The sequence below is a fragment of the Peribacillus simplex genome (assembly GCF_030123325.1).
GTDB lineage: Bacteria > Bacillota > Bacilli > Bacillales > DSM-1321 > Peribacillus > Peribacillus simplex_D.
On the sequence record NZ_CP126106.1, the window covers coordinates 2,159,136 to 2,216,806 of the forward strand.

At 33.7% G+C, this 57,671-nt stretch carries 35 protein-coding genes, 2 tRNA genes, 3 pseudogenes and 1 riboswitch (1 of these 41 only partly in view); of the genes and pseudogenes, 36 read left to right on the forward strand and 4 right to left on the reverse strand.

Annotated elements, in window-relative coordinates:
• Position 1: 1 nt before the first annotated feature.
• A complete protein-coding gene (locus tag QNH43_RS10355; protein WP_283917748.1) occupies positions 2-247 on the forward strand; it encodes an AbrB/MazE/SpoVT family DNA-binding domain-containing protein in 246 nt (81 codons plus the stop codon).
• Between the two features lies 1 nt (position 248).
• Positions 249-650 carry a type II toxin-antitoxin system death-on-curing family toxin gene (locus QNH43_RS10360; RefSeq protein ID WP_283917749.1) on the forward strand — a complete coding sequence of 134 codons (402 nt, stop codon included), beginning with the start codon at positions 249-251 and terminating at the stop codon, positions 648-650.
• A 493-nt stretch (positions 651-1,143) separates the two neighbouring features.
• Here the strand turns inward: QNH43_RS10360 and QNH43_RS10365 are convergent, their stop codons facing one another.
• Positions 1,144-2,289, reverse strand: a complete 1,146-nt coding sequence (locus QNH43_RS10365; protein ID WP_283917750.1) for a tyrosine-type recombinase/integrase — start codon at positions 2,287-2,289, stop codon at positions 1,144-1,146.
• Between the two features lie 358 nt (positions 2,290-2,647).
• Between QNH43_RS10365 and QNH43_RS10370 the strand changes: the two genes are divergently transcribed.
• From QNH43_RS10370 to QNH43_RS10410, 9 genes are all read left to right on the forward strand, one after another.
• Entirely contained in the window at positions 2,648-3,898 is a 1,251-nt protein-coding gene (locus QNH43_RS10370; RefSeq protein ID WP_283917751.1) for a helix-turn-helix domain-containing protein, read from the forward strand.
• Positions 3,899-4,567: 669 nt separating this feature from the next.
• A complete protein-coding gene (locus tag QNH43_RS10375) occupies positions 4,568-5,062 on the forward strand; it encodes a hypothetical protein (RefSeq protein ID WP_283917752.1) in 495 nt (164 codons plus the stop codon).
• Positions 5,052-5,459, forward strand: a complete 408-nt coding sequence (locus tag QNH43_RS10380) for a hypothetical protein (RefSeq protein WP_283917753.1) — start codon at positions 5,052-5,054, stop codon at positions 5,457-5,459. Before QNH43_RS10375 ends, QNH43_RS10380 begins: the two co-directional genes overlap by 11 nt.
• A 19-nt stretch (positions 5,460-5,478) precedes the next feature.
• On the forward strand, positions 5,479-5,751 hold the full coding sequence (locus tag QNH43_RS10385) for a hypothetical protein (protein ID WP_283917754.1): 273 nt from the start codon (positions 5,479-5,481) through the stop codon (positions 5,749-5,751).
• Between the two features lie 29 nt (positions 5,752-5,780).
• Positions 5,781-5,945, forward strand: coding sequence for a hypothetical protein (locus tag QNH43_RS10390; RefSeq protein WP_283917755.1), 165 nt, complete (start codon positions 5,781-5,783; stop codon positions 5,943-5,945).
• Positions 5,946-6,262: 317 nt separating this feature from the next.
• On the forward strand, positions 6,263-7,300 hold the full coding sequence (locus QNH43_RS10395) for a restriction endonuclease PLD domain-containing protein (RefSeq protein ID WP_283917756.1): 1,038 nt from the start codon (positions 6,263-6,265) through the stop codon (positions 7,298-7,300).
• 35 nt (positions 7,301-7,335) lie between these two features.
• Positions 7,336-8,214 (forward strand): hypothetical protein, encoded by an 879-nt coding sequence (locus tag QNH43_RS10400; protein WP_283917757.1) that lies wholly within the window; start codon positions 7,336-7,338, stop codon positions 8,212-8,214.
• A gap of 568 nt (positions 8,215-8,782) precedes the next feature.
• Entirely contained in the window at positions 8,783-12,142 is a 3,360-nt protein-coding gene (locus QNH43_RS10405) for a tetratricopeptide repeat protein (RefSeq protein WP_283917758.1), read from the forward strand.
• A gap of 32 nt (positions 12,143-12,174) precedes the next feature.
• Positions 12,175-12,456 (forward strand): RyR domain-containing protein, encoded by a 282-nt coding sequence (locus tag QNH43_RS10410; RefSeq protein WP_283917759.1) that lies wholly within the window; start codon positions 12,175-12,177, stop codon positions 12,454-12,456.
• A 99-nt stretch (positions 12,457-12,555) separates the two neighbouring features.
• On the opposite strand, the gene QNH43_RS10415 is transcribed toward QNH43_RS10410, so the two are convergent.
• The 3 genes and pseudogenes from QNH43_RS10415 to QNH43_RS27775 form a co-directional block, all read right to left on the reverse strand.
• On the reverse strand, positions 12,556-14,400 hold the full coding sequence (locus QNH43_RS10415; RefSeq protein WP_283917760.1) for a P-loop domain-containing protein: 1,845 nt from the start codon (positions 14,398-14,400) through the stop codon (positions 12,556-12,558).
• Positions 14,401-14,427: 27 nt separating this feature from the next.
• On the reverse strand, positions 14,428-16,329 hold the full coding sequence (locus tag QNH43_RS10420) for a potassium channel family protein (protein ID WP_283917761.1): 1,902 nt from the start codon (positions 16,327-16,329) through the stop codon (positions 14,428-14,430).
• 44 nt (positions 16,330-16,373) lie between these two features.
• Positions 16,374-16,502 (reverse strand): annotated as a pseudogene (locus QNH43_RS27775) (hypothetical protein); the annotation flags it as partial.
• A gap of 685 nt (positions 16,503-17,187) precedes the next feature.
• Between QNH43_RS27775 and QNH43_RS10425 the strand changes: the two are divergent.
• The 25 genes and pseudogenes from QNH43_RS10425 to QNH43_RS10545 all read left to right on the forward strand — a co-directional run.
• Positions 17,188-20,259: a tetratricopeptide repeat protein gene (locus QNH43_RS10425; protein WP_283917762.1), complete on the forward strand. Its 3,072-nt coding sequence runs from the start codon at positions 17,188-17,190 to the stop codon at positions 20,257-20,259.
• A 634-nt stretch (positions 20,260-20,893) separates the two neighbouring features.
• Positions 20,894-21,747, forward strand: a pseudogene (locus QNH43_RS10430) (IS3 family transposase); the annotation flags it as partial.
• 314 nt (positions 21,748-22,061) lie between these two features.
• Entirely contained in the window at positions 22,062-22,859 is a 798-nt protein-coding gene (locus tag QNH43_RS10435) for an HNH endonuclease (RefSeq protein ID WP_283917763.1), read from the forward strand.
• A 124-nt stretch (positions 22,860-22,983) separates the two neighbouring features.
• Positions 22,984-23,058, forward strand: a tRNA-Arg gene (locus QNH43_RS10440).
• A gap of 482 nt (positions 23,059-23,540) precedes the next feature.
• Positions 23,541-23,612 (forward strand) — tRNA-Val (locus QNH43_RS10445).
• Between the two features lie 993 nt (positions 23,613-24,605).
• Entirely contained in the window at positions 24,606-27,056 is a 2,451-nt protein-coding gene (gene dpdA, locus QNH43_RS10450) for a tRNA-guanine transglycosylase DpdA (protein WP_283917764.1), read from the forward strand.
• A gap of 202 nt (positions 27,057-27,258) precedes the next feature.
• On the forward strand, positions 27,259-28,077 hold the full coding sequence (locus QNH43_RS10455; RefSeq protein ID WP_283917765.1) for a ParB N-terminal domain-containing protein: 819 nt from the start codon (positions 27,259-27,261) through the stop codon (positions 28,075-28,077).
• A gap of 100 nt (positions 28,078-28,177) precedes the next feature.
• A complete protein-coding gene (locus QNH43_RS10460) occupies positions 28,178-29,089 on the forward strand; it encodes a tRNA guanosine transglycosylase family protein (protein ID WP_283917766.1) in 912 nt (303 codons plus the stop codon).
• Between the two features lie 73 nt (positions 29,090-29,162).
• Complete coding sequence (locus QNH43_RS10465; protein ID WP_283917767.1) at positions 29,163-29,918, forward strand: hypothetical protein; 756 nt, start codon at positions 29,163-29,165, stop codon at positions 29,916-29,918.
• The gene (locus QNH43_RS10470) at positions 29,899-32,637 is read left to right on the forward strand and encodes a hypothetical protein (RefSeq protein ID WP_283917768.1); all 2,739 of its coding nucleotides are present in this window, start codon (positions 29,899-29,901) and stop codon (positions 32,635-32,637) included. The genes QNH43_RS10465 and QNH43_RS10470 overlap by 20 nt, the downstream gene beginning before the upstream one ends.
• A gap of 397 nt (positions 32,638-33,034) precedes the next feature.
• On the forward strand, positions 33,035-33,568 hold the full coding sequence (locus QNH43_RS10475; RefSeq protein ID WP_434060167.1) for a hypothetical protein: 534 nt from the start codon (positions 33,035-33,037) through the stop codon (positions 33,566-33,568).
• A gap of 170 nt (positions 33,569-33,738) precedes the next feature.
• Positions 33,739-34,044: pseudogene (locus QNH43_RS10480) on the forward strand (ATP-binding protein); the annotation flags it as partial.
• Between the two features lie 618 nt (positions 34,045-34,662).
• On the forward strand, positions 34,663-37,968 hold the full coding sequence (locus QNH43_RS10485; RefSeq protein WP_283917769.1) for an SNF2-related protein: 3,306 nt from the start codon (positions 34,663-34,665) through the stop codon (positions 37,966-37,968).
• A 1-nt stretch (position 37,969) separates the two neighbouring features.
• Positions 37,970-40,531 (forward strand): protein DpdF, encoded by a 2,562-nt coding sequence (dpdF, locus tag QNH43_RS10490; RefSeq protein ID WP_283917770.1) that lies wholly within the window; start codon positions 37,970-37,972, stop codon positions 40,529-40,531.
• A 27-nt stretch (positions 40,532-40,558) separates the two neighbouring features.
• Positions 40,559-41,392, forward strand: coding sequence for a hypothetical protein (locus QNH43_RS10495; RefSeq protein ID WP_283917771.1), 834 nt, complete (start codon positions 40,559-40,561; stop codon positions 41,390-41,392).
• Between the two features lie 5 nt (positions 41,393-41,397).
• Complete coding sequence (locus QNH43_RS10500; RefSeq protein WP_283917772.1) at positions 41,398-44,553, forward strand: hypothetical protein; 3,156 nt, start codon at positions 41,398-41,400, stop codon at positions 44,551-44,553.
• Positions 44,540-45,196 carry a hypothetical protein gene (locus QNH43_RS10505; RefSeq protein ID WP_283917773.1) on the forward strand — a complete coding sequence of 219 codons (657 nt, stop codon included), beginning with the start codon at positions 44,540-44,542 and terminating at the stop codon, positions 45,194-45,196. The genes QNH43_RS10500 and QNH43_RS10505 overlap by 14 nt, the downstream gene beginning before the upstream one ends.
• 27 nt (positions 45,197-45,223) lie before the next feature.
• The gene (gene dpdJ, locus QNH43_RS10510) at positions 45,224-49,729 is read left to right on the forward strand and encodes a protein DpdJ (protein ID WP_283917774.1); all 4,506 of its coding nucleotides are present in this window, start codon (positions 45,224-45,226) and stop codon (positions 49,727-49,729) included.
• A complete protein-coding gene (gene dpdK, locus QNH43_RS10515) occupies positions 49,722-50,237 on the forward strand; it encodes a phospholipase D-like domain-containing protein DpdK (RefSeq protein WP_283917775.1) in 516 nt (171 codons plus the stop codon). The genes dpdJ and dpdK overlap by 8 nt, the downstream gene beginning before the upstream one ends.
• The gene (gene dpdD / locus QNH43_RS10520) at positions 50,222-52,513 is read left to right on the forward strand and encodes a protein DpdD (protein WP_283917776.1); all 2,292 of its coding nucleotides are present in this window, start codon (positions 50,222-50,224) and stop codon (positions 52,511-52,513) included. Before dpdK ends, dpdD begins: the two co-directional genes overlap by 16 nt.
• 154 nt (positions 52,514-52,667) lie before the next feature.
• A riboswitch (PreQ1 riboswitch) is annotated at positions 52,668-52,710 on the forward strand.
• Between the two features lie 34 nt (positions 52,711-52,744).
• A complete protein-coding gene (gene queC, locus QNH43_RS10525) occupies positions 52,745-53,425 on the forward strand; it encodes a 7-cyano-7-deazaguanine synthase QueC (RefSeq protein WP_283917777.1) in 681 nt (226 codons plus the stop codon).
• 3 nt (positions 53,426-53,428) lie between these two features.
• A complete protein-coding gene (queD, locus tag QNH43_RS10530; RefSeq protein ID WP_283917778.1) occupies positions 53,429-53,911 on the forward strand; it encodes a 6-carboxytetrahydropterin synthase QueD in 483 nt (160 codons plus the stop codon).
• Positions 53,904-54,632 carry a 7-carboxy-7-deazaguanine synthase QueE gene (gene queE / locus QNH43_RS10535; RefSeq protein WP_283917779.1) on the forward strand — a complete coding sequence of 243 codons (729 nt, stop codon included), beginning with the start codon at positions 53,904-53,906 and terminating at the stop codon, positions 54,630-54,632. Before queD ends, queE begins: the two co-directional genes overlap by 8 nt.
• Positions 54,633-54,767: 135 nt before the next feature.
• A complete protein-coding gene (locus QNH43_RS10540; protein ID WP_283917780.1) occupies positions 54,768-55,307 on the forward strand; it encodes a VUT family protein in 540 nt (179 codons plus the stop codon).
• An 867-nt stretch (positions 55,308-56,174) separates the two neighbouring features.
• Positions 56,175-57,671: the beginning of a DEAD/DEAH box helicase gene (locus QNH43_RS10545; protein ID WP_283917781.1), read on the forward strand. The gene runs 2,463 nt beyond the window's last position; the window shows 1,497 of its 3,960 coding nt (coding positions 1-1,497); it begins with the start codon at positions 56,175-56,177; its stop codon lies beyond the right edge, outside the window.

Here is a 57,671-nt window from a genome sequence, read left to right on the forward strand (position 1 = left end):
AATGGCTATTAGGAAATTAACCAAAGTTGGCAATAGCTTGGGTATTACGTTTCCAGTTGAAATGTTGAAAACTGCAAATTTAGCTTTCGGAGACGAATTAGAGGTTGAGTTTAAGGGTGAAGAAATCATTTTAAGGAAAAATAAAAACGTAAAATTACCTAAAGGTGTAGACGCAGAATTTATGGAAATGTTAGCAGACGTTATTAAAGAGCATGACGAAGCATTCAAGGGTTTGGTGGATAGATAATATGACGTTTGATATTATCTATCTTTCCACTAATCAAATCATTGCCATCAATGCCATCCAAATAAAAGTTTATTCTCCTACTGAACAAATCGGAGTGAAAGATCCCGGTCTCCTTGATTCTGCAGTTAACAGACCCAGACAAACTGTTTTCGAGAATGATGCTTACCCATCTATTCATGAAAAGGCTGCAGCCTTATTCGAATCCATTTCAAAAAATCATGCGTTCCACAACGCTAACAAGAGGACAGCACTCGCTTCCCTTATTATGTTTCTGAAGATCAATCATTATCAATGGATAATGGGAATAGAGGAAGAACAGGATTTTGTTGTAGATGTCGTCAATCACAAATATGATTTTAAAACTATCGCAAGAATCATTCAAGAGAACATAAAGGCTTTATAAAAGGAAAGAGATTCATGGAGTATTCAAGCCAATTTGGTCTTTACCGAAAGTTGGTTTAAAACATGTAAAAATATAAAGATGAGATATGCAGCAAATTATGCTGGGCTTTGGTATACAATAAGTGATTATTCTAAACATGGGGGATCAAGTCATTAGAATGACTTGGTCCCTCTTTTATTTTCTATTTCTTTATAAAAAGAAGTAGCTAAGTAATACCGTAAATTAGATGTAAGAATTTTAAACATCATCTCATTTGGTCATAAAAGCTGTATAAGACTTTATTCAATTTACCTAATAATTTTTTACTAATTGATTTGGAAGTCTGTATAGACGTTTTAATAAACTACTTGCAAGGTATGGGAGTATCTTTTATTAAATCTCGACCTTTTTGATATCTTCAATCTTAAACCTTTTTCGAAACGGTCCTTTAAAGGGCGTGTCATTGGAGTCCAAAATCAGCAAAAACTTCTCTAATTATGACGAGTTTCTTCTATTATATATACTCCCCAAACACATCTGATTTCCACAAATGAATCGCATGTCGTTCTTTTTCAAAAACCTTCTCCAAATAAATCTCTGTAGTGGAGAGCTGCTCATGGCCCAGACTCTTCATAATCTGATAGACATCCACTCCATTTAAGTGAGAAATGATGGCAAAAGCATGCCTGAAAGTATGAGGACCAATGGAAGAGGAACGAAACTTCAAAAAAGGCAATCCACTCTCCTTAATGGCTTTTGTTAGGTATTGAGACAAATATGAGGGAGAGTAGGCACGGCCGGTATTGGTCGTAAAGAGCGGGTCTTCTCCTTCTGCTGCATCAATATCGTCGAGCCCTCTAGCTGAACGGAACATGCGAATGCTATTCATTCCTTTTTCTTTCAGTGGGATTTGCCTTCTTTTATTCCCTTTACCTAGTACCTCTAAAAAATACGTGCTGGTAATGGAATCGTATTGAAGATCCTTGACTCGGAGTCTTGTAAACTCTTCATTACGCATGCCTGTCATCGTTAGGATATGAATGATCGAAAAAACGATGGGGTGGTGGATTTCCCTGAAGTAATCAAGTAGCTGAATGACTTCCTTCGGTCCCAAATCACGGTTTGGTCGATCATCTTTACGAATATTGATCTTAAAGAAACCTTCATGAATGGGCTCCGTGATATAACCTGATTCGAATAGGAATGTCAAAAAACTCTTAATGATGGTTGTCTTTCTGGATAAGGTAGCAACGGAATAAGCTCCCTTTGTTAAGACATAGGGACTTCTTTCTGACAACCATTCCTGATACCTTCGAATGTGCCGGGTAGATAAAGATTTAAAGAGGGAACCCTCCACAACTTTTTCCAAGTCTACATGGATTTCCGCTGAATAGGTGAGTAATTGTTCAATAAATTGAAGAAGTTCTCGCTCATAGGCTTGGACGGTGCGGGTGGACTTTTCATGTTGCTGTTTTAAATGCTCTCGTCGTTGAAGAAACCACTGTAGCATGTCTACATCATTAAAATCTGAAAAAGGATCTTGCCCATCTTTTTCTGCTGTATCTAATCGTTCTTGTAACATGTGAATAGAAATTTCTGACAAACTTTTTTTCCATGCACTACTCTGAAGCTCTTTCCTTTTTTCAATCAGTTCATGCATACCTGTATCCCTCACTTTTATATTACAACTATTAATAAGATAACGTATATATGTAGTACAACCCTTTTAATAAATACTACTTACATTATAACAAACTCTAAAAGTTAAATAATTAAGGATGACCTAAATAAATCCTCCATTTATTTAGGTGTACGATAATTATTATATAATTAGATTCACAAATTATAATAATATTGTTGGATTCAAATATTAAATTTATAATGGTTATATAAGATGAATTTATAAATACACTTATATAAATCAATTTTATATATTATGATAGATATATGAAATAATTAGTAATTATTGAGATGGACAGGCATATAACAATAAAAGATAAAAGGTGAATAGACGAATTATGAATAAACTAAACCATAAAAAAAACACACCGACTGTATCCTATGAAATTGAGGAATCTGTTTATGTTCTCCAAACATGTACGGAAGAAGAAGATCCAGAGAGTTTTTACTACTTTAAACAATTTGAAAAAAAAGAAGGCGTGATTTTGGAAGTGATCGAACACCCCCGTCTCCAATATCGTGTGAAATTTGGCCAAGCGGAAGCAGTCTTGTATCATGAGGAATTGACGAATGGGAACCAACGGGATGTTCCCATAACAGGAACGGATAAGCAAGAAGGATGGGAGGGGGATAAAGTGGAATGGTATACACAAAAAGAAGTAGCTGATTTATTAGGCGTATCCAAGGCAACGGTCTACCATTATGGAAAGCAGAAGAAAATCATTAAAATTTTGGACCCACATCGATTACATAAAGAGGCCCGTTATCAAAAAGTGGAAGTGGATCGATTAGTCTATGAAAAACAATCTTTACCTACTGGCATGAGCCCAAATGAAGTTGCAAAGAAATTGGGGTTATCTGTACAAAGTGTTTATAAATATATACAAGATGGTTCAATAAAAGCTGAGGCCGTCCCTTATGGTGATGAAAGAATCACGTATGTAATTTCGGAAACAGCCTATTTGGAAGCAGAGAAATCACTTAAACCATCTGAAATACAGCGACCGAAAAAATATGAATATTATGATTCGAAAAATGATATTGTTTTGTATCAAAGATTTCATTCGAATAAAATACCAGAGGCGCGTGTGATTCGTAATGAAGAAAAAGTATTTGGTTTCTACTTACCCAATATACAAAAGTGGTTGACGTATGAAGAAGGAATGAAAAATTATGCCTTAAAGCCATCATACTCGATCCATCAATCAACTTTGGATTATAAAGGATATGTTGAGCTTCAGGTACCAAAAAATGAAGTTGTATTTTATCCATTCCTTGACTATTTATATGAAATTTGGGGAATGGAAAACATTCGACTTAGAGAACAAAATGAAACAGTTTTACTCTACGTCAGGGCAGGAGAAAAGCCGTTAATATCTGAGGTGTTTGGTATGGCTGATATCCTACCGTATTTAATCAATGGAGAAATGCATCATGAAGATGATACTTTGATATTACGTAGTCCAAATAGAAAAACTAGTTTTGAATTACCTATCGAATTGTTAGAAACAATTTCAGATTTAGCTGAACAAGAAGGGATTAGTATCAGTAAATGGGTTGAGAAAAAATTATCGTCGATAATAAAATAACTTTTAAAATTTTTTATAGGATTTAGGCACGTTCTAAAATCATAGCTGGTAATGAAAAGAGAAATTTGTAATAACTAAATTAGTAAAAAAAATTTATGAATCAGGTGATATAGTTTATAGCTATAATAGACAATATGATCCTGTACCTGATGTTGGTGATTATTTCTGACAATGTCTATAGGTTAGTTTAAACGATATTCTTTGGAAAATGATAGGCCTAATGCTAAAAGGACCATCTCCATCTCAGTGAACTGCACCTCCAATTGTTAGACAACATCTAACAATTGGAGGTGTAAAGAGAGATTCACTTTAGTGTATTGTCTACGGTAGAAGGGAAGGAGAAGCTACATTCCTTACGTGCATCATGCGTACCTGGGGACACATCAGACCCGGTAATTCCAATCATGCCCTCAAATGAGGATTAATGACATCTTTTAACAATAAGCGTTTTTAGTAGAAAGAGTTAACATAGTTATGTTATGGTCGATAAAACCTTACCTTCTACTTTAAAAGGAAATTATTTTGTTTGAGTAGGAATTTATAATCTTGTCTAGAATTATAAGTAATAAAGCCTTTTGACAACGTAAGTCGATACTTCTAATCGGCTTTTCAATATAAGTGCTCATGGTATAATAGTAGCAAATAAATCTAATTCGTGAGGTGAACATAATGAAAACAACAGACAAAGACAACAAACTTGAGCGTGTATTAGACGCTATGGAAAGCGCTGATAAAAAAGAACTTCTATATGCCATTAGTGAATTGTCCTCACATGATGTAGAGAAAATGGCACAATTGGTACCATTGATTCGTTCGGCAGCTTTGGTTAGCCCTATTGTAATAGAGGAAAAGAACATGAATGGCATTTTTAAACCACTATATACAGGGACCTACAAATCTGTTCTGAACAGCCTGATGAGTAATAATAAAATAAGCATTATTAATGAGGATTTTCGGGATTATGTCGCTGTTGATCTTAATGAGTATGAGAATGAACAAGAGCCAATTAGTGATGAAGAAAACAAAGAAATTGAAGAGAAATATGGAGTACGTTCTAAAGCTCCTTTGAAAGATTTTGAAGAGTTTAAGGATGCGAATCATTATTATGATTTACTTATGAAAGACAAAAAAGATAAAGGGTGGAAATTCTTAGATGAAAAATAAATATCCAATAGAAAAAACTTATTTCCACAAAGAGATAAGGGCTATTGATCTTCCTAATATCGCTCAAAAAATGACTAGAGAACAGTTTTTAGAGTTCTACTTACAGTTTGTGTTCGCAATTGACGATGCTAAGGAAGATCCTTATAGACCCAATACTGAGTTAAAGCATGATTTAACAGACACAAGTAGATTAGACTTTCATTCAAAGAAAAAACCCGAACGAAAAGAAAAGCGTGATTATAGATTTGTTTACAGATATGACCGTGACCGGTCTTTCTTTTTTGGAGATGCAGTAGGCTTAAGGAATGCTAAGGGCGAAGGCGGCGACAGTATCTACTGGATTACTAAAGAACGGGATAGGTCTGACGAAAATTACACTGAAGATCCAATAGAATAATAGATTACAGGGCGACTATATGAAGCAGTTATTAAAAGGTAATCGAGTATTCAAACAAGAAATTGATGAAGCGCGATATCTCTTTTTGCCAGAGGATCGCATTAAGAAATACCATTATTTTTATAAAGCTATACTCATTAAAAAAGGTGACCTACTTTTCCCTAACAGATGGATTAACCATGAAGACTCCGCATTAATTACACTTGATTTCTTTGATTCAGGGAATTATGAATATATGTTCTTTCCTAATTTGATTGTTAAAGACATTCAAAACGTTCTTGAAGATTCATAGATATACAGATGAACGAGGAATTTATTATCTTGAGAGCAATGGAGGAACTTCATGCATTTGTTGAATCAAGTATCAGAGAATTATTAAAAGATCAAAATGAAAAGCCAACAATTGTTGAAGCATACATACACCCAGATAATAGTTTTATTGTATTAGATCACGGATTTACAGATCACGATATCGTAGAAGAATGAGCAGCTGTGGTTTTGCTAACAAGACGATCGTTAATACTAATTACAACCAAGATTAACATCTATTTCAAATAGAGCCTAGAACTGCAAATAAGATAGTTTGGTATCACAGGATTTAGATGAAACTAATCATTTTATCGTACTAAAAGAAATTTAGGATATCGATGATATGATTCCATTTACGAAATTCCAATTAGCTAATTAATAGTATGTTATCCGGTCCATTGACATCATTTGTGTCATTTTTATGGGCCGTTTATTTAATTACCTTACTCTTTCTACTAAATAGATATTTTGTTGAAAATGAGGTGAGCGAGATTATGAAACTATTAAATAATATTTATTCTAATCATTACAATGATATTAAAAATATCCTTTTAGATGCAGATGAACTTAAGATAATAAGTCCATTCTTAATGGAGTCATTTGATGATTTCTTTAGCCAATTAAATGGCAAGGGTATCAAACATATTTCGTTGACAACTACCTTAAAAGATAATAATCCCGATTTATTTAAAAAATCCAACTCACTATATTCCTTTTGCTTGAATTGTAAAAAGAATAAAATTAGTTACAGTGTTCATATAGACAATAAATTACATGGAAAGATATACATATCCTTAAAGTCAGGAACACCATTACAAGGTATAATTACTTCTGCTAATTTTACTAATTCTGGATTAGAAAGTAATCATGAATGGGGAGTGTTAATTGACGACACTAATCAATTATTAAAATTAATTAGTGAAATTAAGAGTGTTGAAAGCAGAGCCTTATCTTCAAATGAATTAGAGGAAGTAATAAAAAAGATAGATGCTTTTTCACAAGCATCTATTATTCCTAAAGAAACGAAAATAAGTTTAACTGTAAGCGATATAATCAATAAAAGAAGGCATAAAGTTACATCTGATAAACGATACTTTATTAAGCCTGTTGGTGTGTCTGCCGAGCCTTTTTCTGAACATAGAAGACTATCAACAGATATACAGGTGCTTCATTTCTCTAAAAGAAAACCTACTTCTGTAAGAGAAGGAGATATACTAATCTGTTATGGTGTAGGGACAGCTAAGCTTTTGGGTTATTTTGAGGTTATTGAAGATCCCTACTATTTGGAGGGAACGTCTAGTAGATGGCCCTGGGAAGTAAAGGCAAAAAACCTTTGTCCAGAATATAGCGAAAGATGGAATATGTTTAATAACACTATTTCTACTATTCAGACATCATACGACTCATCATTACCAATTACAAAAAATAATCGTGGTAGAACTCTTGGCGCTTTAAATTTTGGAGTTGATAAAATTCAACTAACTGAAGAATTTGCTAGCCATGTAATAAATATTATTGAAGATTCAATATAAAAATTTAAATGAATATAATCGAAGGGAACTCCAAAATGACTAATTATGAACAGGATATTAGAGCTTTACTTGAGAAAAGAGGAAAAAGCGGGGTTTTGCAACAATTAGCTGAGTACCTGTTAAAAAGAGAAACTAATTGGAAATTCATTAGTCACCCAGGGATATTGGAGGGGACACCCCACCCAATTAAAGGGAAAATCGATTTATGGTTTCAAGACCAAGATGGGAATTATATTGCAGTACAACCTACTTCTGATAGAAGTAGGTCTAAATTAGAAAAAGATACAAGAAAAGGTATATTTGCATTGGAGGAGATAATATCTCCTCCAAATGGTAAGGTCGTATTATTTTGTTCAAGAGATATCGATGTTGCAGACGGAAAATATTGTGAGAAATTATGTACCAGCAAAGGTATTAAATTCGAGTTTTACAATAATTCATACATAACTTCACTATTATTAGAGAAACAAAACTCTGACCTAGTAGAAAAATATTTAGAATATAAAATCAGTCATAAGAAACCAGTCATTGAAGTAGAGCCTGTAAATAAAGAATTATATAATCATTTTGAATATATCTTTAAAATAAAAAATATAGGTGATGACTATTTGTCGTTAGCAAATTTGAATCTTACTAGAAATTTTTCTGAAGGAAAAGAACAGAAATCGGTTAATATTTATTTAAATCGTTCAATTGAAGCTAATGGTGGGACAATTGAAATTGATATAAGCGAAAATATCCGTGATGGTGTATTTAATTCGTTTGTGACCCAGCCAAATCAAGATTATATAATGATTTGCTTAACATATAAAGATAGTAACGATAACGAATATAAAGATTATTTTAAGTATTCTTTCTCAAGAATTGGTTTGAAATGGAACCAAGTATTAATAGAAAAAATAAAAAATTTGTAAAAAATCTTCTTTAGATACATCACGGTGAACCTTACCATAAATAAAGTAGGTTTTTAGGGAGTATACTAAATATTGATTATTTTAAAATATAAAGAAGTCAATTACCTCTCAGAAAGTGGAATTAGGATTCCTTATCATTTAGGTATTACTTATATGTCATTCTTAGCGCATAATATTGTTGATTATAATAATTTGGCAATAATCACTATTTAGAGGACGAAAGAAATTAAGGAGAAGAATAGATGATAAAAACATGGAAGTATAACAAAAGGTTTGAAGAGATAATGGTTATTAAAAAGTGGAATACCCTAATTTTAAATTGTAACTTTGATAATACTTATAAATGGCATGGTCTAAAGCATTAGTGGAGAAATCTGTTAATACTGAAACTAAAGAAGATATAATTATTTTTTGATTTTTTCGAGGTAGCAAAACTTTGCTTGAAGTATTATTGGAATCAAACAATTTATTTTGATTTAATACAGTCCAAACATAAATGCATTACTTCAATTGTTATTAGGAGCTTTTTTCTTTCATATAATTATTATTTTTGGTAGGTGTTAACAATATGATAATACGAATCTTTGTTAGTTCAACTTTTAGTGATTTTCAACAAGAAAGAGATGCTTTACAAGAATGTGTGTTTCCTAGGTTACAAGAATTTTGTCAGGTAAATAATATTACATTTCAAGCGGTCGATCTTCGGTGGGGAGTAAGTCAAGAAGATACTTTAAAGCAACAAACAATGGAAATTTGTTTAAAAGAATTAAACAGGTGTCAAGCAGTATCTCCTAAACCTAATTTCCTTGTATTAGTCGGCGATAGGTATGGATGGCAGCCAGTACCGGAAAGGATTTTAGTTGAAGAATCGAATCAAATAGAAACGTTTTTAGGTGAAGAAGAGAAGGAACTCATACATAAGTGGTATAAAATAGATCATAATTCTGTACCTAAATGTTATGTATTATCTGAGAGATTCGAACCTTATAATGAATACAGTGAATGGCAGAAAGAAGAGGAAAAATTACTTCATGCTTTCCGTTTAGGAGTAACCATGTTAGGGTGGGATAACGAAGATTCAAGGAGATTAAAATACTTTGCTTCTGCGACTGAACAAGAAATTATGGAAGGTATTAAAAAAGGTAAGGAAAATAAAACTCTATGGGTTATGAGAAATATAACCAATATAACTCCTGATGAAAAGTTTAAGGATTATTTAGATATGAATTCTAGTTTAAAATCAATTGATCCTTATTCCAGTACTATGCTTGATGCCTTAAAGGACATGATAGATAAACATTCTTCCGAAGATATGCTTCAATACAACACCGAATTAAATGAGGATTTGCAGCCATGTGATTCCTACCTTGAACAATTTTGTGATGACGTTTTTGAACATCTCGTTATGCTTATTTTAGAGCGGATAGAAGAAGAGGAATCGTATCAGGAAGGAGATTTAAACAAGGAGATAAAGGAACATCAACTCTTTGCAAAAAAGGAAATTGAGTTTTTTACGGGAAGAAGAGAACCCAGAGAGATGATTTCCAATTATCTTAAAGGTGATTCCACGATGCCATTTATAATCTCTGGAGTATCTGGTGCTGGAAAGTCAGCCTTGATGGCAAAAGCAACGGAAATATCAAAGAATATTTTTCAAGACTCTGTCATCATAACGAGATTTGTTGGAGTTACCCCAATGTCCCACCAATTCTACAGTTTTATTTCAAGTATTTGCTTAGAAATAGAAATGGGATACAAGGGGAGTCCCACTTATTTACCAGAAAATAGTAGTTGGGAAGATTGGTTGGACAATCTAAAAACCCTAATGAAATCTGCTACAATTGAAAAGCCCTTGTTTATCTTTATTGATGCATTGGATAGATTCTCCAATAAAGAACAGTCTCTATCCCTTATAGGTGCCATTGGCCAATTGCCACCACATGTAAAGATTGTTGTATCAACTACACAGGATTTGGCTAACAGGATTATAATTGATCAACCTGATTTACAGCTGTATAATATACCGGAAATGCCTACATGTGAAGCTGAAATTTTATTAGATATGTGGCTAACAAATGAAGGTAGAGCATTACAAGAGAACCAGCGAGACTATGTATTTCATCAATATTCAGGGTGTAAACATCCATTATTTTTAAAACTAGCATTCGAAAAAGTGAAAAAATGGAGATGTTGGGAAAATCCAACCGGGATTGGAACGGATATCAAGAATATCATAGTTGGTTATATTCAAAATTTAGAACGTAAACATGGGGAGATTTTTACTGAACGTGCACTATCTTATTTGGCATTGGCAAGGTATGGTTTGAGAGAATATGAATGGATTGATTTACTTTCACAAGATGAGCGAGTTCTGAAAGAGTTTGAACAACGCTATCCTGATTCACCAAAGGTTTCCAAAATCCCTATGAATGTATTCTCTAATTTTTACTATGACCTGCAACCGTACTTAACCAAGATGGAAAACGGGGAGTTTGAAAGTTACGGTTTCTTTCATAACCTATTCCAATTGGTTATTGAGGAGAAGTACAATGAAATAAAGGACGAAGTGAGAAGCCATATCATTAAATACTTTACCGATGTTAATGCATGGCGTAGAAAAGCAGAGGAACTCCCATGGCATATCTTTAAAAGTGGGAACTGGGAGGAATTATCAGAACAGCTTTTAAATGAGGAAATGCTAATTGAAATGTGCAAACTGGACAAGTACGATGTTCTTTTATACTGGAGTGAAATCGAAAAGAATACATCTATTCGAAAGAAATCTTTATACAAAAAACAATTAAATGACAATGAGGGTTTATCTATACAATATTTAAAGATTTGCACTTTGATTTTACAACAAACACATTGTTTGGATGAAGCTGAACTATTTTCAAAAAAGCTGTATAACAAAGTTTTAAAAGAAGAGGGTTTTGATGAAAACAAACAATTAGCACATCTAAGTCTTCAAGCAGCTATATTATTAAAGCAAGAGAAATGGGATCCAGCTATAATTGAATTTGAAAATGTGGAGAAATTATCATTGAAGATTGGCAATTATGAAGCTGCGGCTGCTAGTTTAAATAACAGGGCCTGGATCTATCAAAAAAGGGGAATTCAAGAAGAGGCACTAAAAATGTTTGAAAAGGCAGAGGAATATGCCCGTTTAGTTAATGATAAAGAAGGGATTGCTACTTATCTAAATAATCAGGCAGAGATATATAAAAACCAAGGTAACCTTCCGCTTGCCTTAGAAAAGTATGAAGAAGCCCTTAAAATTGCTCGAAAGCTCGACAAAAAGGCAAAGGTTGCATCTTATTTAAGCAATATTGCTAATACTTATGGAAAACAGGAATTGTATGGTGAAGCATCGAAAGCTTTTAAAGAAGCAAGGAAAATAGCACTAGAAATTGGCGACCGAGAAATCTATGCCACATGTTTAGCTAATGAAGCAAGTCAACTTGTAAATCAGGGGAATGTCCCTTTAGCAAAGGAATATTATAGGGAAGCAAAAGAAAAAGCAATAGAAATAAAAGATTCGATCATCTTTACTGATTGTTTAATTGGTGAGGCTCATATCTATTTATTAGAAAAGGATGAGCGGACTGTTATTAAACTGTATGAAGAAGTCTTGAAGATTCTTCAAAATACGAAATCGGTAGAGTTAATCATTAACACTTTACCGGTCCTTCTTGTCTTAATGGAAAAACAGGAGATGTGGGATGACGTACTAAATATTCTTGAAACCTGGAGAAGTAATTTCTCAGAATGGGGGGAAAACTCTTACGTAACATGGTGTGAGCAAAAATATCAAGAATATCTAAAAAAATCTTACGAAGATTTTATGAAAAAGAAAAAAGGAAGAAATGATTTATGTTATTGTGGAAGTAGGATAAAATTTAAAAGATGCCATGGAAAAAATATTTAAAATCTTGCCTTAATAAGAGGGGATTTGATTTGATGACTTATCGTCCAAAACCAATAGACACTAGTAAAGTTACTTTATCGGAGGAAATACTTGAATTAACAGAGCATTTAGCAGAACATACACATGATATTTGGGCTCAGCAAAGAATGGATCAAGGCTGGACTTATGGTGAAAAAAGAGATGACGATAAAAAGCTTCACCCGTGCTTAATACCATATGAAGAACTGCCGGAGAATGAAAAGATTTATGACCGAAATACTGCATTAGAAACATTAAAAGCAATATTAGCTCTGGGATATCGGATTGTAAAATAATTTGATAATAAAAATCCCCCCTTGGAATAAAAGAGTTTTGGTTTCTCCGCTACTCTTGATTCCAAGGGGGGATTATTGTATTTTAATTGGGTCTATCCCTTAATTTATAGCAAAGTGATCATGCATATCAAATAGGATTGGTAGTCGAACCATTTCGAAATTATCTTCTATATCAATCCTAATCTCAAAATCAATATGAGGATATTGGATCACTTCTTTGTAGAATTCCAGTAATTCCATTGACTGGCCAGCTTTAATTTTTGCAATAATAAACTCTTTATCGGCTAACAAATCTTTTAAGGTCGTCCAATCTTCATTTTGAAGGAGATGCTGATGAAAGTGAGCTACCTGATAGTCTAGTAATTCTGTTCTTCCTTCAAGATATTGTTTTTTACTATGCTCCATAAGTTTCTGTTGGCCATTTTTTTCAAAAATCCAATAAGGGTAACTCCACTTTTTATCAATCAGCCAGTCCTTGATACTTTTATGAAATGGCTCGATGGTGTCATCGTTTGAATAGAATAAGCTACCAATTCCCTCCAGAATCTCTGCTTCTTGATATTCATCCCAGCCAAGTATTACTCTTGGAATCTCAATAGGAAGCGGACCCAGTGCAGCCATGACTAATTCAAGGAGTGGGCGGTAATCCCTGTTGTAAACAACTTTGTCTGGAAATTGCCGCTCAAAGAAATTTAAGTAAATCATCTTTAAGCCAGTCGGAAAAGTATCAAGGTTGTCTAAATGAAGGTTCCCATTCTTTAGTTCCTTTATTACTTCCGTTATGTAAAGGAATACTCCTTCACTTTTCTCGATTAATTTAGCGATCTGGGTTTCATTATACTGGATTCCATTCATCTCTAAATTTTTCTTTAAATAGGATTCAATATCGTTAATATTGTTTGTATCCATTGTATCTAATACAAAAGGCTTAAGATTGCCTAGACGACGAACAATATCCGTTTCTGGTCGACTGGTAATAACAAGCCCTAACCAATTTGGGATTTTATCAAATTCTTGTCCAATCACATGCAACAATTCAGAGATTTCCTTAGCTTCATCAAGTGCATCAAGAATTAATACACAACGTTGCTTTTGAGGGGGAATGTTGTTCAAAGGCTCTACAAACAGATAGTTGAAAAGTGCGACTGTATTTTTTTGGGCAATACTGCTTTGCCTTAAGTCTGGAATACTCTGGAGTTCCTCCATATACTCCGGTATTTGGGTAGCTAAGTAATAGGCTAACGAACATAGGGCACTTTTGGGATTCCTGCTGTCGCTGTCATTATGCTTGAAAAAGTGAACCCCGACAACGCTTTTCGATTCTAGAGCTAATTTTGCAGAAAACGCTGATTTACCTACACCCGCCTGTCCTTTTACCCAAAAGACGCGAGACTCATTTTGGTTTTCCAACCAATTCTGGAATTGATTGTACAGCCAATCGCGCCCTATAAATCCTTCCATATGCCTCCCGATTTCACCCTTATCGTCCATGGCAGCTAGAATGTCTCTTAAATGTGTAAGTTCACCTTCGAAGCCGAGTTTATAATTTCTATTTAACACTTTGCAGAGCTCTTCAAAGCCTTTTTGGTATTGCTCTTTCTGCTGATAATTTTGTAAATCCAGCCATTGAATTCGCGCAATTGGAAGAGGGGGTTGAATTTGCTGGACCATAATTGGCACAATATCTTTACCTTGAAATCTTGCATAGCTGATTTCATCTAAGCAAACACCATCTGGTCGTCGCATTGAATGAGGTGTCATTAAGACAATAATCCAGTGAGATTGGCCAATGCCCTTTTCGATGGCATGGTCCCAATAATTCTGCACTTTTATTCTTTTTCCATCAATCCAAACATTAAAACCGACTTTTTCTAAATCCACTCTTAACTGTTCTGCTAAACATGCATGTTCATCATGTCCATAGCTTATAAACACATTTTTCATTTAACTTCCCCCAAGATCCGTTCTTTCTTATTCTTTTATTAAATCTTTTCCTTGTGAATTGTAGAAAAGTTTTAAATATCTAATGCTGTCTCGATCAAATTCCTTAAAATCCTCAGAAAGCTCTTCCCATGGAGTTAGACCCTTATGTAATTTTAAGTTTTCTAGTTCATGTTTAGGTAAAGGGTTGTCTAGGGCTGTGACTTTCCATCCTCTTAAGAAATGAAAAGCATTCCATCGTTCATGCTCTACGATTGCTAGTGACTCGGTATATGTCTCGATATACTCAGCAAACCCAGCATCATCAAGGATTTCATTTTGATGTCTAGGGTCTTGTTTTGGTACAGATTTTAGGCCTAATAACATCAACTTTGTATCATTATGAAGCATTTGGTATCGATTTGACTCCTGTTTAAATGCATTAAGTTTTTCCCAATCCTTGTCCCATTGAGTTCTTTTCCCTTCATCTTCTTTTCTTTTCAGATATTTGTTATGGGCTTCTTTTGCTAATTTCTTAAGTTCTTCATTTATAACATAATCACTATTTAAGACTTCTCCAAGCATTGCATATCGTTTTACCTGTTTATAGGTATCTATATGCTCATCCAACCAGTTGCTTATTTTATTATCGTCTTTCATCTTCAGAAAAATAGGGACATTCGGCATTTTCTCCATTAATTCGATTCCTTCGATCATATCAATGAAATCATCCTTTAGGGAAAGATAGACATGAGTAATGGGTACATCTATTTGATTTAACTCATTTAGTAATCCTTGATAGATTAAATCTACCTTTTTAAACTGAATGTTCGCCAAATCACGAGACCTCTTCGCTAAAAAATTCCATTCTTTTTCTACCCTTTCAATATCGCGATCCAAAATGGTAAAATGCATTTTTTCTTTTGTTAGGAAGTGGCCAAGATTCAGAATATGGAAGGCAAGGTGTTGATTTCTTTTTCCAAAACCTATAAATAAAACATGCAAAGGTTCTCTATCTTCTTTTCGAAGTTGGGTTTCATACCCCATGTATAAAGGATAGTCACTTAACATTTTTTCAGCAATTAGCATGGAAGTAGAAAAATTATTGGATTTTACTTTATACCCCCCTTCTTCTAAGAGTAAATTTTCGTATATTTGCAAGGTTTTGGCATGCTCTAAATGCAATAAAATCGGTAGTAGTTTACCATTTTTTGGTTTGGTGATAGAACGAACTGAAAGATAGTTTTCGAGGTTTATGGAATCATCCTCATCAAATAAAATAAGATAGCTAGCTTTGTTGATGCTGTTTTTATATTGAAATTCTGATGATTCGAATGAATCGATTTTTATTATTGGTACACCGAGATCGAAGAGTTCCTTTTTGTTTTCCTCAGAAAGGGATTGGTCGACTACGATTACCCGATGTCTATCTTCTTTTAAATTTTTTATAAGAATGTAAGATTGATAGTTATACCCAAAAACAAGAATATGGCCACCAAAATTTCGGTATAGCAGCCCTTTTACTGATGTTCCAAAGTATTTTACAAACAATTTAGTAACGGTTGCAAAAGAAAATAAAAAAGCTGTCCAACGTGCAATTTCAATAGGTAGCGGGACGTTTCCAAACTTATTGGCTGCTGTGTTAAAAACCGTATCATAATCTAGGAAAAAGAGCCTGATTGTCGAATAGACTGCATTGAATCCTGTGTGTTTATAAGGTGGTACTGAATACTCATAAAAACCATAGATTCCATATGCTAATGTAAACATTAACATTGTTCCTTGAAAGAAATACTGCTTTAAGTACCAATAAAAGAATGTAGTTGACCAAGAAAGGCCTATAAAAATTAAAAGAATTGTATTATTATCAAACCAATTTTTACAGGATCCAATAATTCCTACGACTGTTAAAATAATTGCTAAACTAAAGTGATATATTTTAAACTTCTCCAAGTTGTATTCCCCACTTATTTAATTTTTTTATCCAATCTAAAGAGCTATATTTTTTTTATGTATATCCTAGATCGATAATTGTTTAAGGTCACCATAGCGGTATTTCTGTCATAATCTTTAACCTGTTCAATTAGAGGATCATAGGGAACTAGATTAGGATGTTCCTTTTTCCGGTCATCCCGCTTGGGTCAAAAGTCTGACGATTTATTCTTTGTTGTGACCATATTTCATTGATGTTTTTTGCAATCTATTCTCATAATTCCAAAATTTCAGAGGTTTAGGTTTATAGTTCATAGTAATCGAGGAGTTCCTTCCCATATTTATATATGTGAAATTATCTCATATTTCACATATATAAATATGGTTTTTTTGTATTTTTAGTATGCAAGACTTTAGCTTAAGTATCACCCTTTTAATGAGTGTTTACTAAAACTTAATATTACTTCCATAGGGACGGTTCCAAGAACAGTGAATATTAACCATTGATAGAGGGAGTATAACATGAGTACACTGGCAGAAATGCCTATGACATGAAGCACCGATAATATCGGATACAACTGAACCAAGTTTGATATTGGCTCCTCCTAAGACTTCCTGAATCAATTCACCAGATATTAGAAGGTTATGAATTTTATTTGACATTTGTTAATTGAAAAGCTAAAAACCTATTCCTTGAACGGTATAATTGGAAAAGATTTTATAATAGGGGATAAATGGATTTCACCCATGATCGTAAAAAAACAACTTCCTTTGCTATTTTATCAAAATATTACAGTATTAGAATGATTGATAGTATTATAACCGTGGGGCTCTTGTTTGAAAGTTAAAAAAATAAATAAATAATAAGGGGAAGCAACAGTGCATAATTCTAATTTAGTTAGAGTGTTTATTAGTTCCACATTTAGTGATTTTGAAAAAGAGAGAAATGCCTTACAATATAATGTGTACCCACGCCTTCAAGATCTTTGTACTCAAAGAGGGGCAAAATTTCAAGCTGTAGACCTTAGGTGGGGGGTAAGTGATAGGGAAGCTATTTCCCAAAAGACTATGAAAATTTGTCTGGAAGAGTTAGATCGGTGTCAAAAACTTTCACTGCGCCCCAATTTTCTGATGTTGATCGGTGATAGATATGGGTGGCAGCCGATTCCTGAGGAGATTCCATCCGAAGAGTTAAAAGAAATAGGAACAGTTATTAGTAAGGAAGATCTATCACTGCTTCAACATTGGTATAAGCAAGATAAGAACTATGTACCTTCACTACATATTCTTCGGCCGCGAGCAGAAAATGATACAGATAATCCAAATTGGGATGAAACTGAACAAAAACTCAGAGATATTTTACGTCATGCAATAAAAGACCTGGGATGGCAGGGTAGTGATGAAAGGTGCCTCAAGTATTTTGCTTCGGCAACTGAAATGGAAATTGTAAAAGGGGCATTACAACCCGTGGATGCTTCTCAACATGTTATTTGTGTCATGCGTACAATTCAAAATTTAAAAAACGTCGAGAAAACAGATTCTGTAAAGCAATTTATTGATTTAAATAAAGAGACAGGAAAACATGACAGTTATTCCAATTTCCGTTTATCTGATTTAAAAGAAAGGATAGAACATAAGCTTTCAGATCGTATTCTTAGATATAATGCTAAACGGAGTGGAAAAGGACTTACAAAAGGGCACCTAGATCAAATGTGCGATGAAGTATATGAACAAATATCCCATATTATAATCTCACAATTAGAATTAAAAGGAAAAAAAGGTGGTACACCTAATGAAATAGAAATGCATAACAAATACGCCCAGCAACAAGCTCAAGATTATGTAGGCAGGGCAGTTTCTCGCCAATTTATACAGAAACATATTAATGAAAATCTAAACCCGTTAGTCATTTCTGGATCTAGTGGAATGGGGAAAACTGCACTAATGGCAAAAGTCAGTGAAGGGGTTAAAACTTCCTTTAAAGATACGATTATATTACGTAGATTTATTGGGTTGAGTCCATTATCATTTGAAACCAATGCATTGCTTGAAAGTATATATCAAGAATTAAAGCAGGTGTATTCTCCACTTCTAAACAGCACTAAAGAAAACAGAGAAAATATGGATTGGACAGAATGGTTAAAAGAAATAAGAAAACTAATCACAGCGCATTCAGAAAAGCGTGTAGTGCTGTTCTTGGATGCTGTTGATCAACTACAACATTCATTAGAGATTCTAAAGGGAATTTCCTCAATTACTAATTTGAAGGTTGTATTCTCCATTACACCAGACCTATTTAAATATATAAAAGCCCTCCTCCCTGATGTGTATCTTTATAAATTAAAGGAGATGGGGAAAAAAGATGGAGAACTTTTGCTAGACCACTGGTTACAGAAGTCACAAAAAACGTTACAACCTCAACAGCGTTTGTACTTGCTTCAACAATTTCGTCATTGCCCAACACCCCTATATTTAAAACTGGCTTTTGAACAAGCAAGGAAATGGCATAGTTGGGAAAACGAAAATAAGATTGAACCATCAGTCCGTGGAATCATCAATGGTTTTTTAGAGCAGTTAGAAAACAAACATGGAGAAGTGTTAACATCAACTGCGCTATCTCTTTTAGCGGTATCCTCTCAAGGATTATCAGAACAAGAATGGCTATCTCTCATATATAAAAACAGAAAGATCATACGAGAATTTAAAGAGAGATATCCTCTTTCTCCTAAAACTTCTTCACTGCCATTTCATGCATTTTCAAAATTATATTTTGATCTTCAGCCTTTCTTAATAGAGAGCGATGAAGCGGCACTACATAACTTTATCCATTCACAGTTTCAGGAAGCAGTAGAGGAAAAGTATTTAAAGGATAAGAAAAAAAATCGAGCTATTAGGAAGAAGTTAATAGAATTTTTCCTTAATAATGGGATCACCGATCGAACTGTTTTCGAATTACCTTATCTTTTAAAGAAAAATGAAGACTGGGAGCAACTTGCCGATCTGCTAATCGATGAAAAATTTATAAATCAGATTAGTGAACAAGGGAGATTCTATAGCGTATTACATGAATGGAAGGATCTTGAAGAAAACTCTTGGATACAAAGGGAGGAATACTTCTCAACAATCGTAAAAAATGTGGAGAACTATCAAGATGAGTATTTAAAATTTTATGTTAATATCTTTTTTACCAATGGCTTTTTTGATGAGGCCTTGTTACTATACGACATACTAATTAAACGTCTGGAAGGTAGCGAGAATAAAAAAGAACTTGCTACTTTATTATTGAATAAAGGGATGGTTTACAAAACAAGTGGTGGGGATCTTAATCAAGCGTTGTCATTGTATGAAAAAAGCTTGGAAATTTCTAGATACATAGGGGGTCAAAAATTAGTAGCCGCATGTCTCAATAATCAGGGAGAAATTTATAGAATAAATAATCCGGAAGCAGCACAGAAAATGTACAAAGAGGCTCATGCGATAGGGGTAGATATAAACGATAAGGAATTAATAGCCGTAACTTTAAATAATCGGGCATTAATCTTCCATGAACAAGAAGAATTAGATAATGCCCTCCCTTTATATGAAGAAGCGATTAAAATAGTATGGGAGATAAAAGACCTCGATAAGTATTGTACATATTTGCATAATTTAGGAGGGCTTTACTATTTAAAAGGAGATTTAGATCAGGCACTAATTCTTTTTCAGCATTCTTTAGAAATCATGAGCGATACCGGCTTAGGGAATCCATTTCAAGTTTTGGAACGTCTTCGGCATATTGCTAAAGTATATAGAGAAAAAAAACAATGGAAGGAAGCATTAAAAAAAATTGAAATTATTGACCACGCTCTTCTTGAAACAGAAAACTTTGATTTATATATTACTTGCCAGTTTGAAAAAGCTGACTTTTATATGGAACTAAGAAGATTAGAAGATGCTTTAGATCACCAGTGAGAAGCGAAAGTTCCCACTTATTCAATTGCTATTTGCCTTCCTGATGGAAAGTAAGAAGCATGCAAAGAAGAGCACTGGCTATGTTTTTTATACTGCATATAGTACATTGGCTAAGTATGGTTGCACAGTAGAAAGGCAAGCGTTAAAGAAACAAATAGACAAACTTGTAAAGTTAGGTGTACTGGAAATAGCAAAGGTGACAGAGCAAGTAGGGAAGCACAAGACACCATACTACTTCAAGGTCAACATTCCAAAGGTAGAAGGCGACAGTAATAGTTTAGTATTGTCTGCTGAGAGTGTCGAAGAAGACTAAAAAATAGACTCCGTAATAGTAGCTCTTTTCGCAGAAGAGAAAGCAAGAAAATTAGTGTCTAAGAAAGTATATTATAAGCGTTTAAAACCAATTTACAAGGCAATGTAAAACAAATCTTACTGTATCTAACTCAGTAAATAATAATATGAGAGCAGGACGGTAGCAACCATGTGGGAATAGCTAGTGTGTCTGCTCTTTTTGTGTTCATTGCACAATTTTCCCTAAGTCTGACATAATAACTTATTTATTCATAAAAGGGGGTATTGTGGAGTGTATACGGAACAGTACCCTCTGCCTTTAAAGCCTTTAGTAATTCGAATAAGGCTTATTGAGGAACACAAGAAACAATATCCCGTACAGAAGATGTGTGAAATACTAGAAATCCCAAGAAGCAGCCATTATCAATCCCTTCAAATAGTCGTATCAAATCGCGAACAGGAAAACATAGAACTAACGAAGGAAATTCATCTTATTTACCTGGAAAGCAAAGGACGATATGGGGCTCCAAAGATTCATGAAAGCTTATTAACCAAAGGGTTTTCCCTAAGTCTAAAGCGTGTTCAACGTTTAATGAGCAAGGCGAGAATTCGTTCTATTACCAAGAAAAAATACCGTCCCTATCCATCTAAAGAAAAGGTTATTCAATTGGATAATTTGCTAAAAAGAGACTTCACTACTCAAACCATTAATGAGAAATGGGTAGCAGATATTACGTATATCCACACGTTAAAAGACGGATGTGTTATTTAGCTTCGGTATTGGACCTTCATTCTAAGAAAATATGGGTATTCATTTTCTCGTTCAATGACGACAGAACTGGTCATAAAAGCTTTCAATAACGCACACTTATCACAAAAGCCCTCGGAGGGCTTAGTTCTTCATACGGATCTTGGTCACAATATACAAGCAGTGAGTTTACTCAACATATCCAAAACCATCATATTAAGCAATCCTTTAGTCAGAAAGGTTGCCCGTACGATAATGCCTGTATTGAATCCTTTCATGCCCTATTAAAAAAGGAAGAAGTCAACCACGTACAATATCTAGACTATCAAACAGCTAAATTAGCGATGTTCCAATTTATTGAAGGTTGGTATAACCGAAAAAGAATTCACAGCAGCTTGGGCTATCAAACCCCACAAGCCATTGAAGATCGAATTAGGAATACAGCTTAAGATTTAACTTTTTAGTGTCCAAAATATTGACTCAAATCCAGAGTTACTATTTTCAATTACTAAATACTTTTTAATAAAATTTTGATTTCATTAGGTGTTGAATACTACTATTGTTAATCATGGTTTTAATTAATATAGAAGATATTACATACCTTCGGCAGCAAAAGGTTTTTTAGAAGAAATAGAAGAAAACTAAACAAAAGTGGATAAATATTGGATGAATTTTGCAAATATACAAATTTTCAATTATTATAAAAATAGATTGAATACGGTTAAATGTTTTATCAAAAGAAACCGAGGAGATATGGTGGAAAATGGAAAAAGAGGGAACCGAATATAAGAAAGTGTGTTTTGTAATTATGCCATTTACAGACTGTGCCCCTTATTCAGAAGGACACTTTAAACGTGTTTATGAGTATATAATAAAACCCGCTTGTGAAAAAGCAGGTTTTCATGCTGTTCGTGGAGACGATGTAACAAAGACTAACTTTATAGCCGTTGATATACTAAAAAATATTCTTGAGGCGGACATGGCTATTTGTGATTTAAGTTCTAAAAATCCCAATGTGTTCTATGAGTTAGGGATTAGACAAGCTTTTAATCTACCAGCTACTCTTATAAAAGATGGAATTACTGAACGAATTTTTGACATTCAAGGTTTTAGAGACGTGGAATACGATGAAAATCTTAGAATTGATACCGTCAATTTAGCGATAGATGCTGTTTCTGATAGCTTAATTAGTACATACGAATCAAGTACGAGTAATAATCCTGATGTTAACTCAATTGTTCAACTTCTTGGAATTAAACCAGCAAAAATTCAAGACATACATTTGAGTGAAGAATCGAGTTTAATACTAAATTCACTAAGAACTATAGAGAAGAGGTTAGCGTATATCGAATCGAAGTCTAATCCATCTAGATATGGTGTCTCCAAAAAAATAATGTCTGAATTACTGGAAACAGCAGATTATAAATGTCAATCTTGTGGAAAAGAACTGGATATTAATTCAGTACAACTTAATCATATCATTCCTATGGCAAAAGGCGGAGACTCGTCAATTGAAAACATGGAAATTCTGTGTCGAAGTTGTAATGCAAATAAAAAATAAACTTTAACCAACTTCATTGATTAGGTTAAATTGATAAGAGTAACGTAATACGAGATAGATAGGTATGATGTGGATGAATGTAAAATTTTATCTCTAAGTATGATTTTGACAAAAACAGCGATACGTCTCAGTAGCTCAGCTGGATAGAGCAACGCCCTTCTAAGGCGTCGGTCGGGAGTTCGAATCTCTCCCTGGGATGCTACATCCAGAAAGGCTGTTAAATCAAGGTTCTTAAGATTATAAATAATTTCCAACATTGATTTAGTTACCACTGAATTGAAAGGTCAGTTACGACAACTTTTCCAGATTGGAGATTACTACTCTAAAGCTATCTAAAGGATGAATGTAGATCCTGCAGGAGTAGATTATTTTAAAGATGGGTATTGATTGAAAGAGTCGAAGATAACTCCTCGGCTTTTTGTTAATAGGAAAATAGAAAGAAGAAAATTGGGAAACTGTAAAGGAAATCAGTTAGGACAAAAATTGGACAGAAGAAATTCTACAATATATCAAAATTAATACTGTCGCAGTAGTTTTGAATGACCCAACTGTAAAGTAACAATATACTCCCTTTACGAATTTTAGCGACCACTTTACAATAGTAAGAGGAAACGCTAGAAGGTTAGTGGTCAGGTGTTTTTTAATAAATGCAAAAACCTTAAGAAACCTATATATACATACGAATTGTTAGCTCAGTGGGAGAGCACTTCCTTGACAGGGAAGGGGTCGTGGGTTCGAATCCCTCACAGGTCATCTTACATTAGAAACCCCTGCTATTACTGGTTTTTATGCATCTGTCCAACATTTTACAGTAAAGCAATTGGACTGCTAGTGTGGTAGACCTCTCCTTCCAGTGTGGTAGTCAGTGAATATCAGTCAGAATCCAAAGTCTTTGGGAATGTGTAACAGCATTCTTAGGGGCTTTTTTCTGACGGCGAGTCAAAGTTATGGCAAGGACTGGAGCAAGAGGTAAAGCAAGGGTTAGTAAAACTAGGGATGTCTATAACGCTGCTCAAATTTTTTCAACAATTACATGATGCTTATCTGTTTGTAAATAAAAATGAGGGACTAATAGAACGAACTCTGAATAATAAAAGGGTTGCATTACTGACTTTTCAAAAGTTTCAAGATGCTAAAGAATTGGATGTTTTGCCAAGAGACCTGACTGTTCAGGAGTGTAGGGAATTTATTTATTATTGTCAAAAAGAAATTGTAAGACATGAAGCGTTCATCTAATTCACCTACTTCAATAGCTTTAATAATTCTATTGGAAAGTGCAGTTGAATTTTCAATAGAATCATCTCCATCTTTTTCTAGTGGAACGGAGTGATGAATTTCCAAGTACGGAGTACCATCCGAAGAACAAAGGAATATGACTACAAGATTTATTGGATGCGCGTGGAACAAGATAAATAACTATGATGATTATTTAATAATTCAGAAATGGGTAATAGATACATTTCTAGAATAAATACCATAAAATTATTTTACTTTGGTTAGCCATAATATGAATTTTTTATAATCCCATGCAATATATTAAACATATTTGCTTTTAATCCAATTTTTTAGTAACATAGATAATTCATTTATTTTTCATGCAAATAATTTAAGATTAGTTTCTTAAATTATTTATCATTGTTAAATAAACTTTAAATTAACATGTATGTTCACATAAGTTGGAGTAATACTAAATGTGGGATATAATATTTATGTTAAATATGTCTACTACAAATGAGGTTACGCACTATGATAAAGAATGTCCTTAAAACATTGATAATAACTTCATGTACTGGTGAAAAAAGATTTAAACCAGAGAATGAATTAATACAAGATGATTTTAAAACAAATGAAACATTATCCAAAAGAGAAAAAGAACTAGAAGAATATGAATCAAATGCATCTGACTTATACACTGGAATGCAACATTTAAGATTAATGGAAGGGATTGACTTGTTAAGAGAAAATTATGGAAATGATATAGTTGATTTATCCATTATATCAGCTGGTTATGGATTAATTAATGAAAGGAAAAAAATAGTTCCATATGAAGTTACTTTTAACAATATGAATAGTAAAGAAATTAAAGAATGGTCTGACCATTTACAAATCCAAAATTCAGCGAGTAATGAATTTAGTAAGTATGACTTAATCATATTTTTATTAGGTGATAAATATATAAGGTCGCTCCAACTTCCAATTAAAGGGTTGAAGGGAAATCAAAAACTAGTGTTTCTTGCTAGTAAAACCAGTAAAAAATTTATTCCTGATAGTAATCCATACTACTTTTTAGAAGTAGGACAAAATGATGCAAAAGAATTTAGTTATGGTTTAGTTGGACTAAAGGGGTTTTTGTTTAAACTGTTATCTAAAGAGATAGTAACCCACGGAAAAGATTTTCTAAATGAAATCTATAATAATCCAACAGTAATCATGGATGCCTTAAATAAGTACAGAGTAAAAGATAATAGTAACCATCAGCTATCTTTATTTAATGAAAAAGAAAATGAAAGACAATCCTCTAACAAGAAAATGAAAGATAAGAAAAAGAAAGATACCCAATTAGCCCAAGTAAATATTTCTATTCCCGAGTCTCAATATGCTAAGAACTATGGATTACACAATCTTAAATTCTTTATGCCTGAAAATGATGATAGAGTGGATCCTAATTTTAATTTTATTACAGAAGAACATACGAAAGATAGAGACCCTATTTCTGATGATGTTTATGCACATGAAATATATAATAAACCAAACTATGATGGAGTCCTTATTTCTAAAATAAATATAGATCAGACAAAAACTAGAAAAGAGCAAATATTAAATGCTGGTGGATTGCATAAATTCTTGAGACTTCCTAATAACATTCCATTATATGGTGATTGTGGCGCATTTAGCTATATACAGAAAGAAAAGCCACCATATGAAACAGATGAGATTCTTGACTATTATGAACAGATGGGTTTCGATATAGGTACAAGTATTGACCATTTAATCATAGGAAAAATTGCTGATAATGAGGAAATGAGAGAATTCCGTTATCAATTAACATTAAAAAACGCCAATGATTTTATTGAAAAACATAAAGAAGGTAATTATACATTTATTCCATCAGGAATTGCTCAAGGGTGGGACGTTGAATCATATCGTAACTCCTTTACAGAACTAATTAAAATGGGCTATCGTCATATCTCCCTTGGGGGACTTGCACTTGCAAAATCAGAGGAAATATTAGAAATCTTACATGCGATTGCACCAATTGTTCCAGAGTATTTAGAAATTCATTTGCTCGGTGCTGCAAGATTAGATTATCTTGATGTATTCCATAAACTTGGAGTAACTTCTTTTGATTCTACCGCTTTCTTAAAGAAAGCTTGGGGAGGAGCAACTGGAGGAAATTATTTTACTCAAGATAAAAATAAATACGCGGCTTTACGTATCCCACAGGCTGATGAAAAGAAGAATGCGCGTGTTAAGGAACTTGTAAATAGAGGAATTGATACTATAGATGGTTTTATTAAACTTGAACAAAAATCTTTAGGGAATGTGAGAGAATTTGATTTAGGAAAAATAGACATAACCAGTACGGTTGAAACTGTACTTGAATACGATTCCTATTTTGAAACATTAAAGGACTATAAACAAAAATATAAAAAGGAAAAAGCCATAAGAGATAAATATATTTCTGAGAATTTAAATATAAGTGAGCAAGAATTAGATCGTATTGAGAAGGACTTATTAAAAATATTGAAAGAAGTAAACAAAAAGAAAGAAATCATCGGAATGGAGGAATATCTTTTAGGAGATGTAAGCTTCCATTCACTTATTAGTAGGAATGAAGCTCTCTTTAAAGAAGCTTTAGATAATGTAACTTTAGACCATATGAACAAACTTAGAATTGTAGAAAAAGAAGCAATAGAGGTAAAGAATTTGCCTTTATTAAAAGCAACATTAAAGGATTTCTTTGTTGAAAATTTTGATCGTATATATTCAACTAATAAATTAAGACCGCTTTACCATGAAGTATTAACTGACAAACCATGGAAAAGTTGTTCTTGTTCTGTCTGTAGAAATGTAGGTGTTGAAGTAATTATTTTTCGGGGGAATAATAGAAACCGGAGAAGAGGTTTTCACAATACGTATGTTTTTTATAATCAATTAAAGGAAATTGTTAAACAAAAGGAAGGATCATTCTCTTGATCTTTCCTTTTTTCCTTTTAATTTTACCTAACAATAGGGAAACATGTTAATCCCAAAAAAGGATTAAAAAAGTATCTATAGAAAATAATATATAATAAATGAAATAATATTTTATTAAATTATTGTACAGCAATAAAGTTTTTATTTCATGGTAGAAGTCGTCCTTGCATTTTTTAAAAAAATTTAAAACATGGTGATAAAATTGATTAATTTAGAAATAAGCGGTGTACAGAAAATAGATATAAAAGAAAACAAGTCAATATATAGTTATATTGCTACCAAAGAGGAAATATTAAGTTGGAACATAAGAGAGTCAAAAAATCCGTCCTACTATTTGGATGGATTAATAATTATTATATGTAAAACTATAAATGAAAATAAAGAAGGTGAACATCTTACTATTGAGATAGTAGATCCGATTATTATTAGCAAATTTACGAATAAGGAAAGGCAAGAAAAACAATACCTAATTTTCAAAGTGGAAAATTTACCGGAGATACTTCTTAATTCATTCATTAAAAGTAGTAAACTTAATAATTTAGTTGAAATGAAAAGTACTAACTTGAGTAAAAATTCATTAAAACTTATTACCTATTCTTCACTCGAAAATTTAATGTTCGAAATTTTCGAGTTCAGTAATTATTCAAATACAGATGAACTTGGTAGTTTGTTCAAAGACTATTTTGAGCAATTAATTAAAGTGAATGGTCTTTACTTTCCAAATAGTTTACGTGAAGTTCAGGAAATAAAAGAGAAAACAGTTATACATAATTTAAACTCTTGGTATATATTTTTATGCTTTTTTAAAGAACAATTGGAAGATAATGTTGTTGATATTCAAATACCAAACCTAACAATGGAAATTAAATATAAAAATTGGACTGGAACATTTTTTGACCGAGAAAACCCAATATGGGAGGAACTTTATCCTAATTCCAGAAAAAATTATCCTTCCAAAAAAATCAAAATTAAAACTTATAACCATTGGAAAAAATTAACTAAAGAATTGCCTTCAGAATAGGGCAATTTTTTTATTTGGAAATTATCTTTAATAATTCCAACTATAGGTATATAATTAGTTTATCACGTATCTTCACGTATCATTTAAAGGGGTGGGTAATTTGGATTTTTACGTTAGTTGGTCACATAGCGATGCTATATTTTGTGATTATTTTGATTCTTGTCCAATGCTAATTTCAGCCATTCCAGAAAATAAAAATACCCTTAAAAGATTTTCTAACTATCCAAGTAAGTTAATCATTGATTCAGGGGCATTATATTATGCCCAAAAAAAGGGGATTAAGAGTCTAAAAGAAATAATGGACACACAGATGTTTTTAATCGATTCTATACCTGATACTCTCCCAATTAAAATAGTACATTTAGATGAGCCTTTATTAGATAAAAATTCATTATCTGAAAAATATGACTCCGTTGAAAGAACGTTATATAATGCTTTGGAACATATGAAATTATTTAATTCTATTAAATCTCCTAAAAATGTTTCAATGATTGGTGTAATACAAGGGTATGATTTTCCAAGTATTCAATATTCGATTCATGAATTGAAAAAAATGGGGTATACCAGTTTTGGCTTAGGATCTTTATTGAATAAATCTGCAAAAGAACAAATTAAGTATATAAAATATGCCTCAAGTTTTGTTGGACCTGAGAATTTACATATATTTGGAGTTACCGGAATTGAACAAATTAAACAAATGGCAAACTTGAAAATATGTTCGTTTGACTCGAGTCGACCCACTATGGCAGCAGCGTTCTTTCAGGTAATGTATAGTAACCCTTTTAGAACTTATGTAATATCATCGTCTAAAGTGAATAAACCTCAAAAACGCATAGAAAAACCATTAAATTGTAATTGCCCAATATGTTTAGTAAATCCACACGACATACTAAATATCTCCCATCGATATTATATGAAGAAGCGATCTGTTCATAATTATTACCATATAGTTAAAACAATTGAAAAGATAAACAATGTAGAAGGAGGAAATATTGGTTACAAGCCTGGGTAGATCATTTGTCTTGTTTAAGATTATTTTTATTTGGACTAATAGTATCAAAATATACTACGAAAGGTGTGTAGAGATGTCATTGTTCCAGATTTGTTATGGGCCAGAAATTCATTCAGTATTTCATACCATTCAAAAGTACCCTAATATTAGAATGAGTGATTTAGTAAACAAATTTCAATATAAACCTGAGGGTGACATAACTTCGTTAATAGATGCAGTTCTTCAATTCTTACAGGCATTAGAAGTTATAGATATTGACAAAAACAAACAAATATCTACAAAAGAAACTCGCTTGGATTTTATAGACATTCATCTTCGTTTTAATACGATTGCAGAGAAATTAAATGACCCATCAAATCCTAATTATGTTTTTACAACAATGTTCTTTGACTTATTTGTAAAATCTAATACTCTATTTATTCACGATTTACATTTTGAAACAAATAATAGATTTAAAAGTATCTCTATAAGTCAAGAAAAAATTAATGCGTGGAAAAGGATTATGGAATACTTAGGATTGGGTTATCGCTATAATGGGGGGTTCTACGCTCTACCTCAATATAAGTTAATTAAACATTTAATAAATTATATTGGGGATTGGGAGGGTCCACTTCACCTATTTTTTGAAGATAAAATACACCCAATAATACCATGCGTATATAAAGGAAATGTATACAATGGAGTAATTTATAGTATCTTAAATTTAAATGATTCTCACAAAATCCAGTTAACAAGAAAACAAGATTTACCATTTCAGGCTTATGGTGAAAAGAAGGAATGGAATTGGATTACAGTAAGGAGTGAGGCGAGTGTTACCTTGTTTAAATAAAAGTTCTATCAAAAACCTATACAATACGGCCGATGAGAGATACAATTTTTCACCTGAATTTTTTCGTGAGACACATTATCCTCAAGTTTTGAATAGATACTATAAGAATGAATTAATTGAAAAAATGACCGAAGCTCAATTACTAGAAGAACTTGAAGAAGATCACTCATATGGAAATAGAGTTTTTGTGATTTTTGGTTCTACTGGTTCAGGTAAATCAGAGCTTTTATGTTGGGTTAAAGATCAGTGGGAATTTAAAGGAAACACAAGACCGATAATAAGAATTTCACGCAGTGAACTTAATCCACAAATGTTGGTAAAGAAGTGTTATGAGTCAGTCGGTCTAGAAATAGAAGATATAATAATAGATGAAAAGAAATGGGATTTATTAATTAGTAAACCCATTACCATTATTAATCAGATGGTGTGGACAACAATGTCGGAATTTTTCGAAAATGATGATGAAATTGTGCCAGCTACTATGCTACTTAGACCAGTGATTGAAAAAAACATTTTAAAATTCAGTAGGCAAATAAAAAAGGGTACATTATCAACTCCATTAGAAATAATCACAGAACAAGAATTTTCACTATTAATAGAGAATACAACTTTACCAATACAACTTAGTTATAATAAGTTAAGAGACTCTTTATTAAAAAAGTTGGACCATTTCTTATTCCAAGGAACGGATATAATAACTATATTTAAAAGATTATCATCAATTCTCACAAAACAAAAGATAAGGCCTGTTATTCTGATCGATGATCTTGTTCAATCGTTAAATCTTTATTCTGCAGAAGTTTTGGATTATTTTATTACTCTTGAAGAAGGAAATTGGGACGTTGTTATAGGACTAACACCAGGGGTAATAGAGGGGAATAATTTTGAGGCTGGTTTAAAAAATAGAATCAAGAATTTAGATACGATAGATGATCGGGTTAAAAAACTTTGGTTATCAGACGAATCAGGGAGAAATTCTTTTTCCATAGATCGAGATAAAGCGTGTAACTATATAGAAAATTATTTAACTGCTTTAAAGAAAGCGAACGGATATGAGTGCTCCAATAAATGTAAACATGCTAAGACCTGTACTAGTCTTCTAGTGGGCCCAAAGACAAGTTTAAAAGAAATCCCTTTAAATCAACCTCTAATTCAGCGTATCTATGACGCTGTACCAGACGGAAAAGGTTTATTACGGTACATGGTTATCCATTTAAAAGAAATCCTTTCATTTTTTTATAGAAGAATGGACAAAGATTCAACGAAAATTAAACATTATTTCTACAGAGATGTTTATGCCGAACATGAAGATACTCTAATTAAAGTAATAGCTGAAATGTATGCAGATTCAAAAAGTAAGGATATTACCATCCCAAGTGAATTACTTAAACATTTTAATCCCAAATATAATGATAATATTACAGTTAAACTTAAAGTTATAAGTACATTTACAAATAATGTATTTGCTGAAGAGCCTACATTAAAGAAAAGTCCAAAGGTAAACCATATTAGGGATTGGATAGAAGGTCAAAATGTAAATGACCAATTACTTGAGCCAGTTAGAGCGGGTGTAGCAACAATTTTAAATGATGTTGTAAAAGGAACTTCATTTGGACGAGACTATACACCAAGAATGACTAAGTCCACTTCTACTATTCAAAGAACAGAGATTATAAATAGGTTTAAGTATCCTATTACTTTTAAAGAAAATAATAAAAAGAATCAAGTAGTTGTTCAAAAACATTTCAGCCTGCTTAACATAGCCAATTATCAACAGACAAAACTTCAAGATAGATCTGAGATATTTAACGAAATAGCTAATAATCATAATGTGGCACAATGGATTTATCTCGGAGAGAAACTTAAAGATCAATGGAATTTGGAGATAACGCAGGAATTAGGAATGGAATTGGAGCATTTTGCTTATCAATTAAAAAAATATATAACTAAACTTATTAAATTGGGTGAAAGCGAGTGGATTTCTCAAATTGAGTCACCTATTTCACCTGACATACAAGAGAGTGTAGAATTATTATTTTTAGATTGGTTCTCTTTGCGGGATAATATGATAGATTATTATAAACTAGATTTAATGAAGGAAGATTTGAACTTTGAAAAATGGTTATTAACCATAAATCCCTCAAAAGTATTAAATAAATATAGTTTAAAAAATGTACCACTTCAGACCTTCATTTTAAACTTACAAAGAAACATAAAAACCTCTTTTCACCAAGTTATTCCTATAATAGAAGAGAAAATAAAACAAATGAAATCATTCAAAGATTTTATTAAGATACATTCCGAAAACTATTATGAAAAGCTAATGGAAATTATTCATACTGACTATGTAGATGAAATATCACTAGATTACTTACTAAGATTAGATGATCTAGAAAAATGGTTTTCTAGCAACCATGAACAATATTATAAAGAATGGAAGAAACAACGACTTTTAGAGGAAAACATAAACAACATTTTGACATTGCTAGAAGGGAATAACGCTCTTTCCTACAATATTGATACAATTGATAAATTTCAACATTACTTGGTAAATAAATTAAATATAAGGAAACAAGTTTCATATCATCTACTTAACCTTATTGAACATGGTCATACGCAATTACCTAAAAAACAATGGAGAGGTATATTAAAGGAATTGGATGAACACTCGCCACATCTTTTTGAGAAGATTTTAGTTCAAATTTCTATTAGAAAGTAAAATAAGAAAGGAATTTAAAAATCGTTAAGCGCGGGTAGACTATACTTCCATTTTAGGAAGTTATACTGAAAATTTGAATAAATAAATTTCAGACTATTCTTAAATTTATTTAAAAACAGATGGATGTATCCATCTGTTCAGACTGTCGACAAATTCGAAAAAATCGAATCTCCTGACAGTCTTTTTTTTGTTTAATTAAGAAATGAGATTTGATGAGGTGATGAAATGTTAACGAAAAATACACAGTTCAATCGTGATCAATTAGTAATAATAGCATTAGAACAACTTGTGCCTGCTAGCCTGCACAAATTAAAAAAGCCACTTGTCAACATTCCAAAATACACATACACTTCCTGTTGGGACAAAGAGCGCAGGAGGTATTGAGGAGATGTTGGCAGTGGCCGAGATTAATTATATCAGACATGAAGCAAACAAAAAAGATAGGAACTATTCGGAGATTTCAAAGAGATTAGGGAGGGATCCCAGAACAGTAAAGAAGTATGCAGAACAAGAGGATTTCAGTCCAGAAGTTAAACCAAAACAAGATAGACCCTCTCCAGTAATGGATCCATTTAAAAAGATTGTGGATGAATGGATATTGGAGGACTTTAAACAAAAGAAAAAGTTCCGGAGAACAGCTAAGAGAATGTGGGAACAATTAAAAGAAGAGTTTGATTTTAATGGGTCTGATCGAACAGTCCGGAACTATGTATCAAATCGCAAGAAAGAACTAGTAAACGAAGCGAATCAAGCAGCTTTACCACTTGAGTCAAAGGCTGGTTCGGCGCAAGTAGACTTTGGGGAAGCTCCCTTCAACTATCAAGGTGAAGAAATACATTGCCGTATTTGGTTCTATCTTTCCCTTACAGTAACGCCTTTTATTTTCAAGTATTCCCCTCTCAAAACCGAGAGTGCTTTTTGGAAGGGTTAAAACGTATTTTTCACCATATGGGCGGAGTTCCAAAAACGATAAGGTTTGACAATCTTTCAGCTGCCGTTAAGAAGGTATTGCCAAATGGAGAACGGCAGTTAACGGAGGAATTTCAAAACTTCGTTCTTCACTATGGGTTTGAGTATGAATTTTGTAATCCCAATAGTGGCAATGAAAAAGGGACGCTTAATAAGCTGTTCAAGCAAATTGAGAAACTTGATTTATTGATTTTGGATGAACTTGGTTACATCCCGTTACATAAACAAGGGGCAGAATTATTATTTCAAATCATTTCTATGTGTTATGAAACAAAGAGTATTATTATTACGACGAATCTACAGTTTGGTCAATGGAATCATGTCTTCGGGAATCCAATCTTAACGGAGGCAGTCTTTGCCCGGCTTATTCACCATTCACATTTAATTGTATTTAATGGCGATAGCCATCGCTATAAAGAGTCAGTTACACCGAATTAATATAATCGTTGGCAAGTGGATACATTTTTGATTGCCGTTTTATGCATTTTTTGCTTGCCAAATACAAATAGGGGGCTGTCCGAAAATAAAGGTACATTGGAGGAGTTCCAGAATCACTTAGTCCAGCAACTGAAAGTTCAAAACAGGTATATCGTCATATACTCAACCTAATTGAACAAGGACAAACTGATCTTCCTAAAAAACAGTGGAGAGGAATTTTAAGGGATTTTAGATGAATTTGCTCCTGAGATATTTGATACGGTAACAATTAAGATGATCATAGAAACAAAATAAAAAGAAAAGAAAAACTCCTAATTTCTAGTTATAAACTAAGGCTTAGGAGTTTTTTTGTTTAATAGAATACTGATTGGAAATGTTGTTTTTACGATCTCTAATCATACCTTTGACTAATTTTTTACAAAAATAGATATGAACTAACATTTGGTTCTATTTACCTGTATAATTATATCTGTATAAATGTAGCGTTCTACCTTCTTCTTATTTATTTGCTAGGTATAATTACTATTTTTTAAAATTTTCTGTGTTATTGTCTATATATAGAATTAAATTATATTAAACTAATAAAATTTGAAGTTTTATTAAAAAGGTGGAGAATTAATGAATAAATTAATAGAAGGCATGTATGTCCGATGTCCAATTGATAATGAGCATCCAGGATTACCACGACGTTTTGCATTGGGGCAAGTAATAGAAGTTAATGAACTAATGGATGAAGTAAAAGTGAAATTTTACGAAATAAATCCACAATTAATGATCACCACCCTATATCAAATAAGTGACACACAATCATTTCCTATCAGTGATGTGGTACACTGTGAAATTTACCTGAATACTGAGATTAAGATTAATTCTAAACAAACAGGTTCAATTATTAATAAGGCAGAATCTAAGAAAAATGGATATTACCAATATTATGTGAAATTTATTCAAGGTGGCAAAAGTTATATTGAGGTATTTACTGAAGAAAAACTTTTAGTTCCATTTTCTGCTAGTAATAGTGATCCTATATATCAATTAAAAAGTTACGAGTTCCATAATCCAGTATGGTACCATAATCGTCAAGTTGTTTCGGGGGCATTACACACTTTAACAAACGCTACTTTTGGTTTTGAAACACTAGTTGGTTCTCGTGTGTTCCTCATGTCACATCAAGTTGATACAATTGTGCGAGCAATCTCAGAAAACCCTTGTCGCTTTATGTTAGCAGATGAAGTAGGACTTGGGAAAACAATTCAAGCAGGCGTTATAAAAAAAGGTTTAGAATATCGATTGGGAAAGATGAAAGTCATTATTATTGCACCAGAATCTCTCGTTTATCAATGGAAAAATGAATTGTATTACAAGTTTTGGGAAAAAATTCCTGTCTGGACGGAGGGCGACTTAAATCCACCAGATCAAATGATCTTTCCACTAGAAAAAGTGAATACAAATGAAGGTATAAGGGTTCTTCGGGAAAAATGGGATTTATGTATCATTGATGAGACACATCGTTTACTGAACTTAGAAGCGGAATATAACATTATTGAGAGATTAAGTAAACGAGTACAACATCTATTACTACTGAGTGCTACCCCGATACAATCACGTAGAACGGAGTATCTTAAACTATTAAGATTGTTGCAACCGGAAAAGTATTCAAGAATAAGCAGGGTAGAGTTCGACCAATTAATCGAAAAGCAAGCATATTTGAGTGGGAAAATCCATGGCTTAGTTCGTGACTTGGACGATTACGATGAGGATGTAGAATTTTTTATTGAAGAATTAGAAGATGTAGTAGAAGAATTAAATGACTCTATTTTAGAAGGTCTAGTGGCTAAAATTGATGTTAAAACTGAGGATCAGGGTTTATCTGATGTGCGATTAGTACTAGCCTATATTGCTGAACACTATCAAATAGAGCGAAAAATTATTAGACATCGCCGTAAAGAGTTGGGTGAAAAGCTAGCAAAACGTTCTTCTGAATTGGTTAGCTACGATATGAAAGGGGCAGACGAATTATTCTATGAATTTGAGTCCTATGATAAACTATTGGACTATTTAAGCGAGTTTCCTGAAGAGGATGCGAAATATAAAAAATTATTTCTATCAGCTATGTTTAGTTCACCTTTTGCATTGGAATCTATCTTAAATAATAGAAAAAGAGTTGTAACAGAAAATGGATTTAACGCAACTACTGCTGTCATAACGCGCTCTAATACGTCAATTATTGAATCTACTAGGGTTATAGCAAATGAGAAAAATCTATTAAATGAATTATGTGAGACTGTTTCACAATGGAAGGCCGCAAATACACTTGAATTAAAAAGATTTGAAGAACTTTATGATGAACCTGATAAGATCAAAGGTCGCTTGATGAAAGTATTGGATTATATATCTGAGTCATTAAGTGGAAAAATTGTCATATTCACCTCTTGGAAAGAAACATTAACGGAGGTAAAGTCCGTTTTAATTAATAAATTTGGTGAAGATTCGGTACGAACTTTCCATAGTGGAATGAGTGATCAAGAATTACAGCGATCTGTTGATGATTTTCAACAAAAACCTAATTGTAAATTTATGATATGTGATGAACTCGGTGGAGAAGGTAGAAACTTTCAAATTGCCGATGAGGTCATTCATATCGATTTACCTTGGTCGCCTTCGATGTTGGAGCAACGAATTGGGCGATTAGACAGGATTGGTAGAGAAAAAGAAGTCCTATCAGTTGTGTTTGTGACTGAGGAATCAGTAGAATCTGATTTATATAGCTTATGGGATGAGGGACTCAATATCTTTAAGGAATCGTTAAGTGGGCTTGAGATTGCACTTGGAGATATAAATGAACAGATTGATCAAGCCTTAACAACAAATATTCGTCATGGGTTGTCTGACGTTTTAGAAACAATGCAATCTACTTTGGAAGATATGCGAAAAAAAGTGGAGATTGAACGTTATTATGATATGGCACGCCAACTTGATGAAAATGTCCAAGAGCAATTAACCAATTTAATTAATAAATTTGATGGAAATAATGGTGAATTGCTTGCGAAAACCATGATGTCATGGGCAAGCTTGGCTGGTTTAAATGGAAAATCAGGAGAGCACGGTGAGGTTACCGTGTTTACCCCAGAAGGCGTAAGCTTAAGATCAATGAAAAATACATTATTGATCCCACCTTTTAATATGCAAGAAGCTCATAAACGCTCAAAACGAGCGGGTGAAGTAAGAGGAACATTCAATCGTAGAAAAGCAGTGGAACGTGAAGATCTCATATTTTATGCGCCTGGAGAACCTTTCTTCGATTCCATTGTCAATAATGCTAGTTCATCCGACCTAGGTAGATGTTCTGCCTTTTATCGGAAGAATACAGGTGTAAATTGGAAAGGGTTTATCTTAACTTGGTCGGTTTCAATAGACCCTAGTGAATTATTAGATAAAAACCAAGAAATAGAGAATCTTGTACTGGCACAAGGATATGTTCCACTTGAACAGTACCATACGATACATGGGTATGCTGAACTCGATCAATCGATTGATACCGAAAGAATAAGAATTATTCTTTCTTCCTATGGTAGTACTCATAAAGCAGAACATTTGGGGAAAAGAGGAAATGGTAGAGTCACACAGTTCAAAGAACTTTTTCCTAAGGATGAATGGATTCCTAAGGTAGAGCAGGTATATGAACAAAGTTATCAAGAGGCACAACAACTATTATCAAAGATGATAGATGTGAAACGTGCTGAAACTGATTTCCAACGTCGTTTAGATGGAAGAAAGGCCGCGAATATCTTTTTTAATAAGATAGATATTAAGGATGTAGAAGAACTCGATGAACTATCAAATATTTATAATTCTTTATTAGAAGGGTTAAAACGTCCGAAAATAACATTAGAATCTGCTGCATTTGGGTGGTTGGTGGAATAAAATGCGAAATGCCTTACAAATAACGGAAGAAATGTTGTTAAAAAAAATCACTCCTATAGAGGGATTTAAGCTAATTCAAGAGTGGATTAAAAGTCAAAGGGACCCAAAAGAAACTTCGAGAGCCTATAGTATTCTGCGCTTAGCTCGTTGCTTATTTAAGATTGAAAATCAGCATATAACGGATACATGGCGGGATGCGGCTGGTCATCTGCGCCAAATTATTCTGATGTATCATGTCGGTTTTCTTTTACATGAAGATTTTTTAAAACCATTTTTTAAATTAAGAAAGGAATTTGGTTTTACCATTGATTATGCAGGTGAGATTAACTGTAAGTTATCACTTCCAAGTTGGTTAAACCATGCAGATAAAGTGTCAAGTGTATATGATCTAGAGGCGAGGCGTAAAACAAAACGGCGTCTAGGTGATGGAGTCCTTTTTCAAGCTACAGGGTATGAAGAATATGTGTCGAAGGAACAAAAAGCATTGGTGCGAGTAAGTATGACGATGCAAGAAGGTGAAACCCTTCTAGCTTGTTTACCAACTGGCGGTGGAAAAAGTCTTATTGGTCAACTTCCTGCCTATTTTGCGACAAAGGGAGGAAGAATTCATGGTGGTGTAGCAAGTGCAGGTACAACCATTGTTATTGTACCTACAGTTGCTCTTGCTATTGATCAAAATAGAGCATCTAGGAAATACTTTAAGAATGCACGTAGTGAGGGACATTGTCCACAAGCCTACTACGGTGGAATATCTGAAGAAAAGAAAAAAATTATCTATGATGGAGTGAGAAACGGAACAATCCCACTTCTTTATACATCACCTGAGGCCGTTATTAATGGAGCACTGTATCCAATCATTATTAATGCAGCTAAAGAAAATCGAATTAACCGTTTGGTGATTGATGAAGCACATATCGTAGTAGATTGGGGTAGTGCATTTAGAACTGACTTTCAGTTATTGTCTGTCTTTCGGAAGAAGCTTATGGAGGCTAGTAATGGAAGGCTTAAAACGATCTTACTATCTGCTACGATAACTGATGCAGCTGCGTCGACACTTACAAAGTTATTTTCTGAAGACAATAACCTAAGTGAGTTTCGAAGTGATGCCTTACGTTATGAACCTATATTCTTTTTAGATCGACCAGTAAGTGAAAATGAAAGAGAAGCACGTATTCTTGAGATTATACCACTATTGCCAAGACCACTTATTTTATATGTTTCAAGTAAAGAGAGCGCGAGAGAATGGGAAAAAGCTATTCAGGTATCAGGGTTCTCTTCCATTACTAAGTTTACAGGTGAAACAAATAGTGAAGAACGTGAACAGATTCTTGAAAAGTGGAATTCGAACTCCCTTGATATGATCGTTGCTACATCAGCTTTTGGTATGGGTGTAGACAAAAGTGACGTCAGAACAGTTATTCATTGTTGTATTCCTGAGAGCATCAATCGGTTCTATCAGGAAGTTGGTCGTGGAGGACGAGATGGTTATGCGTCTATTAGTTTACTTAGCGCAACAAAAGAGGACGAACTTGTTCAGTTGAATAAAAGTGCCGTTCTAACAGTTGATAATATGGTTGAACGTTGGGAGAGAATTCGTCGATCAGCAAAGGAGTTTACAGGTGATTCCTTCTGGGTCGATCCCAATACTCGGCCTCATCATTTGCGTAACCAAGAAACAGGTGGGCCTAATGCGAGTTGGAATGAAACAACCATCCTGTTCTTATATCGTCATGGACTACTTGATATTTTGGATATAAAAAAACGTGACAAGGATCAGCGACGTCAACTGCTAGTAAAGATGATTGACGTCGAATCACTCAGTGATCGTGATTTACTAGATGAAAAAATAGAACCTTTCAGAAAGTTGGAACGTGAACGTTTTAACTATGAGTTTGAAAAAATGAAAAGTATGGTAACGGATGTTGAATATGAATGCTTTAGCACTTATTTTCAAGATATCTATCCATATGCAAGCGATACATGTGGCGGATGTCCGGCATGCCATGCTGAAGGAACATTACCTTTTCAATATCCGACTTTGACAGAAGTAGCGATAAATACACAAGATAAATTAGTTCCCTTAGAGGGAACTTTAAAACAATATTTAGGTGGTTATAAAGAACTGTTTCTATACTCTAACAAAAAGTTTACCAATGAGCTCATTTTAAATATTGTAAATGGAGTGGTTAATTCAAGAGTACAAGCAGTAATTATCCCCAAATTGATAGGCGTTTCAAGAAATCATTTTGTTAAGAATTTACCAAAAGAAACTCCACTTAGTTATTCGATTCTTGAGATGGATGAAATTGAACAACAACCACATATGTATAGTTTATCAGGAAGCATTGCAATTATTTATCCAGATCAAGAAAAGCGGAGTGATTGGTTATACCACTGGGCCGTTAATTATCAACAAAGAGGCGAAAATAACCGAGTCATTCATATTGCAAAGAAAGATTGTTTTATTCATTCAGAGCAAAAACAATTACAAGAGCTACTTGATGGCTCCTTATGTAACATAGAGCAGATTTTTATAAATGAGGATGAAGAAGATTGGTTTTAAAAATTTTAGTAAAGGATGGTGATTAATATGCCATTTATACCACGTCTAGCTAACACGATGATGCCTAATAGGGTTTTAGCTTTATGCCAACTTGTAGCTTATAAGTCTTTATCTAAACAACAATTATCAGATTTACTTCAACCAAACCATTTAAACAATGCTAAATCTCAATTCTCAGATGTATTTAGGTTGGCAAAAGAAGGCCGTTTAATTGAAGAGGATAAGACAATAGACAAAGTGAATCTATTAGTTAACAAAAAGGATATTGAAACACCAACTACGTTTCGACGTCTAATTTCAAGATTAGCCTTATCTAAATCAGATCTTATGTTTTATAAGTTTACGAGTTGGTACTTAATGCGCGGAGCAAAGGTTTTTGGAGAGTCTAGTAAAAAGCTTGCAGATGAATTTAATAGTGAAATGCAATTTGAAAAGGATTCTCCAAATGAATTTAATGATACCAACATTAATGCATGGAAATCATGGGCATCTTTTCTTGGGTATGGGTTTCTAAATAGTGGAGTTGTCATTCCGAATACAGAAATCCGTTTAGCAGATTTACTGATGGAAAATAAAGGTCTGACAAGAGGACAGTTTATTCCATTTGCTGAATTTATGAAGTGGCTTTCTACCACATCACGAGAACTTGATGGTGGGGAAATTTTTAATAATAGTAAAGGGGCAGGGGAATTACCATCTCAAACTTTGACATTAGGTTTATCTTCAGGTTTAAGAGCCCTACATGATCATAAAATTATTGAATTACATTATCAATCAGATGCCTTGGATACATGGTTCCTAACGAAATGCAATACTCACGAAATCGTAATGGAAGTATCAGAAATAAAGATTAGGCGGTGATATATATGAATAATCCAAATAAAGAACAATATTTGGACAAAGTGGCCGATGTGATCCGAACGGATGCTACGAATATTGACGAAGTTAACTTCCTTGCTACACATACACCCTTTAAAAAGTTAATACATGTTACGAGCGGAATTAAAGAAACAGGAAAATCAGAAATGGATGAGGAGACATTCTTTCGGAAACAAGTATTAAACCGTCGAAATGATCACCAATTTATTATTGTTCAAGGGGATAATGGAACAGGAAAATCTCATTTTATCCGGTGGGTAAAGGAACGATATGAGAAATCAGTTAATTTAGATGAAGAAGCCGTACTATTCATTTCTCGTTCACAAAGTACGTTAAGAGGTGCTCTTGAACAAATTATCAATTCAGGAATATTCGAAGAAAGTGATACGATTGATAAAATTAAAAAGTTGATTTTAGCGAATGAGCATTTAAAAGAAAATGATTTAAAACAAAATATTATTCATCAATTCGCGATCGCTGTCCAAGGTGATGAGGAGACAGCTAGTTTACCAAGTAAAATCAAGAAAAACTTATATGCCTTTCTTGTAGAACCGTCTATTCAAGAGTTTATGTTCAGGGAATCGGGTCCAATTGAAAGAATTAAAATGAGATTAGCTGCTGAAAGTTCAAATGAGCGGCTAGATGATATTTCTCCACGCTTTAAGGCAGAAGACTTTGTCATAACAGTTGATTTACTTCAAACCTTTAGGCAATCTGATGCATCGAAACGTTCTATGAAGCTGGCTGAATCTCTTTTTAATAATGAAAATCCTGCTCAACTTAGACTGGATCTTGCTAACTACTTAAATCAATTTTTAGAAACGGTTGTCCAACGCTGTGCCAATTTAAGAGGTTCAGACTTAAAAGACGTATTTCAGCAACTTCGAAGAGAATTGAAAGTAAACAATAAAAACTTAACGCTATTTATTGAGGATATTACTTCATTTACAGGAATTGATCGTGCATTGGTTGAAGTGCTAGTCACTGAACATAAAGGAACAGATTATAACGAAGAATACTGTCGACTTCTTTCCTTTGTTGGGATTACAAATGAGTACTATAAGACTACGATTCCTGATAATCTGAAAGAAAGGGTAACAGGTCGAGTTTTAATTGATAAGGCTGCATTATTTGATGGTAATCAAATTTCAGAAATGGCTGCTCGATATCTTAATGCCATTTATATAGAACGCAGCCAACTTGTTAAATGGGTAGATAATGGAGCAGATGAAGGATCGCTTCCGATTTCCGCAGAATACAAAGATTTTGAATGGGCTAACTTTCATTTGAAAGATAAGCGTACGTTAACATTGTTTCCTTTTAACAAAACAGCTTTAGAAAACTTTTATCATGCATTAGAAAATAAAACACCCAGGAGATTTTTGAAACATGTTTTAACGCATCTATTGCAATTATTTTTTGCCAATGATGAGTTTCCACCTAAAATTATTGAATTAACAAATGAGTTTCCTCATTTATCTAATTTCAAGGATGTCATCACATCAAAACGTATAATAGAGAACAAGGAACCTCAACATAGCGAACGATTGACCTCCTTCTTAAGAGTGTGGGGAAATGGTACAGTCGATACGGTTCAGCATAACAATGAAATGACAGTTGGTGGATTGTCAAAAGATGCCTTTTATGCTTTTAGTTTACCCTTTATTGCAGATAAAAATCGAGTGGTCAAGCCACAGGTTGAACCAACTGTAACGATCCCCCCTACTGGAGGAGGGAAAATTGATCGTCCTCCTGATCCAATAGTTCCGGTGGTCCTACCAATAGCTAAAAATCCTGGTCAAGATGCATTTGATAAGGTTGTTTCAGAACTGGAACAGTGGATGAATGGGATAGGAAAGATAAAAAGTTATTCCAATTTCAGGGAAGACATTTACAATGCCTTTATTGATTTTATTGATTGGGAAGCGGAGAATATTTCTTCTCGTTTAGTTAGCGACCACTTTCAAAGTCGGAGAATTCATATCGAAGGTCAAACCGTATCAACAGCAGGCAGTGAAGTACTATTAATAGAGAAAAAACCTTCTACTTACTATGCGCTATTATCGATGGCCGCATGGCGACATCTCGGGAATAAATCATGGGATTTTGAGAGTAGCATTGATTATTTACCTGGTTTTTATAATTGGCTTCATGAAGAAAAAGAGAATGTAATAGCTTATATAAAGTACCCAAAAGAAGTGACGAATCGTGAAAAATGGGAGTTTTCAAAATGGGTTCTTATAGCAAATTACCAATTAACGGTATTATCAGGGAATCTGAACCGAAGTGACATGTCTTCTTTAAAAATTTATGAAGCTTTATTTCAGCAACCACAGATTCCGATTGAGGAACATCGCTCTTCAGAATGGACATCTATGCAAAAGCGACTTAATAACTCTGGGACCAATCGGCTAGTTCAGACAAACTACGATTTATTAAAAAGCATGTATAACCGTGTCCAAGGAAAGATTACTGATAAAACAGGAGTTCATTTTATTGATGCTGCAAAAATTTTAAAAGAAATTAAACTTCTAAAAAAACAGAATTGGGATATGGAGAAATTAGAATTACCTGATAATACTCTTTATAGAGAATCGACTCGATTTACGTCTTTACAACTATTAGATCTATTGAGAAATGGATTACCTCTTGCAATTAAAGGAGAATGTAATTTAATTCAGGAGAGAATAAATAGCATAATGAATTATATTGGTTCTGATGAAACAGTGGATCAATTATTTAATGAAATGCGGGATTTGTTAGGCTATTTCAAAAGTATTAACGAGGGTTTTGTTAGTGAAGATTTTAGTTCTTTACAAAAACGTGATTTAAACCATGAGCAGCTTCTTTTTCAATTGAAGTCATTAAAACAAGTGGAAGAGTGGGAGAATGACCAATTATTAGTAGGTTTAATAACCGTTCCTCATACACGAATCGTTGAATATATCAAATTGTTTGAAAAGATGGACCGATTGTTAAAAAATAGATACGATAAATTTGATGAAAAGCACAAAAAGTTAGATCAAAAGTTAAGAGAAGGTCAAACGAAACAAGTAATTGAAGATACACGCAATTATTTGGAAAAATTACGTAATGATATTGAAGACATCCATAAGGAGGTGTCATCAAATGTTATTAGATAAGGTTATATCGACTCGTAAGTTAATTGAGCAAGTAAAAATAGAGGAAGATAGGTTGAGTAAGTATGAAGATTATCGAGAATTTAGTCAAAAATTAGTCGATCAATCAAGTGCATATTACGAGTTTATTAACGCCATTAAAAGCCTTGAAGCGACATATCCAGAAGAGTTTATGAAACCTGATATGTCCAAAGTAATAGAAAAGATTAATGAATTACTTGAAACCTTTGAAAACGACCCTAAACAAAATAAAATTAATTATTTAACGAAGGAAATAGATAATTTTAATACCGAATGGCATGAAAAATGGACTAAGTTCGCATCCTCAAAAAGTCAGGATGTAATCCGAGGTTTATCCTCTATTAAACAGGTGGCAGGATTGGATACCGATATCAATGATATTATTCATTGGTTGGAAGTTCTGACAAATAAGTGGCCAATATCTGAAAGAAATCTACAACAGTTTACGAGGTATCTTATTCGCGCTAGAGAAAAGTTAACGAATATTAATGCGTCACCTGAGGTACAAAAGTTTCTTGATTCAGTGGCAAATAACAAAGCAACCATCAACGATGTTACTCCAGAAATAATCCGTTGGTTAAATGAAAATAATTTTTCAAGTAACTTAAAGATCACATATAAATAATTTTGTCAGTTAAGTGAGGTTTCAATAATGGAACGCACCGATTTAGATAGATTAGCAGAAGAGGTATTAACACAATTAGAATTAGAAGAAAATAACTTGTTAACGTGGGGGATCATAGGAGGATCTTTTAATCCGTTACTTAAGGTAGAAAAGATTATTGAGTCTTCTCCCACTCAATTTATAGGAGAACTATGGTCAAAATTAGAAGATCAAGGTATTAGATCAAGTGATATCATCAAAAATCTGGTGGATAGAAAATTGTTGTTTAAAGGGAAGACGGGTTATCGTTCTCGTTATGCTGAAACAGTTCGTCTCTTATATTTGCTAAAACAACGTTTTAAATTTACAGATTGGTTAAGTGCACCTAACTTAGTTAGTAACATAAAAACAAATTTGAAGTATCGGAACTATCCAAAGCGTGATCAAAATTGGAATCAAATTAGGAGCAAATTAAGAGATGAACAGTTTGCTCCCTTTATTCTATCGGCACTTGATGAATTATTAGAACATGGTAACTTGAAACTCTCAGTGTTTCAAGTTGAATCGTTATTGCATCTGTTAAAAGAAGGCAAAAAGTCAACTGAAGGTGGAACGATCATTGGAGCTGGAACAGGGTCAGGGAAAACGAAGTCGTTTTATTTACCTGCCTTTAGTCAAATTTCCCAATCTATTAAAGATGATTCACGGACATGGACACGGATGTTAGCAATATATCCTCGGACAGAATTGCTGAAGGATCAATACAGTGAGGCTTTAAGTGAAGTATTAAAATTAAACAATTTATTTCATTCGCAGTCCATTCGTCCAATATCTATTGGATGTTATTATGGGGATACACCTGACCATGCAGAGGAAGTACGTTCCCATGAAAATCGAAAATGGCAAAAGAAGCAAGATGGTTATGTCTGTCCATCCTTAGTTTGTCCGAATTGTGGTTCGGATTTAATATGGAAAACAGTTGACTTGGAGAAGGTAATAGCAACAAATGAAGATCAATATGAAAAACTCTATTGTACAGGTGCAACTTGTCATGTCATAGTTGAATCCCAAAATATTATTTTGACAAGAAAACGGATGATAAGACAACAACCTGATATTCTATTTACTACTACCGAGATGTTAAATCGAAAACTATCAAGTGGTTATGATCAACACCTTTTTGGTATTAGATCAGATCGAAAGCCACCATTATTTGTTTTATTAGACGAAGTCCATATTTACAATGGAATAAATGGTGCCCATGTTTCTTATGTCTTGAAGAGGTGGAAAAATCTAGTAAAAAAATATGCGGATTCTCGGTATGGAATTCAGTTCGTTGGTTTGTCAGCAACATTACCAAATCCACAATATTTCTTTTCACAATTAGTAGGTATTTCAGAAAATAGTTGTAAGTACGTAACTCCAAATCCCGAAGATATGACCGATGAGGGTATGGAATATAATCTTGTACTTCGTGGGGATCCATTTTCCAGTACTGCTCTATTATCAACATCTGTGCAGACGGCTATGTTACTGGGAAGAATGTTAGACCCTCTTGGTCATTCAACTTCGAATGGTGCCTTTGGTTCCAAGATCTTCGGTTTTACGGATAAATTAGACGTAATTAATCGTTGGTATCATATTGAAAAGAGTGCAGAAGAAGATCTTGTATTAAGCCAATATCGTGATTGGGAAGTAATCAAAGAAGAAGCACCACAGCTTGAAAAAACAAAAAAATATCAATTTAATGCAGGTCAGGTTTGGGAACTAGCCAAACGAATTGACCCTGTAGGTCTTCAGAATCCAATGAAGATTGCTATTACATCTTCACAATATAAAGGTGTTGATTCAAAAGCAAAGTTTGTCGTCGCAACTAGTACTCTAGAAGTTGGATATAATGATCCAGCTGTAGGGGCTGTTATTCAACATAAGGCACCAAGGAATTTAGCATCTTTCTTACAACGAAAAGGTCGTGCAGGTCGTAAGCGAGGAACAAGGCCTTGGACAGTAGTAGTTGTGTCATCCTATGGTAGGGATCGGTTTGTCTATGATTTTCCAGAACAATTATTTAGCCCCAATTTACCAGACTTATCTTTACCCGTTAGGAATGTATATGTTCAGAGAATTCAAGCTGGTTTTGCCGTTATGGATTGGTTTAGTGTTCAATTAAAACAACAAGGGTTTAACCAACCGATTTGGAATGTTCTTTCACCACAATATAAAAGTTATCAGAGAGAACGACGTGTGATTTCTGATCTAGTTATGGATATTTTAGATGGAAATGATCAAGAGTTTATTCTTTTTATGAAGTCTGCCTTACAAGTAGATGAAAATCATCTTAATCAGTTGTTATGGACTCCTCCGCGCTCTATCATGTTTGATTTATTCCCTACTTTGTTAAATCATCTATCCATGGATTGGGCAAGACAAGAGGGGAACAAAGAATTGCCAACATCACCATTACAGGGGTATGTTCCAAGAAACTTATTTTCTACATTAGAAGTAAATGAATTAGAATTATGGATTAACAAAGATCAGAAAAGAGTTCATTATCAAGCTTTACAACAAGGAATTAAAGAATTTGCTCCAGGGAATGTTTCAAAGAGATATGCCAAGGCGGAAAACATTAAGGAAGCACAATGGTTACCAGTTTCTTTAGATAAAGAAATCATTGATATGAAAGAGGGACATATTGTTGGCAGATTTATCAATAGGGTAGAAGAAAATGATGACCGCATTGACGTTTATTTACCACTTAAATATGAACTATTACAAATCCCTTATGAATTAAGTGACAGGACAACAGGAATATTGGATTGGAATGTAAAGGTTTTAACAAAGAATCATGCAGAAACAGAAGTAGAGGTTGACATCCCTTTATTATCTCAATCAGCATTAAAATCATTCTTTACTAGGATACATTTATTTTCGTCTAATGAACTTCAAACGGTAACGTTCACGCGTTATGCAACCAAATGTAATGTTGAAATTAAATATAAAGATGGAAAATCCGAGAGGAAAGTCTATCATTTCACGTATGGTTCAAGTAAAGGCCAAACGGCTATGGGTTTCCAAGTTGATGTCGATGCTATTGTATTTAAGTTAGCTGATATAGACTTAGAACAAATTAAGTTTCAACCAGAATGGGAACAGCTTTTGACAGAATTAAGACCAAGATTCTATCTGGATATGCTTCAGAATGATTTAGAATTAGCGAGCCAGTTATCCATTTTTGAAATCGAATGGCTTTGGCAAATATGTCTGTCCTCAACCATTGCAACTTCCGTTAGTAAACAATGTGGCATTAAAGAAGCGGTTGAAATCTATAGGGAACAGGTTAAGGCCATTTCTTTACGAGCGCTTAATGTGATTTTTCAATCTACGGCCGTAAAAATAGAAGATAATGACCAGGCAGAAGAAGCCAAACTTTATAAAAGGTTATTATCCCATCTGGATGATGAAGGAATTATGGAACGTTTTATTGCACGTCTTGACTTACTTTATGTAGATATAACCGAAGATGAAGCCTATTATCCGTGGATCATGGAACGACTGCACACAACAATTGCAGCGTGTATAAAACAGGCAGTTGAACAATTATTACCTGATATCAATACAGAAGATATCAATATTGATATAAAGGATCATCAAATATGGCTTTCAGAAACAGACTCAGGAGGAATGGGGGTTATTTCTAGTATTGCTTCAGCAATGAGTAATGAGCCTAGGTTGTTTGAAGATTTATTCTTTAAAGCAGTTGATGATTGTCCAAGAAACGACATTTCTAAAGGATTGTCTTCTATCGTTGATCATTTTAATGATCCTGACTTTTATGAGACCATTTCTATTATTCGGAAAGCAACCAATTTGGATGAGCAAAAACAGCAACTTGAATTACTTCGAAAGCAATTAAGTGACCGTGGTATCACGCCAAATCGTGAATTATTTGTAAGCTTTACAACGAAATTGCTTCATAATAATAATAATCAAATGACGGATGAATTAATGAAAGATTTACAAGAGTTGTGGCGTCGTGAGGAACGACGATTAGAATGTAAAATTGATCTGCGTGTATTTACTGTTGCTTGTTTGCGATTGGATGACATAAAAGTACGGATTGATTCTATTCTTGAAAATCTATATTCAAGCGGCAACTATGATGAAAAGCAACGTCTATTACTTGTCGAGACTCTTTTATGGAATGACTGTAATGATTCTTGTCCTGAATGTTTGAATCTATATAGTCCATATCAGTCTTTTGCAAAGCCATCACGCCTATTACTTAAGTCGGTAAGTAAACCAACAAAGATAACCATTGATTCAAGTAAGGCTAATTGGAGCGAAAGATTAATGGAACTATTAAAAAAGGGTAACCAAGTTTGCGTATGGACTTCATTTGAGGAAATGGAAGAATGTCAAAGGATATTAGTGGATATCATTCAAACCCCAATTGATTTTGATTATGAATTTTATTATCCGTATATCTCAGGTGTTCATAGTAAAGGTAGTAATTGGTTGTTTGATGTTCGAGTGAGGGAGGTAACACATGCATAATCGTACCATTCGCTCCCATAATAGTTCAGTAACGTTAATAGATTGCTTAGCATCTATTTTTTCACTAGAAGCTGTACTACCAAGTAAAGAGATTTATTTGATATCGCCTTTTTTAAGTAATTCACCTCTTATACGGAATAGATTAGGACAATACTCTGATTTGTTTCCCATGATAGAAGGGAAAATCATCTATCTTTCAGACATACTAAATACTTTATCTTGGAAAGGATCTAAAATCCGTATCATATGTGATCCTAATCGAGTAGAAACAAAGAGGTTTATTAGCCAACTAAATGAAGTTGAAATAAAGAAATTAAATAACAATCACGAAAAAGGTCTTATGACTAGCCATATATATCTACATGGTTCAATGAACTTTACGTTTAGCGGTATTAATATTAATGGTGAAAATATTCGTATTACGAGTGATCGGTCTGAGGTCAATCAGGCTTTGCTAGCAGCACGTACTAGATGGGAGGAGGCTGAGGAAATATGTCACAATCATTAAAAACCAAATTCCTTCTTCTGCTACTACAAGTAAATGGTGTAAATCCTTATCATTTATCCGTTAACGGGAATGAGTGGTCAGGGAAAAACGATGAATTATTAGGGATGATTAAAAGGTTTTATGAGGATAACCCTGCTGTTCTTCCTTTTAGGAACAACCAAAAGGAGACTTTTTGGTTTTTGTTTGCACATAAAGATTATTTATTAGGACAACATATTCGTGAATTAGATCACTTTTTGTTACCTTATCATTGTACACCACTAAATGATGGAAGAAAGTTAAACTTTGATTCGGAAAAAAGATTGGGCCGAATCGGGTATGAACTATTTCCTGATGGTTATTACGCTTATGTATCAAAGGTTGAGCAGGAAGAAAATATTTGGGGGAGACTTCGGTTATGGAGGAGGCTTGATGACCGTCGACCGAACATCTCATATGACGAGTTAAAGGTAAATGCATTCACATTACGAAGCAGATTTTATCAAGCGATTGTTTTACAAAAATGGGAAGAGGCGAAAAGCTATTTAAATACACTTCAGCAAGGAAAATATTTGAGTGATGAAAATTATAAATTTTTAACGCTTCATTGGTTAAGTGCCCAAGGTAAGTGGGATCGAATTTGGGAATCTGATGATTTTGAGATCTTGGCTGGATTCGGTAAAATACCTATTCAAGTTCATATCGCTTTAATCCGAACATTTTATCAACGCAAATTATCTAAATCGGATATTCTCGGCCGATATGATTTGTCAATGAAAGCATTTAAAGAATCACGATATAAGCTTGGAACACTCTTACGTTCACAGTTGAGTTTAGATGAGGAAACTTCTATACGTGTATTTGCTTATGAAGCAGCTTCTAAAGGTCAGGAAGATAAACTGGAGCGCTACCAAGAAAAGACCAAAGATGAGATCACTAAAGATATTATTGAATTCCTCTTACTTTATGTACAAACGAATAAAGAGAAGCCGATAATCTCCATTAATGATAAATTAGAACGAGCCAAACAGTGTTTTACTAATCATGAGTATGAAGATGCTTTTCTTCTTCTAAATGGAGTTGATCTTTCTATTGATAAGGTTCGTTTGCTTGCAGGAATTTCCATTATGGAAGAAACAGAGGAAACGTGCTCTGTTGCATTAAAGCATTATGAAATGCTATCTGAACAGGAACAACGGCAGTTAATGAAAGAACCGCAATCTAAAGGATGGATGATCTACTTACTTAATCTACAAAAAGGGAATGAATCTTTATTAATAACGGCTGAGACAACCGATCGAGTGGATTGGTACAACTGGTTTTATAATTTTATACACACTTCTGATTTTGATCTTTTAGAAGAGCATTTAACGACGATAGATGTTCAACAAGGGAATATCAATTGGTCCATTACGTCTCTTAGTAATCTATCAGAAATAATAGCTACGATAGGAATAGAGGCTCTCTCATCCATGCAAAAATCTCTTTTACAAACAGCATTGCCTATGTTTGTTACAGAGTTAATGCAAGATGATTATTTTCCTAATGAAAAGGCGAATGAATTATATGAATATACGCGAGAAATTCTCTGTATTCATGGGAAACGAAATGAAAATAATACCGGCTTTTTATTAAGACTAACGGAAGGTTTATTGTGCTTAGAGATTTCCAAAGTTCATTTATATTGGAATCAAGTCGAATCATGGTTTAATGTATTCCCTACAGATCGATTATCATCATATGTGCTAGAATCTTTAGAGCTATTTAAGGAATACGGACTTGGTGATGATCTCTTACAACCAGTTTGGACAAATTGGGTTGGATCTCTTCTTGATAGAATAGCTAACCAAACGGTTATTCAATCATGGATTGATTTAGGAAACAGAATATCTGCTAATTCTTCCATGATTGATGCATTAAATGAGAAGATAACTTCTAATAGAGATATGGATCTATTAGAGGTATTACCTAATATGTCTATTACCATCTACTCTCTACGTGAGAAACCAGCACAGCGAGCTGCACAGCGGATTACAAAGAGAAATCCAAATGTTAAAGTAAAGGTCTGTACGGATAGTAAATTGACAAATGAAGCGAAAGCGTATGCTCGAAACTCAGATTTAGTTATTCTCGTCACAACTTGTATGTCCCATGCATTAACTTTTGGGATATCACCTTATTTAGATGATAATTTATTATATTCTCGAAGTTCAGGGGAAACCGGAATTATAGAGGCATTGGAGGAGTATTGTCAAGAACAGTATGATAACCAAGTTATGTCTAGTCATGTAAGCTAAATTATTATTAATTACTAGGTAATTGTAATCAAATTGAAAGTGCCTTTACCAATAGAGGTTGATGATTTTTTTAGTAACCTAAGTTGTAGCAATAATTAAAAAAAATAATTCTATCTCAAATTATGATATAATATTTATAGAGAAACCCGCTCTCGCGGTAGAGGTTCTAGCTACCCTCTTTAAAAAACTAAGGAAAACAGTTCTGCTTTCTTAGTAGTGCTGTTTTTTCTATTGAAAGGAGTTTTACAATTGAAAAAAGATAAAGCTATCGTTGTGTTTAGTGGAGGACAAGATAGTACTACGTGTTTATTCTGGGCATTAGAACAATTTCAAGAAGTAATTGCTGTTACTTTTGATTACAATCAAAGACATATTGCTGAAATAGAATGTGCAAAAAATATAGCAAAAGAACTTGGTGTAAAGCATCATATTTTAGATATGAGTTTACTGAATCAACTAGCACCGAATGCTTTAACAAGAGATGAAATTGAAGTGAAGGATGGGGAAAATGGCGGCAGCCTTCCATCGACCTTTGTTCCTGGTCGAAATTTATTATTCATGTCTTTTGCTGGTGTGCTAGCTAGCCAAGTTGGTGCGAAACACATTGTCACTGGGGTTTGTGAGACGGATTTTAGTGGATATCCAGACTGTCGAGATGTGTTCGTTAAATCATTAAATGTAACACTTAACCTTTCTATGGATCAGCAATTTGTGATTCATACTCCATTAATGTGGTTGAATAAAGCTGAAACATGGAAGCTAGCAGACGATCTTGGAGCATTTGATTTTGTCCGTGAAAAAACTCTGACATGCTATAACGGAATTGTTGCCGATGGTTGTGGTGAATGTCCGGCATGTAAGTTACGGAAAAACGGCTTCGACAACTATTTGAAGGATAGAAAGGGGCAATAAATAATGTACGGTTTTCGGATTGTTGAAAAGCTCCAAAAAATAGATGAAGATATAAAACGTAACCAGTTAAAGTACCATAATAAACGCGTGATGGTTAGTAAGGAATTCACCTTTGACTCAGCGCATCATTTGCATGCCTACGAAGGAAAGTGCAAAAATCTCCATGGCCATACTTATAGAGTTATTTTTGGACTGAGCGGATTTGTTGATGACCGTGGGTTAATGATTGATTTTGGTGAGATCAAAGAAATTTGGAAAAACGAAATTGAAATATTTCTTGATCATAGATATTTAAATGAAACACTGCCACCGATGAATACGACAGCCGAAAACATTGTCGTGTGGATTTATGAAATAATGTCCGATGCTTTGAAGCAAGAAGAAAGACAGATTAAATACAAGGATGCTAGATTAGAGTTTGTTCGATTATATGAAACTCCAACAGGTTATGCTGAAGCAAGACGGGAGTGGATAGAGGATGAGTAAAATACCAGTAATGGAGGTCTTTGGTCCAACTATCCAAGGCGAAGGCATGGTCATTGGACAAAAGACAATGTTTGTTCGAACAGCTGGTTGTGATTATTCTTGTTCATGGTGTGATTCTGCTTTTACCTGGGACGGTTCTGGAAAAGATTTAATAAAGCAAATGGACGCAGAAGAAATTTGGAAAGAACTTGTTTTACTCGGCGGAGATGGTTTTTCTTTTGTAACAATATCAGGTGGGAATCCTGCATTATTAAAGAACCTAAGTTACTTAATCGACCTTTTAAAAGAAAACAATATAAAAATTGGTTTAGAGACACAGGGAAGTAAGTGGCAGGATTGGTTTTTGCATATCGATGAATTAACAATTTCTCCAAAGCCACCAAGTTCAGGGATGATTACAAATTTTGATATACTTGATAAAGTAATTGACAAACTAAAGGAAAAAGACCCTTCACATAATGTAAGTTTGAAGGTTGTTGTTTTCGATGAGATTGATTACAACTATGCTAAAAAAATACACCTTAGATATCCCAAAACTCCATTCTTCCTACAGGTTGGAAATGAGGATAATAAAACAACAGATAATCAACATTTGGTAAATCAACTTCTACAGAAATATGAATGGCTTTTAAATAAAGTCATGTTAGATAATGAATTAAAAGATGTAAAAGTATTACCACAACTGCATACCTATATATGGGGAAATAAACGAGGAGTTTAGTTTTTTTATTGAAACAAACTGAAAGTTCCAGTTTATAACTTTATAAGTTTGAGGTAGAATATTTCAAGGAACATACGTTCCTATTTTTAAAAGAGAAAAAAGTTTTAAATTTATATATTAAGATGGGGTGATTAGTTGAGAATAATATTATACTTAGTTGCTATTATAACTGCAAACGTTGTTACTGCTGCATTTGCTCCTTTACAGCTTGGCGTATTCATAATCCCAATGGGCACTTTCTTAATAGGTGCTACTTTTATTTTTCGAGATTTGGTACAGAACAAATATGGAAGAAAGAAAACATATTTCTGTATTGCTATTGCTCTTGCTTTATCAGCTTTAGTATCTTTTCTATTAGGTGATACTTTATTGATTGTCTTAGCATCAGCCCTGTCATTTGTTATTTCAGAAACTGCTGATACTGAAATATATACTCGTTTGAATTTACCAATGAGTTGGCGAGTATTATATAGTGGTATTGTTGGCGGGCTATTAGATTCTGTAATATTTGTAATTATAGGTTTAAGTCCAATTGGTGCGAACTTTATACCTTGGGAAGCAGTTCCATTTGCAATTTTTGGTCAGATTATTGTTAAAACGGTTATCCAGGGGATAGCTGCCATTATTATTAATGTGATTTATTACACATCTAGAAATCATACGGCAACACCATAAGATATACCACCTTGAGACTTATGGTAAAAGGATTTAAACTATTTTTTGATTGTTTAATAGAAGATGGACAGAAGTAAATTATTTTAAACACTGATAATTATACTGAACTCTCTAACATTTGGTATATAATTCAGAAATCCCCGAATCTACTCGATTTGGGGATTTTTCATAATTTCCGCAAATATCTTAACGTAAATTATTTATCCCCTTAACCATGAACATTTTATTGTCTGATTTATTTACCATATAGCAAATTAAATCAAACCTCTTTTATAGTGCAAAATATGGAAAGGGAATTTTTCCAATAAATTTCCATTTTATTATTTTCAGTGTCCACAAAGCCGATATTAATTAATTTAATATAATTGAAAAAATAGAATATATTAATCATAATAAAGAAAAAAACGTGCTTATGTATAGGTATTATGGCATAATAGGTAATAAAATTACATATTTTGTGTATTGCAAAATAGAAGTGCAGAGCATTGAATTCAGACTCCTGCACTTTATTTATTGAGTGCCATAAAAAAAGACTTGCCAGGCACCCCAAGTCCCTCTACTGTATAGGTGTCGAATCAATACAGAGTGGAGGATTACGAAAGGATGCTAGCAATGTCTGATATTAATTGTATCAAACACCTAAGGAACAAAAGAACAAAAAAGGACTATCTGATTGTTATTGCCCATAAAGGAACTACTTGAGGATTACAATCGATTCCTAGATGATGAGCGGGAAACGTGTTTTATGCTAAACAAAGACTTCCTATATAAAAAGTTCAATGAGGCAGTGCCCTTATATTAGAGTATCAAGATAATTTTGGAAAATGGTGGGGCGAGGTGCTGTCCCCTTCGAGAGGAAGAATTGGTATGTTAGCTGCGAAGGTAGAGTCACAACCGTGTTATATTAACTTAACCAAAAGAGCTTTGTCTGATATAAATGAGAATTTAGGGTATAGAGATGAGTTTTTTAGTGTGCGAACGGATAGAATTATTCACCTTCTTCTTTCCTCCCAGGATTCATTTCTTGTACATATCGAGAAAGCGACTGGTAGAACAGAAGAGGAGTTATATGTAAATCTCCATTTTGATTCCACGGAAAATAAGGGAATCATGAAATATGTGAAGGATCAGACGTTTAGTCTGTATGGAGTGGTAAAGGATGATGGATTGCTTGTTACGGGAATTAAGTTTTTACCTTTTGGAATAGGTCAAGCAAATAACCGTCGGGTTACGTCCACACTGCATTTCTTCATTAATGAACGAAGTGCTACGTCCTTAACAGTAGAAACGCTAGAAGCAATCAAGAATCTCCCGTTTGCAAAAGAGCAGTCGAAGTTTGTGAAGAGTCGGCTAGAGAGCTGGGAAGTGTATCTCGATATGATTGTGGAAAAGGCAGAGCAGGACGAGGTGACGATGGATTTTCAATCTGCTAGGTTCACTGAACACTTACGAGAATTGAATATTCACTGTCCTTCTTTAAGAGGGCAAGTAGCTCGAAGGGATTTAAAGGGTGCCGAAGTGTCATTGCTGTGGGAGGATGACGGCAAGGACGAGGCAGATGAAAAAATCGGGACGGTTCGACGTTTTGATTTTGATAAGAATATTGTAGAGATTGAGCTTGATGAGGACTATGTGGAGCTCGCTAGGCAGAATAAATGGACGCCAGTGACAGCGGGGCTGGTGCATATTAGTAATCATGGTGGTTTAACACAGGCGAGGAGATTAAGAGGAGGATTTCGTGACCTACAGAATGGTGTAGCGAAAAACCCGAATTTGGAGTACTTGCTATTTGAGGAAAATCCGGTGATGGATACATCTAGCAATGTGCAAAGCTTTGAATTTAAAGAAGCGATACAAGATAATTTAAACCATTATCAGCGTGCTGCAGTAAAAGGGGCATTAGCAGCAGAGGATATTTACCTGATTCAAGGGCCTCCTGGGACTGGGAAAACAACGGTCATCGCCGAAATTTGTTATCAGAATGTGGAGCGGGGTCTTAGAACATTAGTTGCGTCTCAATCAAACCTAGCAGTTGATAATGCACTTAGCAAGCTACTTGCACACCCTAAGGTCCGGATTCTCCGTAAAGGGCGCACAAAGAGTATCGAAGAAGAAGGCAAGAAATTCATCGAAGAAAATGTTGCAGAAACTTGGAAAAAGCAAACGCTGGAAAACATTCAACTTGATATTAAGGACATTGATCAGTTAATTGAGGAAAAGAGGAAAGAGATTAAGAAAAATCAGAATGTCCTGAAGTACAATGCAGAAAAACTAGCAGATATCGAAAAAGCACCATTGGTCAGAACGAAGCTGTTTCGATTACAAAATGAACTGCGTCACATCCAAGACCACGTGACTCAATTA

Coding starts and splice junctions, on each gene's coding strand:
- QNH43_RS10415 (WP_283917760.1), bottom strand. CDS start 14,400: ATGAAAAATGTGTTTATAAGCTATGGACATGATGAACATGCATGTTTA.
- QNH43_RS10380 (WP_283917753.1), top strand. CDS start 5,052: ATGAAAAATAAATATCCAATAGAAAAAACTTATTTCCACAAAGAGATA.
- QNH43_RS10375 (WP_283917752.1), top strand. CDS start 4,568: ATGAAAACAACAGACAAAGACAACAAACTTGAGCGTGTATTAGACGCT.
- QNH43_RS10485 (WP_283917769.1), top strand. CDS start 34,663: ATGAATAAATTAATAGAAGGCATGTATGTCCGATGTCCAATTGATAAT.
- QNH43_RS10355 (WP_283917748.1), top strand. CDS start 2: ATGGCTATTAGGAAATTAACCAAAGTTGGCAATAGCTTGGGTATTACG.
- dpdD (WP_283917776.1), top strand. CDS start 50,222: ATGTCACAATCATTAAAAACCAAATTCCTTCTTCTGCTACTACAAGTA.
- QNH43_RS10410 (WP_283917759.1), top strand. CDS start 12,175: ATGACTTATCGTCCAAAACCAATAGACACTAGTAAAGTTACTTTATCG.
- QNH43_RS10500 (WP_283917772.1), top strand. CDS start 41,398: ATGAATAATCCAAATAAAGAACAATATTTGGACAAAGTGGCCGATGTG.
- QNH43_RS10435 (WP_283917763.1), top strand. CDS start 22,062: ATGGAAAAAGAGGGAACCGAATATAAGAAAGTGTGTTTTGTAATTATG.
- dpdF (WP_283917770.1), top strand. CDS start 37,970: ATGCGAAATGCCTTACAAATAACGGAAGAAATGTTGTTAAAAAAAATC.
- QNH43_RS10365 (WP_283917750.1), bottom strand. CDS start 2,289: ATGCATGAACTGATTGAAAAAAGGAAAGAGCTTCAGAGTAGTGCATGG.
- queD (WP_283917778.1), top strand. CDS start 53,429: ATGTACGGTTTTCGGATTGTTGAAAAGCTCCAAAAAATAGATGAAGAT.
- queE (WP_283917779.1), top strand. CDS start 53,904: ATGAGTAAAATACCAGTAATGGAGGTCTTTGGTCCAACTATCCAAGGC.
- dpdJ (WP_283917774.1), top strand. CDS start 45,224: ATGGAACGCACCGATTTAGATAGATTAGCAGAAGAGGTATTAACACAA.
- QNH43_RS10400 (WP_283917757.1), top strand. CDS start 7,336: ATGACTAATTATGAACAGGATATTAGAGCTTTACTTGAGAAAAGAGGA.
- QNH43_RS10395 (WP_283917756.1), top strand. CDS start 6,263: ATGAAACTATTAAATAATATTTATTCTAATCATTACAATGATATTAAA.
- QNH43_RS10405 (WP_283917758.1), top strand. CDS start 8,783: ATGATAATACGAATCTTTGTTAGTTCAACTTTTAGTGATTTTCAACAA.
- dpdA (WP_283917764.1), top strand. CDS start 24,606: ATGATAAAGAATGTCCTTAAAACATTGATAATAACTTCATGTACTGGT.
- dpdK (WP_283917775.1), top strand. CDS start 49,722: ATGCATAATCGTACCATTCGCTCCCATAATAGTTCAGTAACGTTAATA.
- QNH43_RS10360 (WP_283917749.1), top strand. CDS start 249: ATGACGTTTGATATTATCTATCTTTCCACTAATCAAATCATTGCCATC.
- QNH43_RS10465 (WP_283917767.1), top strand. CDS start 29,163: ATGTCATTGTTCCAGATTTGTTATGGGCCAGAAATTCATTCAGTATTT.
- QNH43_RS10385 (WP_283917754.1), top strand. CDS start 5,479: ATGAAGCAGTTATTAAAAGGTAATCGAGTATTCAAACAAGAAATTGAT.
- QNH43_RS10505 (WP_283917773.1), top strand. CDS start 44,540: ATGTTATTAGATAAGGTTATATCGACTCGTAAGTTAATTGAGCAAGTA.
- QNH43_RS10370 (WP_283917751.1), top strand. CDS start 2,648: ATGAATAAACTAAACCATAAAAAAAACACACCGACTGTATCCTATGAA.
- QNH43_RS10495 (WP_283917771.1), top strand. CDS start 40,559: ATGCCATTTATACCACGTCTAGCTAACACGATGATGCCTAATAGGGTT.